Origin of the sequence: Bordetella genomosp. 12 (genome assembly GCF_002261355.1) — a bacterium.
GTDB lineage: Bacteria > Pseudomonadota > Gammaproteobacteria > Burkholderiales > Burkholderiaceae_B > Bordetella.
Genome location: NZ_NEVU01000002.1, coordinates 282,378 through 340,048 on the forward strand (window position 1 = coordinate 282,378; position 57,671 = coordinate 340,048).

The following is a 57,671-nucleotide window of genomic DNA, read 5'->3' on the forward strand; positions in this document are numbered from 1 at the left end:
CACGCTTGCCCACGGTGGGGATGAAGGTGTCGCGGTTCCAGGCGTCGTCGTTGATGACCTTGGCCAGGGGCTGGCCGTCAACGGTGGCGAAGCGGTAGTCGGGGTACATCGTGGGCGAATGGTTGCCCCACACGACCAGCTTTTCGATGCCGGCAACAGCCTTGCCCGACTTGGCGGCCAGTTGCGACAGCGCGCGGTTGTGGTCCAGGCGCAGCATGGCGGTGAAGTTCTTGGCCGGCAGATCCGGCGCCGACTTCATGGCGATGTAGGCGTTGGTGTTGGCCGGGTTGCCGACCACCAGCACCTTGACGTTGCGGCTGGCCACTTCGTTCAGGGCGCGGCCCTGGGCCGTGAAGATCTGGGCGTTGACGGTCAGCAGGTCCTTGCGCTCCATGCCGGGGCCGCGCGGACGGGCGCCGACCAGCAGGGCCACGTCGGCGTCCTTGAAGGCGGTCTTGGGGTCGCTGTGGGCGGTGACTTCCTGCAGCAGCGGGAAGGCGCAGTCTTCCAGCTCCATGATCACGCCCTTGAGGGCCTTCTGGGCCTTCTCGTCGGGGATTTCGAGCAGTTGCAGAATAACCGGCTGGTCCTTGCCGAGCATTTCGCCGGAGGCGATGCGGAACAGCAGGGCGTAACCGATTTGGCCGGCGGCGCCGGTGACGGCGACTCGCATGGCGGGCTTAGACATGTGTGTTCTCCATATGGACTGGCGAGATGAAACGCGCCAAACAGTGTAATCCTTGGGGCCGGCCGCGCGGGGGGTGGGCGCGGCGCTCCGATAGCGCGAAATCCTAGATCGAATTTACGCGTCCGTCAATTTCTCTTATATCTTATATAAGACATAAGACGTTGGACATGTCGGGGGCGCTTGTGCGACAATAGGATGTTTGTTCGACACCGGATCAGCCCGCTTTTCGCGCTACGGCCTCCAATCAGGCAGGGCATAGCGTAACGCTTCGGGTCCGTCCCCGGCTCACCGGGCAAATATGAAGATTTCAAGACATTCCATGGCAGATCCCAGGCCCGACTTTTCGCTACGTACCCGCAACACCCGACAGGTGGGCGAGGGTGCCGCTTTCAGTCCGTTGTATCGCCAGATCAAGGACCTGCTGGTCCAGAGTCTCGAGCGGGGCGAATGGAAGCCCGGCGAACTCATCCCCTCCGAAATCGACCTGGCTGCCCGTTTTCAGGTCAGCCAGGGCACGGTGCGCAAGGCCGTCGACGAATTGGCCGCCGAGCACATGTTGCTGCGCCGCCAGGGCAAGGGCACTTTCGTGGCCACGCACCACGAGCCGCGGGTGCGCTATCGCTTCCTGCGCCTGGCCCCCGATGAAACGAGCGAGGGCGGGCGGGCCGAAAACCGCATTCTGGATTGCCGGCGCCTCAGAGCGCCCGCCGAGATCGCGCGCGCCCTGGAGCTGCGTGCCGGCGAGACCGTGGTGTCCATCCGGCGGCAATTGGCCATGAATCACGTGCCGGTCATCATCGACGACATCTGGGTGCCGGGGGCGGCGTTCCGCGGCCTGACCCTGGAGTTGCTCAAGGCCAAGCGCGTCCCGCTTTATGGCCTGTATGAGTCCGAGTTTGGCGTGAGCATGGTGCGCGCCGACGAAAAAATCCGTGCCGTGGCCGCCTCCGAGGAGGTCGCCACGTTGCTGCATGTCACACCGGGTACCCCGCTTTTGCAGGTGGACCGCATTTCCTACACCTACGGCGACCGGCCGATGGAAGTGCGCCGCGGGCTGTACCTAACCGATCATTATCACTACCGCAATAGTTTGAATTGATGAACTTTTTCTCTACGATTTGATACGAACCCGTTCTCTGAGCGAAAATAATGTGTTTGCCCATTTGGGCAATGGCGTTTTCGCCGTCACGATCCCCTAGTTCCGAAACACCGAGGCCGTCATGTCCGACTCAGCTGCCAAGCCGCGTCCGCAGTTTCGCAATATCAGCGTTCCGCAAATCCTCAGTTATCGCTTGCCTCTGGCTGGCAGACTGTCCATCCTGCACCGCATCAGCGGCGCTTTGCTCTTTCTCTGTCTGCCCTTGGTCATCGTGCCGCTCTTTGCGGCTAGTGTGACCTCGGCCGAAAGCTTTGCGCAGGTCGCCCAATACGCGGGCAACCCCCTCGTCAAGCTTGTGCTCCTCGTACTGATCTGGGGCTATCTGCACCATTTCTGTGCAGGCATCCGCTACCTCCTTCTCGATCTGCATATCGGCATCGACAAGGCTTCGAGCCGCAAGAGCGCCGCAATCGTGTTTGCGGTCAGCCTGGTCCTGACCCTGGTGTTCGCTCTCAAATTGTTCGGAGTCCTGTAATGGAAGACACCAAGAACTACGGCCCCAAGCGCCTTGTCGTCGGTGCCCACTACGGCACCATGGATTTCATCGCTCAGCGTCTGACGGCCGTCATCATGGCCATCTACACGCTGGTGCTGATCATCGGCCTGCTGATCATGCCGGCCTATAACTATGAAAACTGGAAGGCGCTGTTCACCTTCCACGTGTTCGCTCTTCCCGTGGGCCAGATCCTGGCCTCGCTCGCTTTCTTTGCGCTGGCCTGGCACGCCTGGATCGGCGTGCGCGATATCTGGATGGACTATGTGCGGCCGGTGGGCGTGCGCCTGCTGCTGCAAGTGCTGACCCTCCTGTGGCTCATCGGCACCGTCGTGTACTTCGCGCAAATTATCTGGAGAATCTAAGCCGTGGTCGCTGTCAAGAATTCATTGCCGCGCCGCCAGTTTGACGTGGTGGTCGTGGGCGCCGGCGGAGCCGGCATGCGCTGTTCCTTGCAACTGTCCCAGGCCGGGCTGTCGGTTGCGGTCCTGTCCAAGGTGTTCCCCACGCGCTCGCACACGGTTGCCGCGCAAGGTGGCGTGAGCGCCTCGCTGGGCAATATGAGCGAAGACAACTGGTACTGGCACATGTACGACACCGTCAAGGGGTCGGACTGGCTGGGCGACCAGGACGCCATCGAGTTCATGTGCCGTGAAGCGCCCAACGCCGTCTACGAGCTCGAGCACTTCGGTATGCCGTTCGACCGCAATCCGGACGGCACGATTTATCAGCGTCCCTTCGGCGGGCACACCGCCAACTTCGGCGAGAAGCCCGTGCAGCGTGCCTGTGCCGCGGCCGACCGGACGGGCCACGCGCTGCTGCACACGCTCTATCAGCGCAACGTTGCCGCGCGCACGAAGTTCTTCGTCGAATGGATGGCGCTGGATCTGCTGCGCAACGAAGAGGGTGATGTCGTGGGCGTGACCGCCCTGGAAATGGAAACCGGCGACATCTACATCCTGGAAGCCAAGACGACGGTGCTGGCCACCGGCGGCGCCGGCCGTATCTGGGCGGCGTCGACCAACGCCTTCATCAACACCGGCGACGGTCTGGGCATGGCCGCACGGGCCGGTATCCCGCTGCAGGACATGGAGTTCTGGCAGTTCCACCCGACCGGCGTGGCCGGCGCGGGCGTGCTGATCACCGAAGGCGTGCGCGGCGAAGGCGGCATCCTGCTCAACAAGGATGGCGAGCGTTTCATGGAGCGCTATGCGCCCACGCTCAAGGATCTGGCGCCGCGTGACTTCGTGTCGCGCTCGATGGACCAGGAAATCAAGGAAGGCCGCGGTTGCGGTCCGGACGGCAACTATGTGGTGCTCAAGCTCGATCACCTCGGCGCCGACGTGATCAACAAGCGCCTGCCCTCGATCCGTGAAATCGCCATCAAGTTCGGCAACGTCGATCCGATCAAGGAACCGATCCCGGTCGTGCCGACGATTCACTACCAGATGGGCGGCATTCCGGCCAACTATCATGGCCAGGTGCTCGAGCGCATCAACGGTGAAAACAAGATCGTCAACGGTCTGTACGCCATCGGCGAATGCGCCGCGGTCTCGGTGCACGGCGCCAACCGCCTGGGCACCAACTCCCTGCTGGATCTGATCGTCTTTGGCCGCGCCACGGGCAATCACATCGTCAACTCGCATCCCGAGCGCCAGCACGCGCACAAGCCCGTGCCCCAGGAAGCCGTCGACTTCTCGCTCAACCGCGTCAACGCGCTCGAGTCGCGCACCTCGGGTGAAAAGACCCAGGACGTGGCCAACGCGATCCGCATGTCGATGCAGCGCCATTGCGGCGTGTTCCGCACGCTGGATCTGCTCAACGAAGGCGTCGGGCAGATCGAGGATCTGGCCAAGGTGGCAGGCAGCATCTACTTCAAGGACAAGTCCAAGGTGTTCAACACCGCGCGCGTCGAGGCGCTGGAACTGGCCAACATGACCGAAGTGGCTCGCGCCACCATCAAGTCGGCCGCCAATCGCACCGAAAGCCGCGGCGCACACGCCCTGGATGATCACCCGACCCGCGACGACGAAAACTGGCTCAAGCACACGCTGTGGTATTCCGAAGGCAGCCGCCTGGATTACAAGCCGGTTCAGATGAAGCCTCTGACGGTCGACTCCTTCCCGCCCAAGGCCCGTACTTTCTAAGCAGGATGCCGGTATGAGCACCAAACGAATCGTTAAATTCGAAATCTACCGCTACGATCCGGACAAGGACGAGCGCCCCTACATGCAGAAGCTGGAAGTCGAGCTTCAGCCGACCGACAAGATGCTGCTTGATGCGCTGGTGCGCATCAAGAATGACGTCGATGACAGCCTGGCCCTGCGCCGGTCCTGCCGCGAAGGCGTTTGCGGCTCCGATGCCATGAATATCAATGGCAAGAACGGTCTGGCCTGCACGACCAACCTGCGCGAGCTCAAGGAACCCATCGTTCTGAAGCCGCTGCCTGGTCTGCCCGTGATCCGCGATCTGATCGTGGACATGACGCACTTTTTCAATCAGTACCACTCGGTCAGCCCCTTCCTGATCAACGACACGCCGCCGCCCGAACGCGAGCGTCTGCAGTCGCCGGAAGCGCGCGAAGAGCTCGACGGTCTGTACGAGTGCATTCTGTGCGCTTGCTGCTCGACCTCCTGCCCGTCGTTCTGGTGGAATCCGGACAAGTTCGTCGGCCCCGCCGGCCTGCTGCAAGCCTACCGCTTCATCGCCGACAGCCGCGACGAAGCAACCGGCCGCCGTCTGGACAACCTGGAAGACCCGTACCGTCTGTTCCGCTGCCACACGATCATGAACTGTGTCGACGTCTGTCCCAAGGGTCTGAACCCGACCAAGGCGATTGGCAAGATCAAAGAACTGATGGTCCGGCGGACGGTCTAGTGCTTATTAGTATCGAAGGCCTTCAATGAGCAAGCTTACGGAATTGCAAAGGGCTCGGCTACGCTGGCGCGCGCGCCGTGGCTTGCTCGAGAACGACCTCATCATCACCCGGTATCTGGATGCGTATGAGCTTCAGCTTACCGACGAAGATGTATCGGCGCTAACGCAGCTCTTCGAGCTTGGAGACAACGATCTGCTCGATCTGCTGCTGGCGCGCAAAGAGCCGGAGGGCGAGTTGAACACCCCGAGGCTGCGCGCCATCATTGCGCAGATGCAAGAGCTCTGATTCATTACGAGGAAACAGCGATGAACTTGTCTGACAAAAAAGCCACTCTATCCCTATCGGATGGCAGCGCACCTATCGAATTGCCGGTGTACAAGGGCACCCTCGGCCCGGATGTGATCGACATCCGCAAGCTGTATGGCCAGACCGGCATGTTCACCTATGACCCCGGTTTCATGTCGACCGCTGCGACTTCCTCGGGCATCACCTATATCGACGGCGACAAGGGCGAGCTGCTGTATCGCGGCTACCCCATCGAGCAACTGGCGGTCAATTGCGACTTCCTCGATATCTGCTACCTGATCCTGAACGGCGAGCTGCCGGACGGCGCACAGAAGACCGATTTCGACTCGCAGGTCACGCATCACACGCTGGTCAACGAGCAACTGCATTTCTTCCTGCGTGGCTTCCGCCGCGATGCACACCCGATGGCCGTGTTGACCGGTCTGGTGGGCGCGCTGTCGGCCTTCTATCACGACTCGACCGACATCACGAACGCGCAGCATCGTCACATCTCCGCGATCCGCCTGATCGCCAAGATGCCGACGCTGGTCGCGATGGCGTACAAGTACTCGCAAGGCCAGCCCTTCATCTATCCGCAGAATGACCTGTCGTACACCGGCAACTTCCTGCGCATGATGTTTGCCACGCCCTGCGAAGAGTACAAGGTCAATGACGTGGTCGAGCGCGCGCTGGACCGCATCTTCATCCTGCATGCCGACCACGAGCAGAACGCTTCGACCTCGACCGTGCGTCTGTGCGGCTCGTCGGGCACCAACCCCTTCGCTGCCATCGCCGCTGGCGTGGCTTGCCTCTGGGGCCCGGCTCACGGCGGCGCCAACGAAGCTTGCCTGCAGATGCTCGAAGACCTGCAGGCCAATGGCGGCGTGGCCAAGGTCGGCGAGTTCATGGAGAAGGTCAAGGACAAGAACTCGGGCGTGCGCCTGATGGGCTTTGGCCACCGTGTCTACAAGAACTACGATCCGCGCGCCAAGCTGATGCAGGAAACCTGCAAGGAAGTGCTGGGCGCCCTGGGTCTGGAAAACGACCCGCTGTTCAAGCTGGCCATGGAGCTGGAGCGCATCGCTCTGGAAGACGACTACTTCGTGCAGCGCAAGCTCTACCCGAACGTCGACTTCTACTCGGGCATCGTGCAGCGCGCCATTGGTATTCCGACCTCGCTGTTCACGGCCATCTTCGCGCTGGCTCGTACGGTGGGCTGGATCGCTCAGTGGAACGAAATGCTGTCCGACCCCGATTACAAGATCGGCCGTCCGCGTCAGCTGTACACCGGCTCGGTCGTGCGCGACGTTCCCAAGCGCTGATCGCTATGCCCGGCCGCGCGTCATGCGCGGCCACCAGAACCCGGCTGCCATCAGCCGGTTTTTTTTTCGTCTGCCGCCGCCGTGCTCAGTGCGTGCCGGCCTGCGGCGCGAGTTCGAGAAAGCGGGCGATCAATTGCACGGGCTGGCGTTCGCGCAAGCAGTAAAGGTACTCGTGCATCATGATCGGGGTGCCGGTGATGGGCAAGGCGGCCAATTGGGGGTGGGCGGGCGCCTCGCGCGCCGGGATAAGGCTGATGCCCAGGTTGCAGAGCACGGCCTGCCGGATGGACTCCCGGCTGCCTATTTCCAGTGTCCGGGCCGGGACGACGCCGGCCTGCATCAAGGCCTGTTCGCTCAACTGGCGGGTCATCGAGCCGGGTTCGCGCAACAGCAAGGTATGGGGCCGTAGCTCGCCGAGGTCTATCGCCGCACGGCGAGCCAGCGGGTGGTCGCGGTGCACCACCACATGCAGCGGATCGGCGGCGATCATCCGCCGGTAAAGCTGTTTGTCGTCCACGGCATAGGACGAGGTGGCAATCTCGATATGGTATTCGCGCAGGGCCTGCAACATGCTTTGCGAATTGCCGATGCTCAGATGCAGTTCGATACCGGGATAGCGCTCGTTGTAGCGTCTGACGGTATCCATGATGTAGAAAGGGCCGGTGGCGCCGATGCGCAGATTGCCCTCGCGCAACTCGCAGGCGTCGCGCAGCCGGAACTCGATTTCGTTCTCTTGCAGCATGAGCTGCTCGACCAAGGGCATGAGCCGGTGGCCGGCGTCAGACAGCCGCAGCGAGCGGCCCTGACGATGGAACAGTTCGATGGCGTAGCGGGATTCGAGTTGCCGCAACTGGCCGGTCACGGTGGGTTGGCTGACACCCAGTTGGACGGCAGCTTTGGTCACCGACCCGCAGCGGGCGACGGCATAAAAGGATTTGAGTTCAGCGACGAGCAATGGGTAAGGCACGCCGGCGGCGTGTCCATGGAAAGCGGCAAGGCGGACAGTAAAACAAAATACTTTGATGATTTCATTACGGCATTTGCGAGAACTGTCATAAACAGTCCATGCAATCTCCCGATACTAGCGGCCAGGCAAGAAACCGTATCAGTAGGGAGGGGCAATGAGCCTGGCCGACAACACATTCCTGTCGGTGCGCAATCTCGGCAAGCGTTATGGCGGACATACCGCGCTCGCGGATGTGTCACTGGATATACGCGCGGGAGAGCTGGTGTGCTTGCTGGGCCCGTCGGGCTGCGGCAAGACCACCTTGTTGCGCGCCATCGCGGGGCTGGATCTGCAGGACAGCGGCACGATCATGCTGTCGGGCCGCGATATTTCCCGGGCGGCGCCCGCCGAGCGTGATTATGGAATTCTGTTTCAGTCCTACGCGCTCTTCCCCAATCTGACCGTTGCGCAGAACGTCGCCTATGGCCTGAGCGGGCAACGCGCGCACCGTCCGCGTGTGGCCGCTCGCGTCGCCGAAATGCTGGACCTCGTCGGCCTGAGCGGCTCCGACCGCAAGTATCCGGGCCAGCTCTCGGGCGGGCAGCAGCAGCGCGTGGCGCTGGCGCGCGCGCTGGCGCCGTCGCCCTCGCTGCTGCTGCTCGATGAGCCCATGTCCGCGCTGGACGCGCGCGTTCGCACGCATTTGCGCGCTGAGCTGCGCGCCCTGCAGCGCCGCCTGGCCATTACGACACTCATGGTCACCCATGATCAGGAAGAGGCCATGGAGATGGCTGACCGCATCGCCGTCATGAATGGCGGGCGGATCGAGCAATTCGCTACCCCCCCCGATCTGTATCGTCAACCGGCGACCGCCTTCATCGCCGATTTCATCGGGGAGGCCAATTGGTTGGGGTATGAGCGGGTCGACGCCCATCATGTCCGCGTGGGCCGGCAAGTCATCGAGGTGAGTACCGAAGCGACAGCCGAGCGCGGGCGTTTGTTCGTGCGCCCCGAGGCCGTCCGCGTGGCGCAGACGAGCGGGCTGCCATTGAGTAACGCCTTTCTGGCGGAAGTTCAGGACGGGGTGTTTCTCGGCAGCAGCTACCGTTTGACGCTGCGCATCGAGGGGATGCCGGGTCAATTGTTGCAGGCGATCGTGTCGGCGGGAGCTGGCGACGCTTTGCTGGATCGACATGCCGCTGGCCGGTGTTGGGTGGAGCTGCCGCGTGATGCGCTACGTCCCTACGCTTGACGCCATGAACACGCCACCCTCATCCCGCCCCCTGTCGGGCGAAGGTGGCGAGATTCCCGTGCGCGGGCGTCTGCCCGGCTGGGTAGGCCGGTGGGCCACCGTCGCAGGCCAGGGCGGCTACGCGCTGGCGCTGATCGTCTGCCTGGCCCTGCCGCTGGCCGCCATTTTCGGGCGGGCCGTCACCGCAGAGCAGGGGCTGGGCCTGATGCGTGCCATCGTGTTGCAGGCAGACTTTCTCGCCATGATCGGCCGCAGCCTGGCGGTCGGCGTGATGACCGCCGTGATCGTCGTGCCCTTTGCCTACTGCTATGCCTACGGCCTGACACGCACGCGGATGCCCGGCAAAGGGTTGTTGCGCATGCTGGCCTTGCTGCCGTTGTTGGCGCCCTCGCTCTTGCCAGGCATTGCGCTGATCTATCTGCTGGGGAATCAGGGCTTGATCAAGGCCTGGACCGGCGGCTCGACCATCTACGGTTTCTGGGGCATCGTGGCGGGCGAGGTCTTCTATACCTTTCCGCATGCCCTGATGATTTTGGCCACCGGGCTGATGCTGGCTGACGGGCGGCTCTACGATGCCGCGCGCGCCATGGGTGCAGGCCCGTTGCGCACCTTTCTTACCGTCACCTTGCCTGGCACCCGTTATGCCGTGTTCTCGGCCTGCTGCCTGGTGTTCACGCTGGCGGTCACGGATTTTGGCGTGCCCAAGGTGGTGGGGGGCGACTATAACGTGCTGGCCGTGGAGGCCTATAAAGCCGTGGTCGGGCAGCAGAACTTCTCCAAGGGCGCGGCCATCGGCCTGATGCTGTTGATTCCGGCTGTGTTGACCTTCCTGCTGGACCGCCGCCTGCGCACGCGCAATGGCGCGGCTTTGAGCGGGCGTTCGCAGCGCTACGAACCGGGGCCGCACCGATTGCGCGACGTCGGTTTTCTGATTGCCGGGATCCTGATTGCGGGCTTGCTGGCGGTCGTGGTCGGCGTGGCGGTATGGGCGTCGTTCATCAAGATGTGGCCCTACAACCTGACGCTGTCGCTGCGTTCCTATGATTTCGACAACATGGACGGCGGCGGCTGGCTGGCCTGGCGCAATAGCCTGACGCTGGCTGCGTTGACGGCGGGCATCGGCACGGCGCTGGTGTTCGGCGGCGCCTGGATGATCGAGAAACTGCCCGCGCGCGCGGCGACCCGGCCGCTGCGCAGCCTGGTCGGCCTGTTGGCACTCACTCCCATGGCGGTACCCGGTCTGGTGCTGGGCCTGGGCTACATCTTCTTTTTCAACAGCCCGCTCAATCCGCTCAACGGTCTGTACGGCACGATGGCCTTGCTGGTGATCTGCACGGTGGTGCATTTCTACACCAGCGCGCACCTGACTGCCATAACCGCGCTGAACGGGCTCGATCCCGAGTTCGAATCCGCCTCGGCCGCCTTGAAAGTCCCTGCCGTGCTGACGTTCTGGCGCGTGACCCTGCCGATGTGCCTGCCTGCCGTGCTGGCCACGGCCCGCTATTTGTTCGTGTCCGCCATGACGACGGTCTCGGCCGTGGTGTTTCTCTACAGCCCATCCACGGTGCTGGCCGCCGTCGCCGTCCTGAACATGGACGACGCGGGTTTCATCGGTCCGGCCGCGGCGATGTGCACCGTCATCATGGCCAGTTCTGCCGTGGTGTCCCTGTTGCTGCATGGCGTCAGTCTGGCGCTGCTGCGGCATACACAGCGCTGGCGCACGCTGCCGCGTGATTGAAGGTTCTGTTTCTCCGCTTATCTGGATATGCCATGAATACGCTTCCTACCCGGCTTGAAGCCGTGATCTTCGATTGGGCCGGCACCTTGGTCGATTTCGGCTCTTTCGCGCCCACCCAGGTGTTTGTCGAGGCGTTTGCGCAGTTCGGCATCACGCTCAGCTTGCCGCAGGCCCGGGGCCCCATGGGCATGGGCAAGTGGGACCACATTCGCGCGCTGTGCAATCAAGCCGAGATCGCCCGGCAGTATCAGGAGCGCTTTGGTGTGTTGCCCGATGACGACGCGGTCACCGCCATCTACGAACGTTTTCTGCCCATGCAATTGGAGAAAGTCGCCGAGTACTCGGAGGTGATCCCGGGTGCCGTGGAGGTCCTGGGTGAGATCGCCCGGCGTGGGCTGAAGGTGGGTTCCTGCTCGGGCTATCCCGCCAGCGTCATGCGTCGCGTCCTCGAGCGCGCGCGGGCCGGCGGCATCGCGATCGAGCAGGTCGTCGCCAGCGACGAAGTGCCTCGTGCACGCCCTGCGCCAGCCATGGCTTTGCAGAACGCCATCGCCCTGGGCGTTGACGATGTCGCCGGCTGCGTCAAGGTCGATGACACCTGCGTCGGCATCGAGGAGGGGCGGCGCGCCGGCATGTGGTCGGTGGGCCTGATGCTCTCCGGCAATGCCGCGGGCCTGAGCTTGCCGATGTGGCAGGCGCTCAACGCCACCACCCGCAGCCAGGCGCGTGAGCGCGCCCGCCAGGCCTTCGCACCGGCCGAACCCCATTACTACATCGATACCGTGGCCGAGTTGCCGGGTGTGCTCGGCGATATCGCCACACGCTTGGCGCACGGCGAACGGCCTTGAATTTTCCCCCTGGCACCCCCTTACGGAGTTGATCCATGCCTGAATTCCCCCTGTTTGCCCGCCGCGCCCTCGGCCTGCTGGCCCTGGCCGCCGCGCCCGCGATGGCGCAACAGACCACGCTGACGGTCTACACGGCGCTCGAAGCAGATCAGATCAAGGCCTACCAGGCCGCCTTCGAGCGCGAGTATCCCGATATCAAAATTCAATGGGTGCGCGACTCCACCGGCATCATCACGGCCAAACTGCTGGCCGAGAAAGACAATCCCAAGGCAGATGTGATCTGGGGCCTGGCAGGTACTTCGCTGGGCTTGATGGACAAAGAAGGCATGCTGCAGCCTTATGCTCCCCAGGGTCTGGATCAGATCGCCCCGAATATGCGCGACGCCAAGCCCGTGCCGGCATGGGTGGGCATGGACGCCTTTGCCGGGGCCATTTGCTTCAACACCATTGAAGCCAAGAAGCAGAACCTGCCCGAGCCCAAGACCTGGCAGGATCTGACGCGCCCCGAGTACGCGGGCAAGATCGTCATGCCTAACCCTGCCTCATCAGGCACGGGCTTTCTGGATGTGAGCGCCTGGCTACAGATGTTCGGTGAAGAAAAAGGGTGGGCGTTCATGGATGCCCTGCACAAGAATATCGGCAGCTACACGCATTCGGGCTCCAAACCGTGCAATCTCGCCGCGTCGGGCGAGTTCCCGATTGGCGTGTCCTTTGACTACCGCGCCGCCAAACTGAAGGCCGAAGGCGCGCCGATCCAGCCCATCTTCCCCTCCGAAGGCCTGGGCTGGGAGGTCGAAGCGACCGCCATCGTGCGCGGCACCAAGAACCTGGAGGCCGCGCGCAAGGTGGCGGATTTTTCCGCCAGCCGCGCTGCCAACGAGTTGTACAAGACCAACTTCGCCGTGCTGGCCATTCCCTCCGTGGCCACCTCGAATCCCAACCTGCCTGCCGATCTGGCCTCGCGCATGATCAAAAACGACTTCGTCTGGGCGGCGACGCAGCGCGAACCCATTCTGGCCGAGTGGACCAAGCGCTACGACAGCAAGTCTGAACCCAAGAAGAAGTAAATCGAGGCGGGGCGTGCACGGGGCACGCCCCGCCGGCTTTCCTTTTGAGATCGTGTCATGAAATCTTTTGATGTGGTGGTGGTCGGCGGCGGGATGTTGGGCGTGGCGCATGCCTGGGCCTGTGCGCGGCGCGGCTTGTCCGTGGCGATCGTTGAGCGGGCACGCCAGGCGCACGGCGCCACCATCCGCAACTTTGGCCAAGTGCTGGTAAGCGGCCAGGCCCCGGGAGAGATGGCGGGTCTGGCCCGGCAAACTCGCGCGCTGTGGCTGCAATTGGCCGGGCAGGCCGGCTTTCATGTCCGGGCCACCGGGTCATTGGTGCTGGCGCGCAATGCGCAGGAAAACGACGTGCTCGAGGAGTTCGCCAGCCATCGTCTGCAGGCCGAAGGCTACGCGGCGCGACTGCTGAGCAACCGCGAGCTTGCCGCCTATTACGGCGGGCGGCTGGATCACCATTGCGCGGCCTTGCGCGGGGAGGACGATCTGCAGATCTTTTCGCGCGAGGCTTTGCCTGCGATCACGCGCTATCTGGCTGACGCGCTGGGCGTGACCCTGATCGATGGCACCCTGGCGCGCCGAGCCGAGGGCGGCGAGGTCCACACCACGGCGGGGCGGCTCAAGGCAGGCCATGTCTTTGTCTGCCCGGGGCACGATTACCTGACGCTCTGGCCGGAGTGCTTTGCCGGATTGGGTCTGGAGGTATCGCGCTTGCAGATGATGCGCGTGGCTTTCGCCGAGCAGGCTTTCCCGTTGGATATGCCGTTGTTGACCGGCCTGTCATGCGTGCACTATGGCGCGTTTGCCGATCTGCCGAGCGCGCAGCGCTTGCGGCAGACGTTCGAGGCGCGTAGCCCCTTTCTGATGCGGGAAGGCATTCATCTGCTGATCAGCCCTACGCCTCACGGTGATCTGATCGTGGGCGATTCGCATCGTTATGGCGTCGATGCCGTGCCGTTTAACGATGAGGCGGTCGATGAGGCGCTCTTGGGGCTGGCGCAGCAGGCGCTGGGCGCTCGCTTGCGGGTGCTGGAGCGCTGGCAGGGCGTGTATGGCGCGCATGGCCCGGCTCCGTACTCGGTCTTGCGGGCCGATGCGCAGACGACGATCGCCGTCATGCACTCCGGCGTGGGCATGACGGTCGGGCTGGCCATTGGCGAGCGGACGGTGGCGGCGGTCATGGCTTAGTGCTCGCCACGGCGGGCCCGGGGGGATCCGCCCGCCGCGTCGGCCGCTGCGAGGGCTTACACGCCGATGCCGCGGGCCATCAGCGTGGCGCACAGCGCCATCACAATCAGCAGATGCGCTTCGATCATGACCCATCGGCGCGTGGCGCTGATCGCCTCGGCAGACGGCAGAAAACTCGCATCCTGAGCGGCTGAATCACGCCAACGCAGATAGGTCAGCGTCGGCTTGAGCGAACAGAGGCCAATAATGATGAAGACGGTGAGTTTGGCGTGAAACCAGGGGTTGATCATATAGAACAACCCGCCCTTGGCGCCCAAGGCAAAGCGTAGCACCCCAGTGCCCAGGGCAAGCAGGGCGGCCAGCAGATAGATGCGGTCATACTTGAGCAGTCTGCCAAGGGCCTCGCGGGTGAGGCTGGGGCGCAGCAATACGGATTCGGCCGTGATCAGCACCACGACGAGAAAAATGGCCAGATAGTGCAGCCAGGCCAGGAGGGCGTCTTGCAACATGGGGGCTTCCTTGTCCTTGGGGCCGGCGGACGCCGGCCATGCGCTGATTTTTACCGCAAATCAGCAGGACTCGGCGCCCGTCGCCTTAAGGATCTGCCCAGCGGCGCAGCAAGTTATGGTAGACGCCCGTGAGTGCGACGGCCTGCGAACTGCCTGCGCCCAGGGCGTTCGCGGTCTCCTGAATGGCCCCATCCAACTCATAGAGCAAAGTGCGTTGGCCATCGTCGCGGATCAGGCTTTGTATCCAGAAAAAAGCCGCGATGCGTTCGCCCTGGGTAACGGCCGTGACGCGGTGCAGGCTGGTCGAGGGGTAGAGCACCATGTCGCCGGCCGGCAGCTTGACGCGGTGCTCTCCGTAAGTGTCCTGAATGACCAGCTCACCGCCTTCATAGTCTTCGGGTGAGCGAAGAAACAGCGTGGCAGACAGATCCGTGCGTATCCCGCGCCTTTCGCCCGGCGGATAGCGGATCGCATTGTCCACGTGCATCCCAAAGGCCTCGCCAGCACCGTAGCGATTGAACAGCATCGGAAAGATGCGGGCCGGCAAGGCGGCCGAAATGAACAAGGGATGACGCAGCAGTTGCTGCTCGATATGGGCGGCGATACGCAGGCCGACCGGGCTGTCAGGCGGCAATTGGCGATTGTGCTTGACCAGGGTCGACTGAAAACCCGCCGTGCGGGCGCCGTCCTCCCACTCGGTGCTTTCCAGCTCGAGCAGGTATTGGCGCGCGACGGCGGGCTCCAGTACGCCGGGGATATGCAAGAGCATGGTCCGGTCTCAATAGCGCCACAATGCCGTCAGGATGGCCGAACGGCCGTCGCCGAGCTCGACTTGCGATGATCGCGCCTGCGCCCCGGGGTTCTGGCGAACCTTTTCGATATAGGCCTTGTCGGTCAGGTTGTCGATGTTCAGTTGCAGGCTGAGATTGGCGTTGACCGTGTACGCCACCATCAGGCTGTGGACGGCGTAGCCCGGCACATCGCCGCCGCCCGTGGAGCTGACCGGACGTTTGCCGATGGTGCGGATGCCATAGCCGGCCTTCCAGCCGGAGGGCCAGGAATAGGTCGTCCAGAGGCTCAGGCTATGGTTGGGCGTATTGCCCAGCGGCAGACCCTCTTGCGCGGGCGTGGCGGCGGATTTCAGCGTGCGGGTGTGCAGGTAGGTGTAGCCGGCATAGACATCCCATTGGGAGGTGAGCTTGCCGGTCGCGCCAAGCTCCAGGCCGCGGACGCGCTGCCGGCCGCTGAGCGTATTGCTGCCATCGGACAGGCGCTCGCGGGCATTTTGCTTAGTGGTCTGGAACAAGGCCGCCGTCAGGGCGAGCTGGCGATCGAGCACATCCCATTTGGTGCCGAGCTCCAGGCTGTTGTTGCGTTCCGGGGCAAGGTCGTTGGTGGCCGGCGCCAGCCCGCGCCCCGTGGTGACGGCCGGCTCGGAGGACGGGTTGAAGGAGCTGCCATAGGCCAGGTAGACACGGCCGTTGTCCGCGGGTTTATAGGTCAGGGCCGCTCGTCCGCTGAAGGCGCGTGTCTTGGACAGGTTGCGCGTGACTTTGCCGCCGGTGGGCTGGGTGCGTCCACGGGCGTCTATCCAATCATGCCGCAAGCCCAGGCCCAGGTCCCAAGCAGGGGCCAGGGCGACATTGTCGGTGAGGTACAGCGCGCGGGTGACCAGGCTGGAACGCAGCTGCTCGGTGCTGCTGCGCTGGCGCGGGCCGCTCCAGTAGCCCGGGGGATGGGCGATCGGATAGCCGTCGGCCGGGTAGTGCTTGTTCAGGTTGTAGCTGGACTTCTCCAGATGGAAGGTCTCTTCGGAGAGCTCCACGCCCGCGCCGAATTTGTGCGTCAGGCCGAGGATCTCGCTGTCGACGTTGAGGTGGGTCTGGTTGGCCAGCAGCTTGGTGCTCATGTCGCGGCCATAGCCCTGGGGGCCGGCGGGTTTGTAATAACCCGGCTTCAGGCCCGTGACGTTGATCTGCGAGGCGGAGATGACGGTGTCGCGATCGAGTTGCGAGTAGCGCGTGAGATTCTGCAGCTTGGCGCCGGAGTCGAAGCGGTGGACGACTTCGGAGGTGGCGATGTGCGAGTGCGCGTACTCGTGATCCAGGTTGCGCCAGCCGAAGTAGGCATGACGATCAACCAGCGGCTGGCCATTGCGTGCGGGCAAACCATAGTCGGGAAGGTTGCGGTCGGTCTGGTAGAAGTAGCTCAAGGTCCACTGCGTGGGCCCGCCCACGCCCAGCTTGATCGATGGCGCCACGCCCCAACGCTTGCGATCCACCGGATCCCGGCCAGGGACGTCATTGCCGTGGGCCATGATGTTCAGGCGCCAGGCGGCGCCGGCGTGCGGCAGGGTCTGGTTGGCGTCGAGGGCCACGCGCCGGTAGCGGTCGGAGCCCAGGCCGGTCTCGGCATGGACGAAGTCTTCCTGGCGCGGGCGTTTCGTGATCAGGTTGATGCTGCCGCCGGTGGTGCCGGCACCGCCGAAGACGGAGTTGGGCCCCTTGATGACCTCGACCGATTCGTAGTTGAACAGGTCGCTACGGTTGGATTGGCCGCTGTCGCGCAGGCCGTCGATTTGGATGTTGGTGCTGGCGTTGAAGCCGCGCACATTGACGTTGTCACCCAGGCCGCCGCCGCCTTCGCCCGCGTTGAAGGTCACGCCGCTGACGTTGTTGAGCACCTGGCGCAGGCCGTGGGCGTTCTGCTCTTCTCTGACACTATCGGGGATGATGTTGATCGACTGAGGAATGTCGAGCAGGGGCTGCGCATACTTGGGCGAGGCGGAGTTATCCACCTTGGGACTGGGCGACGCGGTGACTTCGACAGGCGCGAGCTGCACCGCGTCGGCCGGCGCGGCGGCCGCGGGACTGCTGGCGGCCGACAGACCGAGGGCGATGAAGGCGCTGCCCAGGCGCGAGGCGGGCGGCCGTGCGAAGGCACGAATAGCAGAAGTAGACATACGCGACTGATACTGATTTTCATTCAATGATCGGAGCCACGATGATGTTTCGGGCGGGATCAAGGCGGTATCAGGCCAATCGTTTTTGTCTGCGCGACGTTTCTTTGTAATACGCCGTGCGCGCCAGGCAAAAAAAAACCGGGGCAGGCGCCCCGGTTGGTCAAGCAGCGTGCGATCAGCGGGCTTCGGCTTCCTGCTGCGCATCCACCACGGCCAGCGCCGTCATGTTGACGATGCGGCGCACGGTCGCGCTGGTGGTCAGGATGTGCACCGGACGGGCGGCGCCCAACAGGATGGGGCCCATTGCCACCCCATTGCTGCCGGTCATCTTGAGCATGTTGTAGGTGATATTGCCGGTATCCAGATTCGGCATCACCAGCAGATTGGCCGGTCCCTTGAGCGAGCTGTCGGGATAGGCCTGCACGCGGATCTTTTCGGACAGCGCGGCATCGGCATGCATCTCGCCGTCAACCTCCAGATGAGGCGCGCGCTCGGCGACCAGACGGCGGGCATGCGCCATCTTGCGCGACGATTCGGTCGGGCGGCTGCCGAAGTTCGAGTGCGACAGCAACGCGATCTTGGGCGTGACGCCAAAGCGCATCATTTCCTCGCCGGCCTGGATGGTGATGTTGGCGACTTCCTCGGCCGAGGGGTTCTCGTTGACATGCGTATCGGCCACGAACAGCGTCTGGTCAGGCAGCATGAGGACGTTCAGCGCGGCGAAGGTCTGGCCCGGCTTGGTGCCGATGACTTCGTCGATGTACTTGAGCTGGTTGTCGTACTTGCTGGCCACGCCGCAGAGCAGGGCGTCCGCATCGCCACGGCGCAGCAGCATGGCCGCGATCAGCGTGTTGTGCTTGCGGATCATGGCTTTGGCCACGGTGGGCGTGACGCCGTTGCGGCCTTGCAGCTGATAGTAGGCCTGCCAGGTGTCGTTGAAACGGCCGTCGTCCTCGGGATCGACGATCTCGATGTTCTGGCCGGCGATCAGACGCAGGCCGAACTTCTTGATGCGCATCTCGATGACGGCGGGCCGGCCGATGAGGATGGGGTAGGCGAGTTTCTCATCGACCACCACCTGTACGGCGCGCAGGACGCGCTCGTCCTCGCCGTCGGCGTAGACCACGCGCTTGGGCGCCGTCTTGGCCTGCTTGAACAGCGGGCGCATCAACTGGCCCGAATGATAGACAAAGCCCATCAGCTTCTGGCGGTAGGCTTCGATGTCCTCGATCGGGCGGCTGGCCACGCCGGAGTCGGCGGCGGCCTGGGCCACGGCCGGGGCGATCTGCACGATCAGGCGCGGATCAAACGGCTTGGGGATGATGTACTCAGGTCCGAACGACAGCTCCTGGCCGGCGTAGGCGCGAGCCACTTCATCGTTTTGTTCGGCCTGGGCCAGCTCGGCAATCGCCTTGACGCAAGCCAGCTTCATCTCTTCGGTGATGCGGGTGGCGCCGGCATCCAGCGCGCCGCGGAAGATGAAGGGGAAGCACAGGACGTTATTGACCTGGTTCGGGTAGTCGGAGCGGCCCGTGGCGATGATGCAATCCGGACGCGCGGCGCGGGCGATCTCGGGACGGATTTCCGGCTCGGGGTTGGCCAGCGCCAGAATCAGGGGATTGACCGCCATGGTCTTGACCATGTCGCCGGTCAGCACGCCGGCCGTCGAGCAACCGAGGAAGACGTCGGCGTCCTTGACCACGTCGGCCAGGGTGCGCGCATCGGTCTTCTGGGCATAGCGGCGCTTGTTGGCCTCCATGTTCTCTTCACGGCCTTCCCAGATCACGCCGCGCGAATCCACCACGTAGATGTTTTCGCGCTGGATGCCCAGGTGTACCAGCAGGTCCAGGCAGGCGATGGCGGCAGCGCCGGCGCCAGAGCATGCCAGCTTGACCTTGTCCATGTCCTTGCCGACCACTTTCAGGCCGTTGAGGATGGCCGCGGCGGAAATGATGGCCGTGCCGTGCTGGTCGTCATGGAAGACGGGGATCTTCATGCGCTCGCGCAGCTTCTTCTCAATATAGAAGCACTCGGGCGCCTTGATGTCTTCGAGGTTGACGCCGCCCAGGGTGGGTTCGAGCGCCGCGATGATGTCGACCAGCTTGTCGGGATCGTTCTCGGCCAGTTCGATGTCGAAGACATCGATGCCGGCGAATTTCTTGAACAGGCAGCCCTTGCCTTCCATCACCGGCTTGGCGGCCAGCGGGCCGATGTTGCCCAGGCCGAGCACGGCCGTGCCGTTGGTGATGACGCCAACCAGATTGGCGCGCGAGGTGTACAGCGAGGCGGCCTCGTTGCCTTTGTCGTAGATCGCCATGCAAGCCGCAGCCACGCCAGGCGAGTAGGCCAGCGACAGATCGTCCTGGTTGGCCAGCGTCTTGGTGGGAGTGACGGAGATTTTGCCCGGCGTGGGATAGGCGTGGTAGTCCAGCGCCAACTTGGTGAGGGTTTCGTCCATGAGTAAGGTACTGCCTTTGCGCTAACTATGAAAAAGCGTTGAACGGGCGTGAGGGCCCGTCCCGAGTCCTCGGGATAACCACGTATTTCAACAGAAAGCGCGCGATCGTGCATGAGCTCCCGCTGTTGCGATGCAGCGAAGGCGCATGCCGCGCCTCACGGACCTATTCGAGCCAGGGCGCGCGCGGGCGTTGGCTCAGGCGGCTGCGCTGCGCATCGCGGGCCTGCCGCCAGTCGGCGTCCTGCTCGGCCAGGAGGTCCAGCGCGTGCAGCGCGATCCATTCGGCGCCGATTTCAAAGAAATCGCGCAGGCGGGCTCGGGTATCGCTGCGCCCGAAGCCATCGGTGCCCAGGCTGCGAAAGCGCCCGGGCACCCAGGCGCGGATCTGATCGGGCACGGCTCGCACATAATCCGATACCGCGATGGTGGGCAGAGCGCTCGGGAGGCATTGTTGTATCCAGGCAGGCTCGCCCGGCAAACCCAGGGCCGAGTCACGCTCGGCCCGCCGGCCGTCGCGGGCCAGTTCGCTGAAACTGGTCACGCTCCAGACCTCGGCCGCCACGCCATAGCGTTGTTCCAGCAGCGCCGCCGCCGCCTGGGCTTCGGGCAGCATGGGGCCGGCGCCCAGCAGTCGCAGCCGGGGGGCGGTGGCCTGGCGGACACAATGCATGCCGCGCAGAATACCCGCCGTCGAGTCGGGCGGCATATCGGGCTGAGGCAGGTTTTCGTTGGTGACCGTCAGGTAATAGAACTCGTCGCGCTGTTCGCCCAGCATGCGGCGCATGCCTGCTTCGACGATGACGGCGACCTCATAGGCATAGGCCGGATCGTAGGCGCGGCAGTTGGGAACCGTGGAGGCGATGAGATGGCTGGCCCCGTCCTGGTGTTGCAGGCCTTCGCCGCCCAGGGTGCTGCGCCCCGAGGTCGCGCCGATCAGAAAGCCTCGGCAGCGTTGATCGGCGGCGGCCCAGATGAGGTCGCCCACGCGCTGAAAGCCGAACATCGAATAGTAAATATAGAAGGGCAGGGTGGGCAGGTCATGCGTGGAGTAGCTGGTGCCAGCGGCCGTCCACGACGATATCGCCCCGGCTTCGGTGATGCCTTCTTCGAGAATCTGGCCGTCGCGCGCTTCGCGATACGAAAGCACCGAGCCGATGTCCTCCGGCTCGTAGAGCTGGCCCTGCGCGGAATAGATGCCGATCTGGCGAAACAGGTTGGCCATGCCGAAGGTACGGGCCTCGTCGGCCACGATGGGAACCACCCGCGGGCCAAGCTCGGGCTGTTTGAGCAGTTGCGTCAACATGCGCACCACGGCCATCGTGGACGACATTTCCTTGCCCTGGGCCTGCAGGGCAAAGGGGGCGAACTCCACCGCGGGCGGCGTGGCCAATGAGCGGGCACCGCGCGAGCGGCGCGGAATATAGCCGCCCAGCGCCTGGCGCCGCGCGTGCAGGTGGCGCAGCTCCCGGCTGTCGGCTGCCGGGCGGTAAAAACGCAGGTTCAGACAATCGTCATCGGACAGCGGCAGGGCGAAGCGGTCGCGGAATGCCAGCAAAGCCTGATCGTCCAGTTTCTTCTGCTGGTGCGTGGTCATGCGGCCCTGGCCGGCTTCGCCCATGCCGAACCCTTTCTTGGTTTGCGCCAGGATGACCGTGGGCTGGCCCCGGTGACGCACGGCGCGGTGATAGGCGGCGTGGATTTTCACCATATCGTGCCCGCCGCGGCGCAGACGGTCGATGGCGTCGTCATCCAGGCCGCAGATCAGCGCCGCCAGGGCAGGGTCCTGGCCGAAGAAATGTTCGCGGTTGTAGGCGCCGTCTTTGGCGGCAAAGGTCTGGAACTGCCCGTCAACGGTGTGCGAGAAGGCGCGCGCCAGCGCGGCGTCGTCGTCTGCCGCAAGCAGCGCGTCCCAGTCGCCGCCCCACAGCAGCTTGATGACATTCCAGCCCGCGCCCGCATAGAGCGTTTCGAGTTCGTCGATGATGCGGCCATTGCCGCGCACCGGGCCGTCCAGGCGTTGCAGATTGCAGTTGATGACGAAGACCAGGTTGTCGAGTTTCTCGCGCGCGGCCAGCGTCAGCGCGGCAATGGATTCGGGTTCGTCCATTTCGCCATCCCCGAAAATGCCCCAGACGCGGCGCTCGGATGCCGCGGCCAGGCCGCGATGCTCCAGATAGCGCATGTAGCGCGCCTGATAAATGGCATTGATGGGGCCGATGCCCATGGATCCGGTCGGGAATTGCCAGAAATCCGGCATCAGCCAGGGGTGCGGATAAGAGGACAGGCCCCGCCGTCCCTGTTCGCGGGCCGTGATCTCCTGGCGAAACAGCGCCAGATCCGCTTCCTCCAGAAATCCCTCCAGAAAGGCGCGGGCGTAGATGCCGGGTGCGGAGTGCGGCTGCATGTAAATGAGGTCCGCGCCCTGTTGCGCCGAGCCGGCGCGAAAGAAATGGTTGAAACCCACTTCGAACAGGTCCGCGGCCGAGGCGTAGCTGGCAATATGGCCGCCCAGTTCGCCATGCGCCTGGTTGGCGCGCACGACCATGGCCAGAGCATTCCAGCGGTTGATGCTGGCCAGGCGCGCTTCCAGCTCCAGATCGCCAGGAAAGGCCGGTTCCTCGGCCCGCGCGATGGTGTTCAGATACGGGGTGTTGGCGTGGTGAGGCAGTTTCAACCCCAGCTTGCCCGCGTGCTCGATCAGACAGCCCAGGACGTAAGCCGCGCGCTCGCTGCCTTCGGCATGAAGCAGGGAGCTGAGGGCGTCGCGCCATTCGGCGGTTTCGGCGGCGTCGCTGTCGACGGCGGCGGGGCGTGCTGACATGGTTGTCTCCGGTAGGGCTTTTTCCGTAATCGTAGAACCGAGTCTCCAGCATGGGTGACTGAAAGCGGCGCGCCGGTCCGGGTCGCCGCGGCACGCGCTGCCGCCGGGCGCACATTTGGCAGCCGAATATGCTGATATCAGGGTTTTCGTTGCCCTCTGAAACCGCAGCGGCCCGGCCTGGCGCTACCATGTTGGGCAACCGGCATCGTCGCGCCGGACAGGGAGAGAATCGATGGCCGAGGGTTTGCGGGTTCCGGATTCGATGTCATTGCCGGAGCTGACCGTGCGCGGGGTCTTGCTGGGCATGGTCATCACGGTGATTTTTACCGCGTCCAATGTCTTTCTGGGCTTGAAGGTCGGGTTGACGTTTTCATCGGCCATCCCGGCCGCCGTGATTTCGATGTCGGTGCTGCGGATGTGCTCCGGCGCCAACATTCTGGAAAACAACATGGTGCAGACCCAGGCCTCGGCGGCTGGCACCCTGTCGTCCATCATCTTCATCCTGCCCTCGCTGGTGATGCTGGGGCATTGGCAGCATTTCCCGTTCTGGCAGACGCTGGCCATCTGCGCGGCCGGCGGCATGCTGGGCGTGATGTTCTCGATTCCGCTGCGTCACTTGATGGTGGTCAAGAGTTCCTTGCCCTACCCCGAAGGCGTGGCCGCAGCCGAGATCCTGCGCGTGGGCAGCAGTGCGCGCGCGCAGCAAGGCGCCGGCGAGCGCGCGCCTACCGGCATGGGCGACATTCTTTTGGGTGGCGGGGTGGCCGCCGTGGTCAGTTTTGCCGCCAGCGGCCTGCGCCTGCTGGGTGACGCCGTCAACGGCTGGTGGTCGCTGGGCTCGGCGGTGCTGCGCTTGCCCATGGGATTTTCGCTGGCCTTGCTCGGCGCGGGCTATTTGATCGGCATCGTGGCGGGCCTGGCCATGTTGACGGGTCTGCTCATCGCCTGGGGAGTGGCCGTGCCGGTGCTGACATGGCACGCCGTGCCCGCGGCCGGGCAGAGCCTGGCCGACTTCGGCACCCACATCTGGAGTTCGCAGGTGCGCTTCATCGGCGCTGGCGTGATCGGCGTGGGGGCGGTTTGGACCCTGGCGCTGCTGTTTCTGCCCATGATGCGCGGGATGGCGGCCATGTTCGGCTCCCTGACCGCAGGCGGGCGCACGCGCGGCGAGGTGCCGCGCACGGAGCGCGACCTGCCCGGGGGATGGATCGCGTTGCTGACGCTGGCCCTGGTGGCAGTGCTGGTCGGGGTGTTTGCGTATTTTCTGGGGCAAGCCCCCGCCGCGCAGGGACGGCTCTGGTCGCTGGTGACCTACGCCGTGCTGTTCGCCTTTGTGTTCGGGTTTCTGGTGGCCGCGGCCTGCGGCTATATGGCCGGGCTGGTGGGCTCATCGACCAGCCCGATCTCCGGGGTGGGTATCGTGGCCATCGTGCTGGTGTCCCTGCTGATGGTTGCGCTGCACAAGGAGGATGGCCTGTTGGCCACCCCCGAAGGGCTGCGGCTGGCGACGGCACTGGCCATTTTCACGACCGCAGCGGTCATTGCCGTGGCCTCGATCGCCAACGACAATCTGCAGGACTTGAAGACCGGTTGGCTGGTCGGTGCCACGCCCTGGCGGCAGCAGGTGGCCCTGCTGATCGGTTGCCTGGTCGGCGCGGCCGTCATTTCGCCGGTGCTGGATCTACTCTACAACGCCTATGGCTTTACCGGCGCCTTGCCGCGGCCGGATATGGACCCCGATCGCGCGCTGTCCGCGCCCCAGGCCTCACTCATGCTGGCCATCGCACGGGGCATTTTTCTGCGCGACCTGAACTGGCTGATGATAGTGATCGGCATGGGCGTCGGGGTGGCGCTGATCGCGGTGGACGAGGTGCTGCGGCGTTGTTGCGAGGTCGCCCGCATGCCGGTGCTGGCCGTGGGCATCGGCATTTATCTGCCGCCGACCGTCAGCGCGCCCATCGTGGTCGGCGCGGTGTTGGCCTGGTGGCTGGAGCGGGTGTTGCGCCGGCGGGCGGTGGCGCGCGGCTTGCCGCTGGCCGAATATGCCGCGGCAGCCCGGCGGCGCGGGGTGTTGCTGGCCTCGGGCCTGATCGTGGGCGAAAGCCTCGTAGGGGTCTTGATGGCCGCCGTGATCGGCGCGGCGCAGCAGGATGCGCCCTTGGCGCTGGTCGGGCCGGGCTTTGCCGCCACCGCGGAATGGCTGGGTTTGGCGGTTTTCGTGGCGGTCGTGATCGGGTTTGGCCGGCGGGTGCTGGCCCGGGGGGACTTGGCGGCCTGACCGCGCCGTCGTATTCTGGCCACTTGACCTCGGGCGGCGCGGGGGAACCTGCGCCGCGAGATGGAGTCATAAAGCAGTGCGTAGGCACCGCGTAGATGGCCGTAACCTGTGCCTTGGCGCTGGTATTCTGCCCGGGAATGCCGGCATGCTCGACTTTCCTGCCTTGTCATGCGAATGCAGCAAGACGGAGGCAAACTCGAAGGAGTATACTGACCACACGGCTTTCGAGGCTTGTACGTGCCTTCTGCCCCTGCTATCCGCCAACCGGGAAGCCCGTGTCGCGGAAGGTTTTCCTGCATCGTATGCGAGTGAAGCACTCGTCAAGGTGAAGCGACATTATGTCTACGGAATCAGAATCCCTCTCTACCTCCTATCTGTTTGGGGGTAATGCCCCTTACGTCGAGGAGCTTTACGAAGCTTATCTCGACAATCCCGGCTCGGTGCCCGATCAGTGGCGCGAGTATTTCGACCAGCTGCAGCACACGCCGGCTACCGATGGGCAGGAAACCACGCGCGATCAGGCTCACGCCCCCATCGTCGAATCCTTCGCTCAACGTGCCCGCGCCAATGCTTTCCTGCAGCGCAGCGCCGAGCCCGACCTGTCGGTGGCGTCGAAGCAGGTGTCGGTGCAGTCGCTGATCGCGGCCTATCGTTCCCTGGGTTCGCGCTGGGCCGATCTGGACCCGCTCAAGCGCCAGGAACGTCCCCCGATTCCCGAGCTCGATCCGGCCTTCTATGGCCTGACCGAAGCCGATCTGGATCAAACCTACTCCGCGACCAATACCTACTTCACGACCGCCAGCACCATGACGCTGCGCGACATCCTGAAGGCATTGCGCGACACCTACTGCCGCTCGATCGGCGCGGAGTTCATGCATGTTTCCGATCCGGCCGCCAAGCGCTGGATCCAGCAGCGTCTCGAGTCGACGCTGGCCGCGCCTTCCTTCTCGACCGAAGAAAAGCGCCACATCCTGCAGCAGCTGACCGAATCCGAAGGCCTGGAACGCTTCCTGCATACCAAGTATGTCGGCCAGAAGCGCTTCTCGCTCGAAGGCGGCGAGAGCTTCATCGCCTCGATGGACGAAGTGGTCAATCACGCCGGTGAGTCGGGCGTGCAGGAAATCGTGGTCGGCATGGCCCACCGCGGCCGCCTGAACCTGCTGGTCAACACCATGGGCAAGATGCCGGGTGACCTGTTTGCCGAGTTCGAAGGCAAGCACGCCGAAGGCCTGACCGATGGCGACGTGAAATACCACAACGGTTTCTCGAGCGATGTCTCGACCCGTGGCGGTCCGGTGCACTTGTCGCTGGCCTTCAACCCCTCCCACCTGGAAATCGTCAACCCGGTGGTCGAGGGCAGCGTGCGTGCCCGCCAGGAGCGCCGCGCCGATCACGAAGGCAAGCAGGTTCTGCCGGTGCTGGTGCACGGCGACGCGGCCTTCGCCGGCCAGGGCGTCGTGATGGAAACCCTGAACCTCGCGCAGACGCGCGGTTACGGTACGGGCGGCACGCTGCACATCGTCATCAATAACCAGATCGGCTTTACCACGTCGGATCCGCGCGACTCGCGCTCGACGCTGTATTGCACCGACGTGGTCAAGATGATCGAAGCGCCGGTGTTCCACGTCAACGGTGATGATCCCGAGGCCGTGGTGTTCGCCACCCGCCTGGCGCTGGACTACCGTATGCAGTTCCGCCACGACGTCGTGCTGGATATCGTTTGTTTCCGCAAGCTGGGTCACAACGAGCAGGACACGCCGTCGCTGACGCAGCCGCTGATGTACAAGCGCATCGGCCATCACCCCGGCACCCGCAAGCTGTATGCCGACAAGCTGACCACGCAGGGCGTGCTGGCCGAAGGCGATGCCGATCAGATGGTCAAGGACTATCGCCAGCTCATGGAAGACGGTCAACGCACCATCGAACCGGTGCTGACCGACTACAAGAGCACCTACGCGATCGACTGGTCCCCGTTCCTGAGCGCCAAGTGGACCGACCAGGCCGACACCGCCGTGCCGCTGGCCGAGCTCAAGCGCATCGGCGAACGTATCACCACCGTTCCGGAAGGCTTCACCGTGCATCCGCTGGTGGCCAAGCTGCTGAACGACCGCCGCAACATGGCCAAGGGCGAGCAGAATCTCGACTGGGGCATGGGCGAGCATCTGGCCTTCGCGACCCTGGTGGCGTCGGGCTATGCCGTGCGCATCACCGGGCAGGACTCGGGCCGCGGCACGTTCACGCACCGTCATGCCGTGCTGCATGATCAAAACCGCGAACGCTGGAACGACGGCACCTACATTCCGCTGCAAAACGTCTCGGAAGGTCAGGCTCCGTTTACCGTGATCGACTCCGTGCTGTCCGAAGAAGCCGTATTGGCATTCGAGTATGGCTACTCCTCGGCCGAGCCCAATACCCTGACCATCTGGGAAGCCCAGTTCGGCGACTTCGTCAATGGCGCCCAGGTCGTCATCGACCAGTTCATCACCGCTGGCGAAGCCAAGTGGGGCCGCCAATCCGGTCTGACCATGATGCTGCCGCACGGCTACGAAGGCCAGGGTCCGGAGCACTCGTCGGGCCGTATCGAACGCTTCCTGCAGCTGTGCGCGGACAACAACATCCAGGTCGTTCAGCCGACCACGGCGTCGCAGATCTTCCATCTGCTGCGCCGCCAGATGATCCGTCCTTTCCGCAAGCCGCTGGTCATCTTCACGCCCAAGTCGCTGCTGCGCAACAAGGATGCCGGCTCGCCCCTGAACGAACTGGCCGGCGGCAGCTTCCGTCCGGTCATCGGTGAACTGGACGACGGCATCAAGGCCAGCTCGGTCAAGCGCGTGCTGGCTTGCTCGGGCAAGGTGTACTACGACCTGGTCAATGCCCGCCGCGAGCGCGAGATCGACAACGTGGCCATCGTCCGTGTCGAGCAGCTCTACCCCTTCGCACACAAGGCGTTCGAAACCGAACTGCGCAAGTATCCGAAGGCGACGGAAGTGATCTGGGTGCAGGACGAGCCGCAGAACCAAGGTTCGTGGTTCTACGTCCAGCATCATCTGTACGAAAACATGTCCGAAGGCCAGAAGCTGGGTTATGCCGGCCGCGCCGCATCGGCCTCGCCTGCCGTGGGTTATCTGGCCAAGCACCAGGAACAGCAGAAGGCGCTGATCGAGCAGGCTTTCACGCCCAAGTTCAAGGGCTTCGTGCTGACCAAGTAAGCGCGGTCACGGATCACAGAACACTCATCTAACGGAATTCATCACCATGGCTATTACTGACGTTGTTGTCCCCCAGCTGTCCGAATCGGTGTCGGAAGCTACCCTGTTGACCTGGAAGAAGCAGCCCGGCGCCGCTGTCGAGGCCGACGAGATCCTGATCGAAATCGAAACCGACAAGGTCGTGCTCGAAGTGCCGGCCCCCTCGTCGGGCGTGCTGGCCGAGATCGTCAAGGGTGACGGCAGCACCGTGACGTCGGGCGAACTGATCGCCCGCATCGACACCGCCGCCAAGGCCGCCGCTGCTCCGGCTCCCGCCGCGGCTGCCGCGCCGGCTGCTGCTGCCGCCGCGCCGGCCGCTGCCGCCCCGGCTGCCGCCAGCACCTCGGCCGCCGGTGTGGCGTCGCCCGCCGCCGCCAAGATCCTCGCCGAAAAGGGCGTGGATGCCGCCAACGTTGCCGGCAGCGGCCGCGATGGCCGCGTGACCAAGGGCGATGCCCTGGCCGCGGGCGCCGCCGCACCCGCCAAGAAGGCCGCCGCGCCTGTCGCGCCGCCCACGTTGTCGCTCGATGGCCGTCCGGAACAGCGCGTGCCCATGAGCCGCCTGCGCGCCCGCGTGGCCGAGCGCCTGCTGCAGTCGCAACAGGAAAACGCCATCCTGACGACCTTCAACGAGGTCAACATGCAGGCCGTTATCGACCTGCGCAACAAGTACAAGGACAAGTTCGAGAAGGAACACGGCGTCAAGCTGGGTTTCATGTCCTTCTTCGTCAAGGCAGCTGTCGCTGCCCTGAAGAAGTACCCGGTGATCAACGCCTCGGTCGACGGCAAGGACATCATCTACCACGGCTACTTCGACATCGGTATCGCTGTCGGCAGCCCGCGTGGCCTGGTGGTGCCCATTCTGCGCAACGCCGATCAACTGACCATCGCTGAAATCGAGAAGACCATCGCCGACTTCGGCAAGCGCGCCGCCGACGGCAAGCTGGGCATCGAAGAAATGACGGGTGGCACCTTCTCCATCTCCAACGGCGGCGTGTTCGGTTCGATGCTTTCGACCCCGATCATCAACCCGCCGCAATCGGCCATTCTGGGCGTGCATGCCACCAAGGAACGCGCTGTGGTCGAGAACGGCCAGATCGTCATCCGCCCGATGAACTACCTGGCCATGTCCTACGATCACCGCATCATCGACGGCCGCGAAGCCGTCCTGGGCCTGGTCGCCATGAAGGAAGCGCTGGAAGATCCGCAACGTCTGTTGCTGGACCTGTAATCCAGACCGGGGCGAGGCCGGGCGTGCGCGCCCGGCTCGTCTTTCTTCCTTTTTCCCTCGCGAGAACACTATGTCCAAACAATTCGACGTCGTCGTCATCGGCGCCGGCCCTGGCGGCTACATCGCCGCCATCCGCGCCGCCCAACTCGGCATGTCGGTCGCTTGCATCGACGCCTGGCAAAATGGCGACGGCGGTGCCGCTCCCGGCGGTACCTGCACCAACGTCGGCTGCATCCCGTCCAAGGCGCTGCTGCAATCCTCGGAAAACTACGAAGAGGTCAACCACCACTTCGCCGAGCACGGCATCGAGGTCAAGGATGTCAAGCTCAACCTCGAGACGCTGATCGGCCGCAAGAACAAGGTCGTCAAGCAGAACAACGACGGCATCCTGTTCCTCTTCAAGAAGAACAAGGTCACCTTCTTCCATGGCAAGGGCGCGTTTGCCGGCCAGGTCGAAGGCGGCTGGGCCATCAAGGTCAGCGGCACCACCGAAGAAGATCTGGTTGCCAAGCATGTCGTCGTGGCGACGGGTTCGTCGGCACGTGAATTGCCGGGCCTGCCGTTTGACGAAAAGAACGTGCTGTCCAACGACGGCGCGCTGAATCTGTCGGCCGTGCCCAAGAAACTGGGCGTGATCGGCGCGGGCGTCATCGGCCTGGAAATGGGCAGCGTCTGGCGTCGTCTGGGTGCCGAAGTCACCGTGCTGGAAGCCATGCCGGAGTTTCTGGCTGCCGCCGACCAGCAAGTGGCCAAGGAAGCCCTCAAGGCTTTCGCCAAGCAGGGTCTGGACATCCAGACCGGCGTGAAGATCGGTGAAATCAAGGCGACCGCCAAGTCCATCACCATTCCTTATACCGACGCCAAGGGCGGCGAGCAGAAGCTGGTGGTCGACAAGCTCATCGTTTCGATCGGCCGTGTGCCCTACACCGGCGGCTTGAACGCCGACACGGTGGGCCTGAAGCTCGACGAGCGCGGCTTCATCGCGGTTGACGGCGATTGCAAGACCAACCTGCCCAACGTCTGGGCCGTGGGTGACGTGGTGCGCGGGCCGATGCTGGCGCACAAGGCGGAAGAAGAGGGCGTTGCCGTGGCCGAGCGTATCGCCGGCCAGCATGGTCACGTCAATTTCGCCACCGTGCCCTGGGTCATCTACACCTCGCCGGAAATCGCCTGGGTGGGCAAGACCGAGCAACAACTCAAGGCCGAAGGCCGCGAGTACAAAGCCGGCTCTTTCCCCTTCATGGCCAATGGCCGTGCGCGCGCCATGGGCGACACCACGGGTTTTGCCAAGGTCATCGCCGATGCCAAGACCGACGAGGTGCTGGGTGTGCACATCATCGGCCCCATGGCCTCTGAACTGATCGCTGAAGCCGTGACCATCATGGAATTCCGCGGCGCCGCCGAAGACATCGCGCGCATCTGCCATGCGCATCCGACCTTGTCCGAAGCCGTCAAGGAAGCCGCCCTGGCGGTGGACAAGCGTACGCTGAATTTCTGATCACGTCCGCGTCCTGACCCTTCGCGACGCCGTCAATCCGTAAGGATTGGCGGCGTTTGCGCTATTAGAATTCCGCCATGAACGCTCGCGAATACTACGAAAATGCCCTGTCTGAACGGGGTTACAAGCCCGATGCGGCGCAGTTGCGCGCGGTCGAGCGCTTGCAGCAGTACTACGATGATTGGGTGCGCTTCAAGGCGATGCGCTCCAACGCCTTGAAAAAACTCCTGAGCCGTCCCGAAGTGCCGCGTGGCGTGTATCTGTGGGGCGGGGTGGGGCGGGGCAAGAGCTTTCTGATGGACGCGTTTTACGCCACCGTGCCGGTGGTGCGCAAAACGCGGCTGCATTTCCATGAGTTCATGCGTGGTGTTCATCGCGAGCTGGAAAACGTCAAGGGTATGCAGGACCCCTTGGACGAAGTCGCCCGGCGCGTAGCCAAGCGTTACCGCCTCATCTGTTTTGATGAGTTTCACGTCTCCGACGTCGCCGACGCGATGATTCTGTACCGCCTGTTACTCAAGTTGTTCGAGTACGGCACGTCGTTCGTCATGACCTCGAATTACGAACCGTCGACGCTTTATCCCGAGGGCCTGCATCGCGACCGCATCCTGCCGGCCATCGAGTTGATCGAGAGCCGCATGGATATTCTGAACGTCGATTCCGGGATCGACTATCGGCGCCGTTCGCTCGAGCAGGTGCAGTCTTACCATTATCCGCTGGACGAGGCCGCGCGGCAGGCGCTGCAGGAGGCCTTCACCAAGCTGGCCGATACCGCGCCGCAGGATCCGTTGCTGCACATCGAGCACCGCGAGATCCGTGCCAAGGCGCTGGCCGGTTCGGTGGTGTGGTTTGATTTCGCCACGCTGTGCGGCGGGCCGCGTTCGCAGAATGACTACCTGGAACTGGCCAACCGTTTTCATGCGGTCATTTTGTCGGATGTGCCGCGCATGGGGCCGCGCCAGGCTTCGGAGGCTCGCCGCTTCACTTGGCTGATCGATGTGTTCTATGACCACAAGGTCAAGCTCATCATGTCGGCCGATTGCCCGCCCGAAGAGCTGTATACCGAGGGCGCACTGGCAAACGAGTTCCACCGCACGGTGTCGCGGATTCTGGAGATGCAGTCGCGCGAGTATATCGAGTCGGAGCGGCGCCAGATCGGCACGCTCTGAGCCCGGTCACCCCGTCCACCCCGCCTTTGAGCGGGGTGTTGTTTTTTGGGCAGAGACCACAGTCTGGTGCCCAACAAAAGTTGATAATGAAAGTTATTATCAATACCATGCTGGGTTTGCTTTTCACTTTCAAGCATCGTGTCTTTCACTTCGAATGATGCCAACCCGCTGGCCGGCCCGACCGTCGAGCACCTGTACCGTGAGCATCGCCCCTGGTTGATGGGGTGGCTGCGGCGCAAGCTGGGCTGCGCGCATCATGCCGAAGACATGACGCAGGATGTGTTCACGCGGATTCTCCAAGGCAGCAAACAGATTCATGCCGGTCAGGCTCGGGCATTTCTGGTCACGGTCGCGCGCGGCATGGTGGTGGACCACTGGCGTCACCGTGCGCTGGAGAGCGCTTACCTCGAGTATCTGGCAGGTTTGCCGCAGGCCCATGCGCCCAGCGCCCAGGAGCGCCTGGAAATCATGCAGGCGCTCAGCGCGCTGGATCGCATGCTGGATGGATTGCCGGCGCGCGCGCGACAGGCTTTTCTGTTGTCGCAGCTCGATGGCCTGAGTTATGCCGAGATTGCCGCGCGCCTGGGCGTTTCCGTGAGTTCGGTGCAGCAGTACATGGTCAAGGCCATGAGTGCCTGCTACGAGGTGTTTCATGCTTGAAGCGACAGCGCGCCAGGCCATCACATGGTGGGTGTTGTTGCAATCGGGGGCGGCCAGCGCGCACGACCGCGCTGGCCTGCAGGCCTGGTTGCATGCCGATGCCGGCCATCGCGAGGCCTGGGCACGCGTCTGCGAAGTGCAGCAGGGCGTGCGCCGGGTGCCTGCCTCTCTGGCTCGGGCGGCATTTCAGCCCGCTTCCCCGGCGCGGCGCACGGCATTGCGCGGCATCGCCGCAGCGGCCGTGGCGGGCGCCACCGGGTGGGGCGTATACCGTCATACGCCCTGGCAACGGCTGGTCGCCGACCGCAGCACGGGCTTGGGCGAAGTGCGCAAGGTCGCGCTCGCCCCCGGGCTGGACATCACACTTTCCAGCGACACCGCGGTGCAGATCTCCCGCCATGGCGGCCAGCATCAGCTGCGTTTGTTGCGGGGTGAGTTGCTGGTGCAGGCCAAGGCCGCGAGTATGCAATTGGACACGGGCTATGGGCTGGCGCGCGCTGACCACGCCCGCCTGTGCGCGCGTCGTGGTCAGCGCGGTTGCGAGCTGCAACTGCTCGAGGGCGATCTGCTGCTGGAGCGCGATACGGACCGCATGCGGATACACGGCCCGCAAGGGCTGTGGCTGCCGGGTCACGGCGCGGTGCGCCGCCATTCGCCCGATCCCGACGCGGCGGCCTGGGTCGACGGGCTGGTCGTGGCGCATGACTGGCCCTTGCGGGTGCTGGTCGCGCGTCTGGCGCATCACCGCCACGGCGTCATACATCTCGATCCGGAGCTGGCCGAGCGCCGCGTCTCTGGTGTGTTTCCGCTCTTCGATGCCGAACTGGCTTTGCGGGCGGTCGGGCACAGCCTGCCCATCGCCGTGCAGCGGCGTGGGCCGTTCTGGCTGAGCGTCGGCCAGGCTTGATTCAGTTACATCTTTTTTTGCCCGGCGGCTGCAGGTTTGGCCGTCTCGTACGGAATGCCCTGTGACAGATTGATTTTGCTACAGGAGTGTTCCTTGTCCCGCCTCTCATCATCCTTCCGCGGCCAGCGCCTGGCCCGGCATATCCTGGCCGCCAGCCTGGCATTCTCAGCAGGCCTGAGCGCCTCGTCGGTGTGGGCTCAGGCCGCAGCCGCCAGCTATGACGTGCCCGCCGGTCCTCTGGCCGACGCCCTGACTCGCTATGCCCGCGCCGCGGGCGCTGTCCTTTCGTTTGATCCGGCACGTTTGCGCGGTTTGTCGACGGCCGGCCTCAAGGGCGAGTATGGCATCGCGGAGGGGTTCGCCCGGCTGCTGGCCGGCAGCGGCCTGCAGGCCCATCAGGGCAGCGACGGCGTGTGGAGCATTCAGCCTGCCGCGGGGGCGCAGACGCTGGCACCCATCGCGGTGACGGGGCTGGATGGCGCCTCGGCGCCGGTGTTCGGCTATGTGGCCAAAGCCAGCCAGAGCGCCACCAAGACCGACACGCCGCTGATCGAGACACCGCAATCGATCTCCGTCATCACACGCGACCAGATGACCGAGCAGGGCGCCCAGTCGCTCAATCAAGTGTTGCGCTATACGGCGGGTGTGGCCACCGAGACACGCGGCGCGACCGCCACGCGGCTGGATCAGTTCACCGTGCGCGGCTTTTCGGCTTCGACCTATCTGGATGGCATGCGGGTCTTTGGCGGTCGCGACGCCTTGCCGCAGGTGGACGCCTATCGTCTGGAGCGGGTCGATGTCTTGAAAGGCCCGTCTTCGGTCATGTACGGCCAGGGCGGCCCGGGCGGCGTGGTCAACCAGGTCAGCAAGCGTCCGCTGGACGAGCGTTACAACGAGGTCGAGGTCCAGGCGGGCAATTACCATTTGCGCCGCTTGAACATGGATTTCAGCGGCCCCATCGATGAGGACGCCACGCTGCTGTATCGACTGACCGGTTCGGCCTATGACGCCAACGGCCAGATTGCGCACACGAAGGAGCAGCGTTACTTCATCGCACCGGCCTTTACCTGGCGGCCCAGCGCGGATACCAGCCTGACCGTCCTGACCCAGTTCCAGCACGATCCGGACATGGGCTCTTATGGCGCGGCACCGCCCATGCGCACGGTCATGTCGGCGCCGGATGGACGCAAGCTGCCTGCCCATTACTACGATGGCGATGCGGATTTCGAAAAGAGCGACCGTAAGAGCTACTCGCTCGGCTATGTTTTCGAGCATCGTTTCAATGACATTTTCAAGGCGAGCCAGAGCCTGCGCTTTCAGCATTCGGAAGGGGTGTATCGCAGTGTTTACGGCGCGAGTTCGCGCTATTTCGGATACACCGGGCCGGATTATCTCTATCAACAGCGCTCGTCGATCGCCACCGATGTCGATGTCGATGCGTTCACGATCGACAACAATCTGCAGGCCAATTTGCGCACCGGGCCGCTCAGCCACACCGTCCTGCTCGGTTTCGATTATCAGCACATCCACACCGATACGCTGGCCGGCTACGGGACTGCGCCCGCGCTGAATGTCTTCAATCCGGATTACCACATGAATATCGCCGTGCCGGCGTTTTCTTCGGATCAGACTCAGCGTCAGCTGCAGACCGGCCTGTATGCCCAGGATCAGATCAAGTGGGATCGACTGTCCCTGCTGCTGGGCGGGCGCTACGACTGGGCGCGCACGCACACGGGCACCGACAACCTCGCCACCAACCGCCACTCCAGCTCCTCGCTGGCCGCGGAGGCCTTCACGGGGCGCGCGGGCCTGATTTACAACTTCGACAATGGCCTGGCACCCTATGCCAGCTACAGCGAGTCCTTCGAGCCGCAATCGGGAACGGGCTGGAACAACCAGGCCTTCAAGCCGATCGAGGGCAAGCAGTATGAAATCGGCCTGAAGTATCAGCCGGAGGGCGCCAATACCCTGATCACCCTGGCCGCCTTCGATATCCGGCGCGACAATATGTTGACGACCGACCCGGATCCCACGCATATGTGCGGCAGCGGGCGTTGCCAGATCCAGGCGGGCCAGGTGCGCACCAAGGGCTTTGAACTCGAAGGCAAGGCCGAGGTGCTGCGCGGTCTATCGGTGACGGCGGCCTACACCTATCTGGACAACAAGTACGAGAAAGCCAATGCCGACACCGCAGGCCTGAACCTCAAGGGCCACCGTCCGGCCGGCGTGCCGGCGCATCAGGCCTCATTGTGGACACGGTATCAGTTGCAGGAGGGCGCGCTGGCCGGTCTGGGCATGGGCGCTGGTGTCCGTTATCTGGGCAGCTCCTGGGGTAATGACAACAATACCTACAAAGTGCCTTCGACCACGCTGGTCGATCTGATGCTGGACTATGACCTGGGCCGGATGACCGCTACGCTCAAGGGCATGCAGGTGGCGCTGAACGTGAGCAATCTGTTCAACAAGGAATACATCGCCACGTGCAGCGGCGACGCCTGGTGCTGGTTCGGGTATCAGCGCACGATCAAGGCCAGCCTGCGTTACCGCTGGTAGGCCGGATGGCGGGGGCGTTCCGCCCCCGCCGCATCATTCAATTAGGAATGATTATAATTTGCAGATCTTGCTAGCCGTGATTTCCTCACGGCCCTTTTCTTTGGCATCAAAGTGAAAGCTCCCAATACCGGCGCGGGTCTGCTGCGCTATCGTTTTGCCGTCGCCTCGCGTGCCGTCGCCGCCATCGGTGGCGGCTATTTGCTGGCGTCGGCCGCCGCGGCCTGTCTTGCTGTCTGGCTGCCCTTGTCGCGCGTCGATGCCGTGGTCACGGCGCAGATGCTGTCTTTTGTGGTGTATGCCTGCGCGGTCATCTGGGTGTTTGCCACCTATAACGCCTGGCGTGCCTGGGGTGGCATCCTCATCCCGACCCTCGTGCTGGGCGGGCTGTACTGGATGGGCGCGCGATGAGTGCTGCGAAATCCGCCGCTAAGCGGCATCCGCAGGCCGAGGGCCTGCGTCAGGCCATGTCCTGGCTGCATACCTGGTCGGGCTTGATTTTCGGTTGGGTCCTGTTTGCCATGTTCCTGACGGGAACGCTGGCGTTCTTCCGGCCCGAGATCACCCGCTGGATGCAGCCCGAGATCACCACGCAGATGGCGCCGGCGCTCACCTCCGTGGAGACGGCCGAGCGTTATCTGAGCGAACACGCGGGCAATGCCTCACGCTGGTTCATCAGCATCCCGAGTGAGCGCGAACCCTATATCTCCGCGACGTATCTGCGTCCCAAGCCGCCTCCTGGCGAACGCGGCTTCAAGCGCGTGCAGATCGATCCGGCCAGCGGGCAGGAGATCACCGGGCGGGCGACGCGAGGGGGAGACTTCTTCTATCGCTTCCATTTCGAGCTTGAGATGGGTTTCCCGTGGGGGCGCTGGCTGGCGAGCATCGCCGGCATGTTCATGCTGGTGGCCATCATCAGCGGAGTGATCACGCACAAGAAAATCTTCGCGGATTTCTTTACCTTCCGGCCGCGCAAGGGCGGGCAGCGCGCCTGGATGGACGGGCACAACGCGCTGTCGGTGCTGGGTTTGCCGTTTCACCTGATGATCACTTTCAGCGGCCTGGTGCTATTCATGGCCATGCTCATGCCCGCGGGCATCGTGGCGGCGTATGACAATGAACGCGCCTATTTCGACGAGCTGTTTCCGGCCTTCGCTCAAACGCCGGCCAAGAACGCCGCCGCGCCGCTCACGCCGCTGGCACCGCTGGTGCAGCAGGCCGAGTCGCTCTGGGAGGGGGGGCATGCCGGCCGACTGGTGGTCAATCATCCGGGCGACGCCGGGGCCACCGTGACCGTCACGCGTGCGACCTCCGATCGCGTGTCCTATGGCCGTCTCGCGCCGTCGGTCACCTTTGACGGCGTCACCGGTCAGATCATCAAGCACAACGACGCCGAGAGCGCCGTGGCGACCACGGCGGGCACCATCGTCGGGCTGCACCTGGGCCTGTTTGCCCAGCCGCTGTTGCGCTGGTTTTACTTTCTCGTGAGCCTGGCCGGCACGGCCATGGTGGGCACCGGCCTGGTGCTGTGGGTGGCCAAGCGGCGCCAGAAGCTGCCCGCCGGCAAGGGCGACACGTTCTCGCTGCGGGTGGTCGATGCGCTTAACGCCGGTACGGTGGCGGGCGTGTTCCTCGGCGTGGCGGCATTTTTCCTGGCCAATCGCCTGCTGCCGGTCGACTTGCCGCAGCACGAGGCTTGGGAAGGGCGCTGCTTCTTCATTGCCTGGGGAGCAAGCCTGATCTATGCCTTCATGCGCTATCGCACCAAGTGGCGCGATCTCATGACGCTGGCTGCCTTGGCTTTCCTGCTGGTTCCGGTGGTCAATGCACTGACCACCACGCGCCATCTCGGCGTGTCGTTGCGCGATGGCGATTGGGTCATGGCGGGGTTCGACCTCACCTGCCTGGCGGCAGCGCTGTTGCTGGGCTGGATCGCGCGCCGCTGCGCGCGCAAGAAGGCGGTGGCGCCGCGCAAGCAACGCGTCGCCGTGGAAAAAAATGCGCTGGAGGGCCGGGGATGAACGCCGACGCTTTTTGCCTGGCTTATGCGGGCTTTACCGCGCTATCCATGGCCATGGATAGACATTTCGAGGATGTCTTCGACCGCCCGCTGTCGGTCGGGCTGCGCCGCAGCCTGCGTCTGGGCGGCACACTGGCGCTGGCGGTATCGCTGCTGCTTTGCGCCCGGCTGCATGGCTGGTCTTATGGCAGTGTGCTCTGGATCGGCATGTTGTCGCTGTCAGGCCTGGTGCTGATCTGGATCATGACCTATCGTCCCCGCCTCGCCTGGGGGGCAGGCGCGGCGTGTCTGGCGGTCGCGCCGGTGTTTACCGCGCTGGCAGGGCTGGCACGGTAAACTGAGCGCTTGTCCGTCTCTGGCCGCTTACCGCTTCGTGTCATGACCATTCGTGTTCTTACGGGTATCACCACTACCGGCACTCCCCATCTGGGCAATTATGCTGGCGCCATCCGCCCCGCGGTGCGCGCCAGCGAACAGCCGGGCGTGGACGCTTTTTTCTTTCTGGCCGACTATCACGCGCTGATCAAGTGCGACGATCCTGCCCGGGTCGCGCGCTCGCGCCTGGAGATCGCCGCCACCTGGCTGGCCGCCGGTCTGGATCCGCAGCGCGTGACCTTCTATCGGCAATCCGATATTCCGGAGACGACCGAGCTTTGCTGGTTTCTGACCTGCGTGACGGCCAAGGGCCTGATGAACCGCGCGCACGCCTACAAAGCCTCCGTGGATCAGAACGAGGCCAAGGGCGTGGACCCCGACGATGGCGTGACCATGGGTTTGTTTTCCTACCCTGTGCTCATGGCGGCGGACATCCTGCTGTTCAATGCCCATAAAGTGCCGGTCGGGCGCGATCAAGTGCAGCATCTGGAGATGGCACGCGACATCGCCCAGCGTTTCAACCATTTGTACCAGGGCGATTTCTTCGTGTTGCCCGAGGTGCAGATCGAGGAAGACGTGGCCACCTTGCCCGGCCTGGATGGCCGCAAGATGTCCAAGAGCTACAACAACACCATCCCCTTGTTCGAGGGCGGCGCCAAGGCCTTGCGTGGCGCGATCTCACGCATCGTGACCGATTCGCTGCAGCCGGGGCAGCCCAAGGATGCCGATGCCTCGCATCTGTTCACGCTGTATCGCGCTTTCGCTCAGCCGGATGAGGTGGCGGCCTTTCGCCGCGACCTGGAATCTGGCATGGGCTGGGGCGACGCCAAGCAGGCGCTGGGCGATCGTCTCGAGCGCGACATCGCTCCCATGCGCGAGACATACAACGAGCTGATGGCCAACCCCGGCCGCATCGAGGACATCCTGCAGGCAGGGGCGAGCAAGGCCCGCAAGCTGGCCAGCCCGCTGATGGAGCGTGTGCGTGATGCCGTCGGTTTGCGCACCCTGGGCGCGGCATCCGCGGGGGCCAAGGCAGGCGGCAAGAAAGCCGCAGCCAAGGCCGCGCGTTTTGTGAGCTTTCGCGATGAGGATGGCAGCTTCCGCTTCCGCTTGCTGGCTGCCGATGGGCAGGAGCTGCTGCTGTCGGAAAGCCATGCCAATCCCAAGGATGCGGGGCAATTGATGCGGCGCTTGCAGGACGAAGACGTCGAGCTGCGTGAGCAGGACGGCCAGGTACACGTGATCCTGCAAGGGGCGGTCGTGGCCCGTGGCGTGAGCGAAGCGGGCAGGATCCGGCAGGCGCTCGAGAGCCTGCGGCAAGAGTAAGCCGCGCCGGTCTCAAAAAAAACCGCCTCGAAGTGAACTGACCCCCGGAAGTTGGACAGTTTAGAACGCTAGGCGGCCAAGGCCTGAGTTCGGTATTGCACCGGGCTCAGGCCTTTCAGTTTGAGCCGGATGCGCTGGTGGTTGTAGTAGTGGATGAACTGGCCGATGGCCTTCTGTAGCTGTTCGATGCTGTTGTAGCGGTTCATGTAGAAGCACTCGGTCTTGAGCGTGGCGAACCAGCTCTCCATGGCCGCATTGTCCAGGCAGTTGCCCTTGCGCGACATACTTTGCACTACGCCTTTGTCGGCCAGCAGATGCTGGTAGCTGGGCTGCTGGTACTGCCAGCCTTGGTCCGAGTGCAACAGGGGGGTGTCCCCCGGCGCCAAGCGGCGCCATGCCTTCTTGAGCATGTTGTGCACCAATCCGAACAACGGGCGCGTGCTGGTCTCGTAGGCCACGATCTCGCCGTTGTACAAGTCCATCACCGGCGACAGATAGAGCTTCCGCCCCTGTACATTGAACTCGGTCACATCCGTCACCCACTTCTGGTTGGGCCGGTCGGCCTTGAACTGACGTGCCAGCAGATTCGACGCCACGCGCCCCACCTCGCCCCGGTACGAACGATATTTCTTGGGGCGAACCAAAGACTTCAGCCCCAGCGCTTGCATCAGCTTTTGTACGGTCTTGTGGTTTACCCACTGACCAGCCTGGCGCAGCGTGGCCGTGATGCGCCGGTAGCCGTAGCGGCCCTTGTGGCTTGCGTAGACCTCACCGATCTTGTCGCGCAGCTCAGCATGCTTGTCGGTGGCCTGCGCCACCTTCACTTGGTAGTAATACGTGCTGCGTGCCAAGCCTGCAGCCTTGAGCAAGACCGCCAGCGGGTGTTGCTGCCTCAATCCAGTCACGGCTTGCGCTTTTTCCGCGCAGCCGCGCGCTTTTCCTGGATCAAGGCATCGAGTTTTTTTAAGTACGCGACCTCGGCGCGCAGCTCAATCAACTCCTGGTTCTGCCGAGCAATAATCTGCTTGTCGTCGAGCTCGGCGACGGGCGTTTGAGGCTTGGGCGGCTTGGCGTTCATGGTCTTGGGGCGTCCTCTGCGACGGGGCCGAAGTGCGTCGATACCGCCTGCATCATACTGGCGTGCCCACTTGCCAATGTGCGCCGCACAGCGAATGTCGAACGCTGCTGCCGTCTGCGCCTGCGACCAGCACTCACGCCTCATCCGCCGGAGCACCATCAGCTTGTACTCCGCGTCATAGCTCGCACCTTTGCGACGCAGCCCTGATGCGCCGTGCGCCCGATAGCTGTCTACCCAATGCCGTACTAGTCCCTGACTAAGACCATGCCGGGCTGTGACCCTCTTGGTTCCGTCCGAACCCGACAGATACTCCCTAACTATCTTGAGCTTGAAACGCTCGTCGTACTTCGCCATGCAAAAACCCCCGAAGGTTGGACTTCATCCAACTTTCAGGGGTCAGTTCACGAAGGGCGGTTTTTTTGGGCTAGCGCTTGAGCTTGGCGAAGGCGTCAGCCATGGCGCTATTGGAGGGCGGCGCGCCACGCTGCCCGCCGCCATCGTTGCGCCGCTGGGCGCCGCCACGCTGGCCCTGGCCGCCGGCGCTGCTGCGTTCAGGACGCGGCGCGGCCGCGCGACGCGGTTCTGCCGCGTCGTTCAGCCGCATGGTCAAGGCCACCCGCTTGCGCTGGACGTCGACTTCCAGCACCTTGACGGTTACGGTCTGCCCCACGCGCACTACGTCGCGCGGATCCTTGACGAACTTTTCGGCCAGTGCGGAGATATGCACCAAGCCGTCCTGGTGCACACCGATGTCCACGAAGGCCCCGAAGTTGGCCACGTTGGTGACTACGCCTTCGAGCGTCATGCCCGGGTGCAGGTCGTTGAGGGTTTCCACCCCTTCCTTGAATTGCGCGGTCTTGAACTCGGGGCGCGGATCGCGGCCGGGCTTTTCCAGCTCGGAGAAAATGTCGCGTACCGTGGGCAGCCCGAAGCGCTCGTCGGTGAAGTCGGCGGGCGACACGCCCTTGAGGGCCTCGCGCTGGCCGATGATCTGGCGCACGTCGGCCTTGATGCGCGCCACGATGCGTTCGACCACGGGATAGGCTTCGGGGTGAACCGCCGAGGCATCCAGCGGATTGTCGCCGTCGGGAATGCGCAAAAAGCCCGCGGCCTGTTCAAACGCCTTGTCGCCGAAGCGCGGCACCTTGCGCAGCATGTCGCGGGTCGGGAAGGCGCCATTTTCATCGCGCCAGCTGACGATGTTCTTGGCCAGCGAGTTGTTCAGGCCCGAGACGCGGGCCAGCAGCGCGGCCGAGGCGGTATTGACGTCCACGCCCACGGCGTTGACGCAGTCTTCAACCACCGCGTCCAGCGAGCGCGCCAGCTCGCGCTGGTTGACGTCATGCTGGTACTGGCCCACGCCGATGGCCTTGGGATCGATCTTGACCAGCTCGGCCAGGGGATCCTGCAGGCGGCGGGCAATGGACACCGCGCCACGCAGCGTAACGTCCAGGTCGGGGAATTCGAGCGCGGCTACTTCCGAGGCGGAGTACACCGAGGCGCCGGCCTCCGAGACCACGACGCGGGTGAGCGACAGTTCGGAGAACTGGCTCATCATGTCACCCACGAGTTTTTCGCTCTCCCGCGAGGCAGTGCCGTTGCCGATGGCAATGAGCTCCACCTTGTGTTTGGCGCACAGCGCTGCCAGTGTGTGGATCGTGCCCTTGCGATCCATGCGCGGCTCGAAGGGATAGACCGTGGCGGTGTCGACGACCTTGCCCGTGCGGTCGATGACCGCGATCTTGCAGCCCGTGCGGATGCCGGGGTCCAGCCCCAGAACCGTCTTGGGACCCGCCGGCGCGGCCAGCAGCAAGTCCTTGAGGTTGGCCGCAAAGACGCGGATGGCTTCGGCTTCGGCCTGTTCGCGCAGGCGGCCGAAAAACTCGGTCTCGAATGCGGTGAGCAGTTTGACGCGCCAGGTCCAGCGGCATACCTCGCCGAGCCAGCGCGCGCGCGGGCTGGCGTCAAGTGCGAAGAGGTCGTTGCCCAGCTTGAGAAAGCCCGCGATGCGCGCCACGCACGGATGGGGCGTCTGGGCTTCGAGGTCTTCCTGCAGGCCCACGCGCAGTTCGAGCACGCCTTGCTGGCGTCCGCGCATGAGGGCCAGCACACGGTGCGAGGGCAGGGTGCGCAGCGCTTCGTTGAAATCGAACCAGTCGCGGAAATTGGCGCCTTCGGCCTCTTTGCCCTCGACCATCTTGGAGTAGAGCAAACCGGTGGACCAGATGTGCTCGCGCATATTGGCCAGCAGATCGGCGTTCTCGGCAAAGCGCTCGGCCAGAATGTCGCGTGCGCCATCGAGCGCGGCCTTGGCATCGTTGATGCTGGCTTCGGGATTGAGATACTGCGCGGCCAGCGCCGCCGGATCGCAGGCCGCGTCGGCCAGGATGGCATCGGCCAGGGGCTCCAGGCCGGCTTCGCGGGCGATCTGGGCGCGCGTGCGGCGTTTGGGCTTGTAGGGCGCGTACAGATCTTCCAGGCGCTGTTTGGTATCCGCGGTGGAGATTTCCTGTTGCAGTTCCGGGGTCAGCTTACCTTGCTGCTGGATGGAGTCCAGGATGGTCAGGCGGCGCTCTTCGAGCTCGCGCAGATAGGACAGGCGGACTTCAAGCGTACGCAGCGCACCATCATCCAGGCCACCCGTGGCCTCCTTGCGGTAGCGCGCGATGAAGGGCACGGTGGCGCCGTCGTCCAGCAGATCCACGGCCGCGGCCACCTGGCTTGCGCGCACCGTCAATTCGGTGGCGATTTGCTCGATGATCCGGGCGTGATCGACGCCCGGCGCGGCGTTCGTGAGGGCGGAAGTTTCAGACATCTCGATACGTCGACAAGGGAAAAAGAGGGGGATGCAAGGGCCGGATTGTGCCACAAGCCATCGGGGCCAAGCCGGGCCAATGGCGCAATGCGGTTCACGTCCGTCCGGGGACGGGGGCCACCCGGCGCGTTAATATGGCATCCAATTTAGCGCATGTCACTCCCGATGCTGGACCTGGATATTTCAGAATTTTTCGATGCCGATGGCCCGCTGGCCCAAGCCATGCCCGGCTATCGGCCCCGTCACGCACAGGTCGAACTGGCCCAGGCCATCGAAAGCGCCATGGCCGATCGCGCCACGCTGGTGGCCGAGGCCGGCACCGGCACCGGCAAGACCTGGGCCTATCTGGTCCCGGCCATCGTGCAAGGCGGAAAGGTATTGATATCCACCGGCACGCGCACGCTGCAGGACCAGCTGTTCGCGCGCGATCTGCCCAAGGTCCGCGCCGCGCTGGCTGCGCCCGTCACGGTCGCCTTGCTCAAGGGGCGGGGCAATTACGTCTGTCACTATCATCTCGATCGTTTGCAAGGCGATGAGCGGGCGCTGAAGTCGCGCAGCGAAATCGCGCAGCTGCGGCAGATCCAGGTCTTCGCGGGCGTGACCAAGACGGGAGATCGTGCCGATCTGGCGCAGATTCCCGAAGACGCCGACATCTGGCAGCGCGTGACGTCCACGCGGGAGAATTGTCTGGGTCAGGACTGTCCGCGCATCCGCGATTGTTTCGTGGTCAAGGCGCGCCGCCAGGCCCAGGAAGCCGACATCGTGGTCGTCAACCATGCCTTGTTCATGGCCGATCTGGTGTTGCGCGAGGAGGGGGTGACCGACCTGCTGCCGGAAGTCGATACGGTCATTTTCGACGAGGCCCATCAATTGCCCGATACGGCCACGCGCTTTCTCGGCAGCAGCGTGTCCACACACCAGTTGCTGGACTTTGCGCGAGCGCTGGAGGCCGCCGGGCTGGCCTATGCGCGTGAGGCCGCGAAATGGAGCGATGTCAGTCGTCAGGTGGAGACGGCCGCGCGCGAATTGCGGCTGGTCTGTGCCGGCCTGGAACGCCTGCCCGGGCGCAAGGCCACCTTCGATGCGATACCGGATCCCGATGTTTTCGACGCCGCGCTGGCGCAATTGCGCTCGGTGCTCGATGCCGCCACGCGGGGCATGTTGCAGGTATCCGAGAAACACCCGGATCTGGCCACGGTGGCGCGGCAGGGCGCGGATCTCTGTGTGAAGCTGGCGCGCTGGGCCACGCCGCCGCGTCAGGGCGGCGGCGACGCGGGCTGGGGCGAAGATGCCAACACGCCGGTGGCCGACGACATGGCGCAGCTGGCGCAGAATGCGCCGCCCTGGAGCGGCCCGGCCGTGCGCTGGGTAGAGCAGGGCCAGCATCATGTGCGACTGCACGCCGCGCCGCTGTCGGTGGCACAGGCTTTTTCGCGCTATCGCAAAAGCAATCAGGCCTGGGTGCTCACCTCGGCCACCTTGTCGGTGCAGGGGGATTTCGGCCATTTCACCCGCCAGCTCGGTTTGGCCGACGCGCGCACCGGCCGCTGGGACTCGCCGTTTGACTATCCTGCCCAGGGTTTGTTGTTTGTGCCGCGCGATATGCCCGAGCCGCAGGCGCCGCAATTCGCGCAGCGTTTCGTCGACAGCCTGATGCCGCTGCTGGAGGTCAATCCGGGCGGCGCGTTGATTCTGTGCACCACGTTGCGCGCCGTGGATCGCATGGCCGAGCTGCTGGCCGAGGCCTTCGAAGAGGCGGGCCATGATTGGCCGCTGCTCAAGCAAGGCCAGTCCACGCGGCGGGATCTGCTGGAGAAGTTCGCGCGGCTGAAGCACCCGGTGCTGGTGGGCAGTGCAAGTTTCTGGGAGGGGATCGATCTGCCCGGCGATATGTTGACCCTGGTGGCCATCGATAAACTGCCGTTCGCGCCGCCCGACGACCCGGTGATCGAGGCGCGCCTGCGGGCCTGCCGCGCTCAGGGGGGCAATCCCTTTGCCGAGTACCAATTGCCGGAAGCGGCGATCTCATTGAAGCAGGGCGCCGGCCGGCTCATCCGCACCGAAACCGATTGGGGGGTGCTGATGGTGGGCGACCCGCGCCTGGTCGAGAAGCCCTATGGCAAGCGCCTGTGGCGCGGCTTGCCCCCGTTTGCGCGCACGCGCGACATGGGCGAGGCCCTGGCCTTCTATCAGCGCCACGCGGATCAAGACTAGGCCAGGTGCCGGCCGGGCAGAACCACCGGCCACCGAATTGAAACGGCCCCCGCAAGGCTTGGAGATGCTCCAACTTGCGGGGGCCGTTTCACCTGAGGCCGTGTGTCCTCAGGCAACGCCGATCAGCGGAATTGGAAGGGATTCCACCAGCTCTTGTCGTCCTTGAAGCCTTCGGTCTTGTAGTGGCTGTTGGGGAAGTTTTTGTCGAGCACGCGCTCGGTGTCTTCCTTCAACTGCTTCATCTCCAGCTTGTCGTAGGACAGCATCATGATGTAGATCGCCTCTTCGGTGGCCGGGGCGCCCTCGAAGTCGGTGATCACGGTCTGGGCACGGTTGATGGCCGCCACGTAAGCGCCGCGCGTGTAGTAATAGCGCGCCACGTGGACTTCGTTCATGGCGATCGCGTTGACCAGCCAGGTCATGCGCTTTTCGGCGTCGGGCGTGTACTTGCTGTCGGGATAGCGCTTGATCAGCTCGTTGAACGCATCGTAAGAGGCGCGCAGGCCCTTGGGGTCGCGTTCGGCCGGATCCTGACCCGTCAGGTTGGTCATGAAGGCGCTGGCCGGCGTGAAGTTGATCAGGCCCTTCAGATAGAGCACGTAGTCCGTGCCGGGGTGATTGGGATAGAGCTGCTGGAAGCGATCGATGGCAGCCAGGGCTTGCTCATTTTCGCCATCCTTCCAGTTGACGTAGGCCAGTTCGATCAGGGCCTGCTGCGCATAAGTGCCGAAGGGATAGCGGCTCTCGATGGCGGTCAGGCGGTCGCGGGCTTCTTTCCAGTTGCCGGCAGCGACTTCCTGCTTGGCGTCGGCATAGAGCTGCTCTGCGCTCCAGCCTGCGGTCTTGTCGTACTTACTGTCAGAGGAGCCGCAACCGGAGACCAGCAGCACGGCGGCGAGCGCCAAAGCAGCGCTCAGGGCCTTCCCGCGACGGGAGGCGGGATTCATGGGAGCAGCGTTGCGGAGAATCACGAGAGTCGTTTCCTTGGTGTTAGCATGCTGGGCTGATTATATGATTTGTGCCATGTCCGATACAGCCGCCAGTGCCGATCAGCTCTCCGACGAAGAGCCTTTGGCGATTTTCATCCCTCCGGACACCCCCGCCGACCGCCTGGACAAGGTATTGGCCGGCCTGCTGCCCGGCCACTCCCGCAGCCGTTTGCAAGGCTGGATCGAAGCCGGCCACGTGCTGGTCAACGGGGCAGTGGCCAAAGTGCGTCAGCCCGTCGGCCCGGGCGATCAGCTTACCGTCTGGGAGCAGCCCGCTCCAGAAAGTCAGGCATTTTCGCCCGAACCGGTCGATTTTGGGGTGGTGGATGTCAGTCCTGATTGGATCGTGGTCAATAAACCGGCCGGGTTGGTGACCCATCCCGGGGCGGGCAACTGGAGCGGCACATTGCTCAACGGCCTGCTCTACCGTTATCCGGAGTTGTCCCGGGTGGCGCGGGCCGGGATCGTACACCGGCTGGACAAGGATACCTCCGGCCTGATGGTCGTGGCTCGCACAGAGCTGGCGCAGACGCATCTGGTGCGCCAATTGCAGGCGCGCACCATGGGCCGCGAGTATATCGCTCTGGCGCACGGCTGGCTGCGCGCCGGGGGCACGGTGGACCGGCCCATCGGCCGCGATGCCCGCGTTCCGGTACGCATGAGCGTGGAGCGGCCGATCGCGCCCAAACCCGCCGTCACGCATTATCGGCCCGAGCGTCAGGGCCTGGCTGGCGAAGAGCGCGTGATGGAGGTGGTCTGCCGGCTGGAAACCGGACGGACGCACCAGATTCGCGTCCACCTGGCCAGCCTCGGTCATCCGCTGCTGGCCGACACGCTGTATGGCGGCCGGCAGCTGGCGGGAGCGTCTCGGCAGATGTTGCATGCCCGCGCGCTGCATTTCGACGATCCGGGCGGCCGCGGCGAGTTGGCCTTCGAGGCGGCGGTGCCGCCAGACATGCAGGACGTACAGGGAGCACTGACATGGAACGCGTAGTCGCCGGCTTGCCCGTGGTGAGTGGCCAGAATTGGCCGGGCGTGGCGTATTTCTGCACCACCCGCCTGGGTGGGGTGGGCACGCCGCCGCATGACACCCTGAATCTGGGCATCCGTGCAGGCGATGATCCCGAGGTGGTGGCGGAGAACCGCCGCCGGCTGGGCGGCGCGGTGCCTGGAGAGCCGCGATGGTTGCGCCAGGTGCATGCCAGCACGGTCCATGATGCCGATCTGCCGCGCCCGGAAGGTGAGATCGCCGCCGATGCCAGCGTCACGACCCGGCCTGGCCAGGTGCTGGCGGTGATGGTGGCGGACTGCCTGCCGGTGTTGCTGGCCGATCGGGACGGCCGCGTGCTGGGCGCCGCGCACGCGGGCTGGCGCGGGCTGGCCGGCGGTGTGCTGGAGAACACTCTGGACCTGATGCGCCGCAAGCACCCGGCCGCGCAAGGATGGCGCGCCTGGGTAGGCCCGGGCATTGGGCCGGCGTATTTCGAGGTGGGCGCCGATGTCCTGGAGGCGTTTGGCGCGCCGGGCGATGCCGAGGCGGGCCGGTTTTTTCAGCCGCACGCTGAAGGGAAATGGCTGGCGGACCTGCCGGGCCTGGCGCGGTTGCGCCTGCAGCGCGCCGGGGTGCAAGATGTGGAATTGAGCGGCTTGTGCACCTACGCCGATCGGGCGCGCTTTTTCTCGTATCGCCGCGACCGCGAGACCGGCCGCATGGCTTTGCTGGCCTGGCTTAGCCCGGCTTCCTAGCCTTGGCGGGCCGCCTGTCACACCAGGTTGCATGGCTTGCGTTTAGCATTGGATTACCCGCATTGACAGGCATTTTGCCGCCATGCACCATCAATTTGCGCAGTTCCGATAACAAGGTGTCGAAGTGACCGCCCATCTTTCCGCCCCATGGCCTGTTCCGGTGAGCGTGGCGCCGGATACTCTGGCAGACATACAGGCCGAATTTTCCCGAGAGTGGCTGCGCATTTGCGATGAGGCCCAGCGCGGCGTATTGCCCGCTCCCGCCGATCGGCGTTTTGCCAGTCCGGCCTGGCAGGCCGACAAGCGCCATCTGTTGATGGCGCATGCCTACCTCTTGTCCTCGCGCGTGATGCATCGCATGGTCGAAGCCGCGCAGGTCAGTGAACAGTTGCGCAGCCGGCTGCGGTTTTCCATCATGCAGTGGGTGGACGCGCTGTCGCCAGCCAATTTTCTGGCGTTCAATCCGGATGCCCAGCAGTCCATCGTCGAGAGCGCCGGGCGGGCCCTGAATGCCGGTCTGGCCAATCTGTTGGCAGATATCAAGAAAGGCCGCATCACCCAGACCGACGAAAGCCAGTTCGAAATCGGCCGCAATGTCGCGATAACCCCCGGCGCGGTGGTTTATGAAAACCGCCTCATGCAGCTGATCCAGTACGCGCCCCAGACCGACAAGGTCTACGAGCGGCCCCTGGTGGTGGTGCCCCCTAATATCAACAAGTATTACATCCTGGATCTGCAGCCCGAGAACTCTTTCGTGCGGCATGCGGTGCAGGCGGGTCATGCGGTTTTTATCGTGTCCTGGCGCAATCCGCTGGCCGCGGACAATGACGGCGTCGATACCGCCACCTGGAGTGACTACCTGGACGAGGCCGTGCTCAAGGCCTTGTCGGTAGCCGCCGAGATCACGGGCCAGAAAAAGGTCAACGCACTGGGGTTCTGCGTGGGCGGCACCATGCTGGCGGCCGCCCTGGCGCTGGCCGATGCCCGCGGCCAACAGCCCGTCGCATCCTTGACCTTGCTGACGTCCTTGCTGGATTTCCACGATACCGGCGTGCTCAAGGTGTTCGTCGACGAAGGCCACGCGCTGCTGCGCGACCAGCAGCTGGGGCAGGGCGGGTTGATGCCGGCGCGCGATCTGGCCACGACGTTTTCCTTCCTGCGGCCCAATGAGCTGGTCTGGAATTACGTGGTGGGCAACTATCTCAAGGGGCAGACGCCGCCGGCCTTCGACCTGCTGTTCTGGAACGCCGACAGCACCAATCTGCCGGGCCCGTTTTTTTCCTGGTATTTCCGCAATACCTATCTCGAAAATAATCTCAAAGTGCCGGGTCTCGCGCAGGCGGCGGATACGCCGCTCGATTTGACGCGGCTGACCATGCCGGCCTATGTGTATGGATCGCGCGAGGACCATATCGTGCCCTGGCAGTCCGCCTATGCCAGCACGCAGCTTTTGCGCGGTCCCATGCGTTTTGTGCTGGGCGCGTCAGGGCATATTGCCGGGGTCATCAATCCGCCGGCCAAGAAACGCCGCAGCTTTTGGGCGGGTGAATCGGACGCCGCTTTGCCGGGAGATCCCAATGCCTGGCTGGACGGGGCGCAGGAGCACCCGGGCAGTTGGTGGCCGGATTGGGCGCAATGGCTAGCCGGCCATGGCGGCAAGCAGGTGGCCGCGCGGCGCAGCCTGGGCAGCAAAAAAAATGCGCCCATCGAGCCGGCGCCTGGCAGATACGTCAAAGTCAGGGCTGTCTGAAAACAGCCTCTTTATTCTAAGCATGCGTCGAAACAGGAGGAAGTCAATATGAGCGGAAAACTGGCATACGTGACAGGTGGAATGGGCGGCATCGGAACCGCCATCTGCCAGCGCCTGGCCAAGGATGGCTTCCGTGTGGTGGCGGGCTGCGGGCCCAGCCGCAACTATCAGCAATGGCTGGATGAACAGGCCGCGCAGGGTTTCACCTTTTATGCGTCGGTGGGCAATGTCTCGGATTGGGACTCCACGGTCGAGGCCTTCAACCGCATCAAATCGGAATTGGGCGAAGTCGACGTGTTGGTCAACAACGCGGGCATTACCCGCGACGGGCTGTTCCGCAAAATGACGGTCGATGATTGGCGCGCCGTTATCGACACCAATCTGAATAGTCTGTTCAACGTCACCAAACAAGTGATGGACGCCATGGTCGACCGCCAATGGGGCCGCATCATCAATATCAGCTCGGTCAACGGGCAGAAAGGGCAGTTCGGCCAGACCAACTATTCCACGGCCAAGGCTGGCATCCATGGCTTTACCATGGCGCTGGCTCAGGAAGTCGCCAGCAAGGGAATCACGGTCAATACCATTTCGCCGGGTTATATCGGCACGGACATGGTGCGCGCCATCCGCCCTGACATGCTGGAGAAAATCGTGGCCACGATTCCCGTGCGCCGTCTGGGCACGCCCGAGGAAATCGCCTCGATGTGTTCATGGCTGGCTTCCGACGAATCGGGCTTTGCCACGGGCGCGGATTTCTCGCTGAATGGCGGTTTGCACATGGGGTGATACCCACCCAGGGGCCAGGCGGGGTGACGCCTGCCTGGCGATGCACGTAAAATCGTTGAGAACTAAAGAGATCTCCCGATCTCGGGGACAGCCATGACGCAAGCTCAATCCGACGCGCCTCAGCGTCTGATCAAGAAATATCCCAACCGCCGCCTGTACGACACGCAGACCAGCACCTACATCACGCTGGCCGACGTCAAGCAGTTGGTGCTCGCCAACGAGGACTTCCAGGTCGTGGACGCCAAAAGCGGAGAGGAGCTCACGCGCAGTATTCTGCTGCAGATCATCCTCGAAGAAGAAAGCGGCGGCATGCCCATGTTTTCGTCGACCATGTTGTCGCAGATCATTCGTTTCTACGGGCATGCCATGCAGGGCATCATGGGTAACTATCTGGAGAAGAACATCCAGGCCTTCATGGAGATCCAGCAGCGCATGGCCGAGCAGTCCAAGGGCCTGTACGGCAGTCAGTTCGGGCCGGAAGCCTGGACGCAGTTCATGAATGTGCAGACGCCCATGCTGCAGAAAATGATGAACAACTATATCGATCAGAGCAAAAATCTCTTCGTGCAGATGCAGGATCAGATGCAGGATCAAACGCGGGCGATGTTCGCGAATTTCCCTTTCCCGCCGGGGCAGGGCGGCGGGCGTAAATAGCCAACGCCGAAGTGATTATTGAAAGTATTTTGAAAGAAAGCGCCCGATCAGGCGCTTTCTTGCTTTCTATCAGCCTGATAGAGGCACCGTTTAAGGTTTGTGTCAGCTTCTTGCCGCTACATTAATGAAAACGGTTCTTGTTTGTGTTTTTGCAAGCTGATACTTACCCGAGGATAAGCTCAATGTTGAAAAAAGCTTTCTGGCTCGCTGCGGCCGCGATGACTGTTTCCGGTGCTGCGATGGCCGCCGAGTATCCGATCGGCAAGCCGGTTGAGAAGGGTGGCATGGAAATCGGCGCGGTGTACCTGCAGCCGATCGAAATGGATCCCCCGGGCGTGATGCGCGCGGCCAAGGATTCCGATATTCACCTCGAGGCCGATATCCACGCGCTGGCGAATAATGCCACCGGCTTCCCCGAAGGCGAGTGGATGCCTTACCTGGTCGTCAATTTCGAGATCCAGAAAGTGGGCAGCCAGAACGTGCAGAAGGGTCACCTGATGCCCATGGTCGCCAATGACGGCCCGCACTATGGCGACAACGTCAAGCTGGAAGGCCCGGGCAAGTACAAGCTCAAGTACACGATTCAACCGCCGACCGCCGACAAAATGTCGCATTTCGGCCGCCACGTCGACAAGGAAACCGGCGTGGGTCCGTGGTTCGAGCCGTTCGAGCTCGAGTATGAATTCGTTTACGCCGGCACCGGCAAGAAGGGCGGGTACTGATCGTGCGAGCCTTGTGGGCGTTATTGCTGGCCTTGATGATCTGGATGCCGGCGCATGCGGATGAGCTGCCGACCTTTACGCTCACGTTCAAGCCTGACGGCACTTTCGAGCCGGCCAGGCTTGAAGTGCCGGCTGGCCGCTTCAAGATCGAACTGATCAACGAAAGCAATGAGCCGGTGGAGTTCGAGTCCATCCCGTTGCGCAAGGAAAAGGTGCTGGGTCCGGGCGTGAAGTCCTTCGTGGTCATCACGATTTCCCGGCCGGGCGAGTATCCCTTTTTCGATGATTTCCACCAGGACGTGAAAGGCACGCTGGTGGTCAAGCCCAAGGAGTAATCGGGCCCCTATGGAACAGGTAGCATTCATCGTCTGGCGCGAAAGCGTCGAAGCCCTTCTGGTGGTGGGCATTCTTTACTCATGGCTGCGCGCGACCCCCGAAGGCCGGCGCGGCATGCCCTATCTGTGGGGTGGCGTGGCCGCTGGCCTGGGCCTGGCCCTGATGCTGGCCCTGGTGCTGCTGGGCGTATCCGAGTGGCTTACCGATACCGGGCAGGAGTGGTTCCAGGCGGGGATGTCGCTGCTGGCTTGCGTACTGGTCGTGCAGATGGTCATCTGGATGAAGCGCCACGGCCGCACGCTCAAGCGCGAACTCGAGGGGGGGGCGCGCGAGTCGGTCGCCAACGATAATTGGTGGGGTCTGCTGATCCTGGTTATGATTGCGGTGGCCCGCGAGGGCAGCGAGACCGTCGTGTTCCTGTATGGCACGGTGTCGGCGGCTCAGGCTGATGGCAGCCCCTTCATGCTGGCCCTGGCCGGGCTGGGGGGCTTTCTGATCGCGCTGTTGACGTTCTGGCTGCTGCAATTGGGCGGCAAACTGATTACGTGGCGGCGTTTTTTCCGCATCACGGAAATCCTGCTGCTGCTGTTGGCGGGTTCGCTGCTGGTGGGCGGTCTGGATCATTTGATCTCGCTGGATGTCTTGCCTACCATTGTCGATCCGGTCTGGGACAGCTCCTGGCTGCTCGATGACAGCAGCGGCATCGGGAAAATTCTGGCAGACTTTGCAGGCTACAGGGCCTACCCGGCATTGATTTCCGTACTGCTGTGGCTGGCTTATTGGTTGGTGGTGTGGCTGATGCTGCGCCGCGCCGACACGCAGGCCCAGGCTGCACAAATGACGGCTCGCTCATAAGGTGGCCGACGAGGTTTAGTAATGGCTTCTGCACTCGGGCGGACCACCGCCCGCTTTGCTGGTTTTCTTCGCGATCATGCCCCGCTGCTCCGCAAGCTACAGTGGGGCATCGTTGCGATATACGCCTTTCTTTTGGTGGTCCCGGTTTTTTTGCCTTTGCCGGGCAACACCGCTTCGGTCTTCAATAATCTCACGGTGCTGGCGCAGTTTGCCTTCTGGGGCATCTGGTGGCCGTTCGTGCTGGTGTCCATGCCTCTGATGGGGCGAGCCTGGTGCGGCTGGTTCTGTCCGGAGGGCATGCTCACCGAATGGGCCAGCGAGCGTGGCCAGGGGCATGCCATTCCGAAATGGATGCGCTGGGGCGGCTGGCCGTTCGTGGCTTTCGCCTTGACCACCGTCTATGGCCAGTTGGTCAGCGTCTACCAGTATCCGCTGGCCGTGCTGGCCGTGCTGGGGGGGTCGACCGTGGCGGCCATGATCGTGGGCTATCGCTACGGACGCAGCAAGCGTGTCTGGTGCAAGTATCTCTGTCCGGTCAACGGGGTGTTCAACTTGCTGGCCAAGTTGGCGCCCTGGCACTACAAGGTCGACGAGGAGGCCTGGCGCCATCCTGTCATTCGCATCGAACCGGTCAACTGTGCGCCGCTCGTGCCGTTGCGGCACATGAAGGGCGCGGGCGACTGCCATATGTGCGGCCGGTGCAGCGATTATCGCGGCGCCATCGCCCTGACGCCCCGTTCTCCCGAAGAGGAAATCGTCGATGTCGCCCATGGTGATGGCTGGCAGACGGTACTGATCTGTTTTGGCCTCATGGGCGTGGCCATTGGCGCTTTCCTGTGGAGCGCCAGCCCCTGGTTCGTGACCTTCAAACAATGGGCAGCGACCTGGCTGATCGAGCACGATGTCACCTGGCCCTTGATCGACAACGCGCCCTGGTTCATCTTGACGCATTACCCCGAGGTCAATGACAGCTTCTCCTGGCTCGATGGCTTGGGGATTCTGGTCTTTGTGGGCGGCGCCGTGCTCTGCGTGGGCGGCGCGGCTTTTCTGGGCTTGTGGCTGGCCGATCGCATCAGTTCGCTGGCGCAGCCGCAGAGCCGGCTGGCCGGCGTACACAAACTGGCCCAGTCCCTGATTCCGTCGGCCGGTATCGGCGTCTTCCTGGGCCTGTCGGCCACCACGGTGACGCTGTTACAGCACGAGGGTGTGCGCACCGGTTGGGTGGCGCCCCTGCGCTTCACCCTGCTGACGCTGGCGGTGCTGTGGTCGCTGCGGCTGGCATGGCGCGTATTGGGTCAGCGCCCCGTCGGCCTGGTGCGCCGCGCGCTGTCCTGGCTGCTGGTAGGCGCGGGCTTGGCGCCGTTTTGCCTGGCCTGGTGGCTGTTCTTCGTGGCCTGGTAAAAAAAGGGCGCGGCTGTATCTGTCGCGCGCGCGGATACGAGGGCTATATTGGCGTCTTCTTCCTGAAGACTTCGCCCTTGCCGCGCAACCGCCATGCCCGACTACCGTTATCGTCTCGTCAATGTATTCGCCGAATCGCTCTTCGGCGGCAATCCTTTGTGCGTCTTTGAAGATGCCCGCGGCATGTCGCGGCAGGTGATGCGCGACCTTGCGCTGCAGTTCAACCTGTCGGAGACGACCTTCGTCCTGGAGCGCCCGCAAGCCGGCGTGGCCGAGGTTTGCATCATGACACCCACGCATGAAATGGCTTTTGCCGGGCACCCGTCGCTGGGCACCGCGCATGTCCTGCGCGACCTGGGGCTGGCGATCGCCGACAGCGTGACGCTGGCCGTGCCTGCCGGGCGGGTGCCGGTCATGGCAAAGGGCGATGTCTGGACCTTGGTGGCACCGTCAACCGAGGCCCCCCGCATGCGGGCCGCCGACGCGAGCCGCGCCGGGGTGGCGGCATTTCTGGGTTTGACGGTCGACGACCTGGCCGGCGATCCGGTGTGGATGGATACCGGAATTGAGCAGTGCGTAGTGCCCTTGGTGTCGCCCGACGCCGTCAGGCGAGCCGTCCCGCAAGACTGCCTTAAATGGGGGGAAAGCCGCGACGGGCGTCGTGTGCTTTACGCCTTTGCTTTCGAGCAGGAGCAGCGCGCAGGCCGCCAGGTGGTGTGCGCGCGTTATTTCAGTGCTCGTGGCGCGGGCGTGGTCGAGGATCCGGGCACCGGATCGGCGTGCGCCAATCTCGGCGGCTGGTTGCTGCTGCAGGGCCGGGACATACCGGGTGGCGTCGTGGTGGAGCAGGGGGATCTGGTGCGGCGCGCCTGCCGCCTCTTTCTGGATGTCGATCCGCAATCACAGCAGATACGCGTGGGCGGCCGGGTGCTGACGCTGGGCGAAGGGACGATACATCTGCCCTGAGGCATCGCTGGCGTGATGCGGCCAGCAGGCAAAAAAAACCCGGGCTCTGGCAGAGCCCGGGAAATCCGGCGATCAATCGTGCGACTGATGCGCGGCGCTTACTTGGCCTTGGCGGGGTCAACCTTTACGTTGTTCTTGACTTGCTTGACGCCTTCCACGCCTCGGGTAACGACGGCGGCCTTATCGGCCTGGGCTGCGGTGCCCACGGTGCCGGTCAGGGTGACCACACCGTTGTTGGTTTCGACAGCGACGTCCAGCGCGCTGAGATCCTTGTCGCCGACCAGGGCGGCCTTCACCTTGCCGGTAATGGCCGAGTCGCTGGCATATTCGCCCACCGATTGCTTGGGTTTTTCGTCAGCGGCGTGAGCCAGGGTGGCGAAAGCCGCAGTGGTGCCCAGGGCGATAGCTGCAAACATTTGACGAGTTTTCATAGTCGTTCTCCCAATGGTTATATTGCTCGGGGACGCTCAATTTTTAGCGCCGCGGCTAGTGGCCGCATTTCCGGGTGCTATTTCTTTCTAAGTGTGCCGCTGAGGATGGACAGCAGCGCGAGCACCAGGAAGACAAAGAACAGAATCTTGGCGATACCGGCAGCGCCGGCGGCTATGCCGCCAAAGCCCAGGACCGCAGCGATGATTGCAATGACGAAGAAAACAACCGCGTAGTACAGCATGACGATTCTCCTCGTTGGGTTGACGCTGGCCGCACAGGGCGGTCAGCGCGGGGCAGATCAGCGGTTCTTATCGAAGAAGTCGTTGACTTCCTTCTGGGCTTCCTGCTTGGTCTTGCCGTAGCGCTCCTGGATGAGGCCCGCGAGGCGTTCTGCATTGCCTTCGGTACGGGTGATCTCGTCGTCGGTGAGTTCGCCCCAGGCCGCCTTGGCCTTTCCGGTCAGTTGCTTCCACTTACCAGCAATGATGTCGTTGTTCATCTCGCCTCCTTGCGTTGCTACTGTTAGGGAGATCGCCTGGCCGGGCGATGCTTCCGTGGGTTACCGATCGGCATGGGTCTACCCTAAAAGCCCGGTGGGCAGGCTGTCAAACTTGGCTGTGGGGGAATGTAACAGGCCGGCAAACCCCGTGGGCACAGGGCCTGCCAGGCGGATTTTCAGAGGGAAAAAAGGGGAAAAGCGCCGCACAGGAGCGGGTATTTTCCCCGGGGCAAAATTTATTTTGGCGTTACATTACGGACAGGTTTTGTCCTAATTTGAAGGGGCTATGTAACTTAATAATTCGTCAGAGCATGCGCCGCAAGGTGTCGTCGCGCTTGATGTAGTGGTGCCAGAGCGCGGCCAGGGCATGCAGGCCGATCACGAAATAGAACAGATTGCCGATGAGTTCATGAGACTCTTTGACGAGCGGCCGCCACTCGGGGTTGGGCGCGGCGATGCGGAAACTCCAGTCCAGGCCGATGAGCGTGACGGGCCGGTCGGCCAGGTTCAGCGTCAGCATGCCCAGAAGGGGTTGAGCCAGGATGAAGATGTACA

49 protein-coding genes (2 of these 49 cut by a window edge) are annotated in these 57,671 nt (G+C 63.8%); 35 read left to right on the forward strand and 14 right to left on the reverse strand.

The genetic code is table 11. The features are described 5' to 3' along the window. Positions 1-688, reverse strand: partial view of a malate dehydrogenase gene (locus CAL22_RS06725; RefSeq protein WP_094811625.1) — the 5' portion only. The gene continues 302 nt to the left of window position 1, outside the view; 688 of the gene's 990 nt are visible here — the first part of the coding sequence; it begins with the start codon at positions 686-688; its stop codon lies off the left edge, out of view. Between the two features lie 319 nt (positions 689-1,007). Here CAL22_RS06725 and CAL22_RS06730 point away from each other — a divergent pair, with 319 nt between their 5' ends. The 7 genes from CAL22_RS06730 to CAL22_RS06760 all read left to right on the forward strand — a co-directional run bounded on the left by CAL22_RS06730 (position 1,008) and on the right by CAL22_RS06760 (position 6,825). Next, entirely contained in the window at positions 1,008-1,787 is a 780-nt protein-coding gene (locus CAL22_RS06730; protein WP_094811627.1) for a GntR family transcriptional regulator, read from the forward strand. Positions 1,788-1,908: 121 nt separating this feature from the next. Beyond that, positions 1,909-2,322: a succinate dehydrogenase, cytochrome b556 subunit gene (sdhC, locus tag CAL22_RS06735; RefSeq protein WP_094811629.1), complete on the forward strand. Its 414-nt coding sequence runs from the start codon at positions 1,909-1,911 to the stop codon at positions 2,320-2,322. Next, a complete protein-coding gene (gene sdhD, locus CAL22_RS06740; protein ID WP_094811631.1) occupies positions 2,322-2,705 on the forward strand; it encodes a succinate dehydrogenase, hydrophobic membrane anchor protein in 384 nt (127 codons plus the stop codon). Before sdhC ends, sdhD begins: the two co-directional genes overlap by 1 nt. 3 nt (positions 2,706-2,708) lie before the next feature. Further along, on the forward strand, positions 2,709-4,487 hold the full coding sequence (gene sdhA, locus CAL22_RS06745; protein WP_094811633.1) for a succinate dehydrogenase flavoprotein subunit: 1,779 nt from the start codon (positions 2,709-2,711) through the stop codon (positions 4,485-4,487). A 13-nt stretch (positions 4,488-4,500) separates the two neighbouring features. Further along, entirely contained in the window at positions 4,501-5,217 is a 717-nt protein-coding gene (locus tag CAL22_RS06750; protein WP_029578642.1) for a succinate dehydrogenase iron-sulfur subunit, read from the forward strand. Between the two features lie 25 nt (positions 5,218-5,242). After that, positions 5,243-5,503, forward strand: a complete 261-nt coding sequence (locus tag CAL22_RS06755) for a succinate dehydrogenase assembly factor 2 (protein WP_094811635.1) — start codon at positions 5,243-5,245, stop codon at positions 5,501-5,503. A 20-nt stretch (positions 5,504-5,523) separates the two neighbouring features. Further along, positions 5,524-6,825, forward strand: coding sequence for a citrate synthase (locus CAL22_RS06760; protein ID WP_094811637.1), 1,302 nt, complete (start codon positions 5,524-5,526; stop codon positions 6,823-6,825). A gap of 85 nt (positions 6,826-6,910) precedes the next feature. Here CAL22_RS06760 and CAL22_RS06765 read toward each other — a convergent pair whose 3' ends face one another. Continuing rightward, complete coding sequence (locus tag CAL22_RS06765; protein ID WP_094811639.1) at positions 6,911-7,780, reverse strand: LysR family transcriptional regulator; 870 nt, start codon at positions 7,778-7,780, stop codon at positions 6,911-6,913. A gap of 166 nt (positions 7,781-7,946) precedes the next feature. On the opposite strand from CAL22_RS06765, the gene CAL22_RS06770 reads away from it, so the two are divergent. From CAL22_RS06770 to CAL22_RS06790, 5 genes are read left to right on the forward strand one after another with little or no spacing between them, the layout of a single operon-like run. Next, entirely contained in the window at positions 7,947-9,023 is a 1,077-nt protein-coding gene (locus tag CAL22_RS06770; protein ID WP_094811641.1) for a putative 2-aminoethylphosphonate ABC transporter ATP-binding protein, read from the forward strand. Between the two features lie 4 nt (positions 9,024-9,027). Further along, positions 9,028-10,761 carry a putative 2-aminoethylphosphonate ABC transporter permease subunit gene (locus CAL22_RS06775; RefSeq protein ID WP_432264299.1) on the forward strand — a complete coding sequence of 578 codons (1,734 nt, stop codon included), beginning with the start codon at positions 9,028-9,030 and terminating at the stop codon, positions 10,759-10,761. A gap of 32 nt (positions 10,762-10,793) precedes the next feature. After that, positions 10,794-11,609, forward strand: coding sequence for a phosphonoacetaldehyde hydrolase (gene phnX, locus CAL22_RS06780; RefSeq protein WP_094811645.1), 816 nt, complete (start codon positions 10,794-10,796; stop codon positions 11,607-11,609). A gap of 35 nt (positions 11,610-11,644) precedes the next feature. Next, positions 11,645-12,676, forward strand: coding sequence for a putative 2-aminoethylphosphonate ABC transporter substrate-binding protein (locus CAL22_RS06785; protein ID WP_094811647.1), 1,032 nt, complete (start codon positions 11,645-11,647; stop codon positions 12,674-12,676). Positions 12,677-12,733: 57 nt separating this feature from the next. After that, positions 12,734-13,861 (forward strand): TIGR03364 family FAD-dependent oxidoreductase, encoded by a 1,128-nt coding sequence (locus tag CAL22_RS06790; protein ID WP_094811649.1) that lies wholly within the window; start codon positions 12,734-12,736, stop codon positions 13,859-13,861. A gap of 56 nt (positions 13,862-13,917) precedes the next feature. On the opposite strand, the gene CAL22_RS06795 is transcribed toward CAL22_RS06790, so the two are convergent. From CAL22_RS06795 to mdeB, 5 genes are all read right to left on the reverse strand, one after another. Further along, on the reverse strand, positions 13,918-14,370 hold the full coding sequence (locus CAL22_RS06795) for a DUF2214 family protein (protein WP_094811651.1): 453 nt from the start codon (positions 14,368-14,370) through the stop codon (positions 13,918-13,920). An 85-nt stretch (positions 14,371-14,455) separates the two neighbouring features. Further along, positions 14,456-15,139, reverse strand: coding sequence for a Fe2+-dependent dioxygenase (locus CAL22_RS06800; RefSeq protein ID WP_094811653.1), 684 nt, complete (start codon positions 15,137-15,139; stop codon positions 14,456-14,458). A 9-nt stretch (positions 15,140-15,148) separates the two neighbouring features. Next, positions 15,149-17,332, reverse strand: coding sequence for a TonB-dependent receptor (locus tag CAL22_RS06805; protein WP_094811655.1), 2,184 nt, complete (start codon positions 17,330-17,332; stop codon positions 15,149-15,151). A 175-nt stretch (positions 17,333-17,507) separates the two neighbouring features. Further along, positions 17,508-19,790, reverse strand: a complete 2,283-nt coding sequence (locus CAL22_RS06810; RefSeq protein WP_094811657.1) for an NADP-dependent malic enzyme — start codon at positions 19,788-19,790, stop codon at positions 17,508-17,510. 163 nt (positions 19,791-19,953) lie between these two features. Further along, positions 19,954-22,611, reverse strand: a complete 2,658-nt coding sequence (gene mdeB / locus CAL22_RS06815) for an alpha-ketoglutarate dehydrogenase (RefSeq protein ID WP_094811659.1) — start codon at positions 22,609-22,611, stop codon at positions 19,954-19,956. Positions 22,612-22,843: 232 nt separating this feature from the next. Between mdeB and CAL22_RS06820 the strand changes: the two genes are divergently transcribed. The 12 genes from CAL22_RS06820 to CAL22_RS06875 all read left to right on the forward strand — a co-directional run bounded on the left by CAL22_RS06820 (position 22,844) and on the right by CAL22_RS06875 (position 39,873). Beyond that, positions 22,844-24,889 (forward strand): OPT family oligopeptide transporter, encoded by a 2,046-nt coding sequence (locus CAL22_RS06820; protein WP_094811661.1) that lies wholly within the window; start codon positions 22,844-22,846, stop codon positions 24,887-24,889. Positions 24,890-25,227: 338 nt separating this feature from the next. Next, positions 25,228-28,098, forward strand: a complete 2,871-nt coding sequence (locus CAL22_RS06825) for a 2-oxoglutarate dehydrogenase E1 component (RefSeq protein ID WP_094811663.1) — start codon at positions 25,228-25,230, stop codon at positions 28,096-28,098. A 46-nt stretch (positions 28,099-28,144) separates the two neighbouring features. Then, positions 28,145-29,368, forward strand: coding sequence for a 2-oxoglutarate dehydrogenase complex dihydrolipoyllysine-residue succinyltransferase (gene odhB / locus CAL22_RS06830; RefSeq protein ID WP_094811665.1), 1,224 nt, complete (start codon positions 28,145-28,147; stop codon positions 29,366-29,368). Between the two features lie 70 nt (positions 29,369-29,438). Beyond that, positions 29,439-30,866 (forward strand): dihydrolipoyl dehydrogenase, encoded by a 1,428-nt coding sequence (gene lpdA, locus CAL22_RS06835; RefSeq protein ID WP_094811667.1) that lies wholly within the window; start codon positions 29,439-29,441, stop codon positions 30,864-30,866. 77 nt (positions 30,867-30,943) lie between these two features. Then, a complete protein-coding gene (gene zapE, locus CAL22_RS06840) occupies positions 30,944-32,035 on the forward strand; it encodes a cell division protein ZapE (protein WP_094811669.1) in 1,092 nt (363 codons plus the stop codon). Positions 32,036-32,173: 138 nt separating this feature from the next. Then, positions 32,174-32,695, forward strand: a complete 522-nt coding sequence (locus tag CAL22_RS06845) for a sigma-70 family RNA polymerase sigma factor (protein WP_094811671.1) — start codon at positions 32,174-32,176, stop codon at positions 32,693-32,695. Continuing rightward, positions 32,688-33,602 carry a DUF4880 domain-containing protein gene (locus CAL22_RS06850; RefSeq protein WP_094811673.1) on the forward strand — a complete coding sequence of 305 codons (915 nt, stop codon included), beginning with the start codon at positions 32,688-32,690 and terminating at the stop codon, positions 33,600-33,602. The genes CAL22_RS06845 and CAL22_RS06850 overlap by 8 nt, the downstream gene beginning before the upstream one ends. 93 nt (positions 33,603-33,695) lie before the next feature. Then, entirely contained in the window at positions 33,696-36,155 is a 2,460-nt protein-coding gene (locus CAL22_RS06855) for a TonB-dependent siderophore receptor (protein ID WP_094811675.1), read from the forward strand. Between the two features lie 111 nt (positions 36,156-36,266). After that, positions 36,267-36,563, forward strand: a complete 297-nt coding sequence (locus CAL22_RS21205; RefSeq protein ID WP_208621912.1) for a DUF3649 domain-containing protein — start codon at positions 36,267-36,269, stop codon at positions 36,561-36,563. Next, positions 36,560-38,173, forward strand: coding sequence for a PepSY-associated TM helix domain-containing protein (locus CAL22_RS06865; RefSeq protein ID WP_094811677.1), 1,614 nt, complete (start codon positions 36,560-36,562; stop codon positions 38,171-38,173). The genes CAL22_RS21205 and CAL22_RS06865 overlap by 4 nt, the downstream gene beginning before the upstream one ends. After that, on the forward strand, positions 38,170-38,508 hold the full coding sequence (locus tag CAL22_RS06870) for a DUF3325 domain-containing protein (protein ID WP_094811679.1): 339 nt from the start codon (positions 38,170-38,172) through the stop codon (positions 38,506-38,508). Before CAL22_RS06865 ends, CAL22_RS06870 begins: the two co-directional genes overlap by 4 nt. Positions 38,509-38,550: 42 nt before the next feature. Beyond that, positions 38,551-39,873: a tryptophan--tRNA ligase gene (locus tag CAL22_RS06875; protein ID WP_094811681.1), complete on the forward strand. Its 1,323-nt coding sequence runs from the start codon at positions 38,551-38,553 to the stop codon at positions 39,871-39,873. A 68-nt stretch (positions 39,874-39,941) separates the two neighbouring features. Here the strand turns inward: CAL22_RS06875 and CAL22_RS06880 are convergent. Next, positions 39,942-41,305 (reverse strand): IS3 family transposase gene (locus tag CAL22_RS06880; RefSeq protein WP_094811683.1). Its coding sequence is split into 2 segments (ribosomal slippage): positions 39,942-40,831 and positions 40,831-41,305, totalling 1,365 coding nucleotides; the frame shifts between segments, so codons are not numbered across the junction. A gap of 70 nt (positions 41,306-41,375) precedes the next feature. Then, complete coding sequence (gene tex / locus CAL22_RS06885; protein WP_094811685.1) at positions 41,376-43,766, reverse strand: RNA-binding transcriptional accessory protein Tex; 2,391 nt, start codon at positions 43,764-43,766, stop codon at positions 41,376-41,378. Positions 43,767-43,931: 165 nt separating this feature from the next. Between tex and CAL22_RS06890 the strand changes: the two genes are divergently transcribed. Further along, positions 43,932-45,980 (forward strand): ATP-dependent DNA helicase, encoded by a 2,049-nt coding sequence (locus tag CAL22_RS06890; RefSeq protein ID WP_094811687.1) that lies wholly within the window; start codon positions 43,932-43,934, stop codon positions 45,978-45,980. 122 nt (positions 45,981-46,102) lie between these two features. Here the strand turns inward: CAL22_RS06890 and CAL22_RS06895 are convergent, their stop codons facing one another. Then, a complete protein-coding gene (locus CAL22_RS06895) occupies positions 46,103-46,927 on the reverse strand; it encodes an outer membrane protein assembly factor BamD (RefSeq protein ID WP_094811689.1) in 825 nt (274 codons plus the stop codon). A gap of 76 nt (positions 46,928-47,003) precedes the next feature. On the opposite strand from CAL22_RS06895, the gene CAL22_RS06900 reads away from it, so the two are divergent. From CAL22_RS06900 to CAL22_RS06945, 10 genes are all read left to right on the forward strand, one after another. Further along, positions 47,004-47,963 carry an RluA family pseudouridine synthase gene (locus tag CAL22_RS06900; RefSeq protein WP_094811691.1) on the forward strand — a complete coding sequence of 320 codons (960 nt, stop codon included), beginning with the start codon at positions 47,004-47,006 and terminating at the stop codon, positions 47,961-47,963. After that, positions 47,951-48,715, forward strand: coding sequence for a peptidoglycan editing factor PgeF (gene pgeF / locus CAL22_RS06905; RefSeq protein WP_094811693.1), 765 nt, complete (start codon positions 47,951-47,953; stop codon positions 48,713-48,715). Before CAL22_RS06900 ends, pgeF begins: the two co-directional genes overlap by 13 nt. 124 nt (positions 48,716-48,839) lie before the next feature. Further along, positions 48,840-50,465, forward strand: coding sequence for a class I poly(R)-hydroxyalkanoic acid synthase (phaC, locus tag CAL22_RS06910; protein ID WP_094811695.1), 1,626 nt, complete (start codon positions 48,840-48,842; stop codon positions 50,463-50,465). A 48-nt stretch (positions 50,466-50,513) separates the two neighbouring features. After that, a complete protein-coding gene (gene phbB, locus CAL22_RS06915) occupies positions 50,514-51,251 on the forward strand; it encodes an acetoacetyl-CoA reductase (protein ID WP_094811697.1) in 738 nt (245 codons plus the stop codon). 93 nt (positions 51,252-51,344) lie between these two features. Beyond that, complete coding sequence (phaR, locus tag CAL22_RS06920; RefSeq protein WP_094811698.1) at positions 51,345-51,905, forward strand: polyhydroxyalkanoate synthesis repressor PhaR; 561 nt, start codon at positions 51,345-51,347, stop codon at positions 51,903-51,905. Between the two features lie 182 nt (positions 51,906-52,087). Further along, a complete protein-coding gene (locus tag CAL22_RS06925) occupies positions 52,088-52,627 on the forward strand; it encodes an iron transporter (protein ID WP_094811700.1) in 540 nt (179 codons plus the stop codon). A 2-nt stretch (positions 52,628-52,629) separates the two neighbouring features. Next, the gene (locus CAL22_RS06930; RefSeq protein ID WP_094811702.1) at positions 52,630-52,962 is read left to right on the forward strand and encodes a cupredoxin domain-containing protein; all 333 of its coding nucleotides are present in this window, start codon (positions 52,630-52,632) and stop codon (positions 52,960-52,962) included. Positions 52,963-52,972: 10 nt separating this feature from the next. After that, complete coding sequence (locus CAL22_RS06935) at positions 52,973-53,818, forward strand: FTR1 family iron permease (protein ID WP_094811704.1); 846 nt, start codon at positions 52,973-52,975, stop codon at positions 53,816-53,818. A gap of 21 nt (positions 53,819-53,839) precedes the next feature. Continuing rightward, positions 53,840-55,219: a 4Fe-4S binding protein gene (locus tag CAL22_RS06940; RefSeq protein WP_094811706.1), complete on the forward strand. Its 1,380-nt coding sequence runs from the start codon at positions 53,840-53,842 to the stop codon at positions 55,217-55,219. 93 nt (positions 55,220-55,312) lie between these two features. Next, entirely contained in the window at positions 55,313-56,185 is an 873-nt protein-coding gene (locus CAL22_RS06945) for a PhzF family phenazine biosynthesis protein (RefSeq protein WP_094811708.1), read from the forward strand. A gap of 98 nt (positions 56,186-56,283) precedes the next feature. Here CAL22_RS06945 and CAL22_RS06950 read toward each other — a convergent pair whose 3' ends face one another. The 4 genes from CAL22_RS06950 to CAL22_RS06965 form a co-directional block, all read right to left on the reverse strand. Beyond that, a complete protein-coding gene (locus CAL22_RS06950) occupies positions 56,284-56,616 on the reverse strand; it encodes a BON domain-containing protein (RefSeq protein WP_094811710.1) in 333 nt (110 codons plus the stop codon). A 77-nt stretch (positions 56,617-56,693) separates the two neighbouring features. Beyond that, positions 56,694-56,858 carry a DUF1328 domain-containing protein gene (locus CAL22_RS06955; RefSeq protein ID WP_005012396.1) on the reverse strand — a complete coding sequence of 55 codons (165 nt, stop codon included), beginning with the start codon at positions 56,856-56,858 and terminating at the stop codon, positions 56,694-56,696. A 57-nt stretch (positions 56,859-56,915) separates the two neighbouring features. Continuing rightward, entirely contained in the window at positions 56,916-57,116 is a 201-nt protein-coding gene (locus tag CAL22_RS06960; RefSeq protein WP_094811712.1) for a CsbD family protein, read from the reverse strand. Positions 57,117-57,420: 304 nt separating this feature from the next. Next, a protein-coding gene (locus CAL22_RS06965; RefSeq protein ID WP_094811714.1) for a cytochrome b crosses the window boundary here: on the reverse strand, positions 57,421-57,671 show its 3' portion. The gene runs 280 nt beyond the window's last position; the window shows 251 of its 531 coding nt (coding positions 281-531); the start codon falls outside the window, past its right edge; it ends in the stop codon at positions 57,421-57,423.

What these genes read in the sequence shown, in the direction of transcription:
- CAL22_RS06865 (WP_094811677.1), top strand. Translation starts at nt 36,560, where the DNA reads ATGAGTGCTGCGAAATCCGCCGCTAAGCGGCATCCGCAGGCCGAGGGC.
- CAL22_RS06775 (WP_432264299.1), top strand. Translation starts at nt 9,028, where the DNA reads ATGAACACGCCACCCTCATCCCGCCCCCTGTCGGGCGAAGGTGGCGAG.
- tex (WP_094811685.1), bottom strand. Translation starts at nt 43,766, where the DNA reads ATGTCTGAAACTTCCGCCCTCACGAACGCCGCGCCGGGCGTCGATCAC.
- CAL22_RS06755 (WP_094811635.1), top strand. Translation starts at nt 5,243, where the DNA reads ATGAGCAAGCTTACGGAATTGCAAAGGGCTCGGCTACGCTGGCGCGCG.
- CAL22_RS06945 (WP_094811708.1), top strand. Translation starts at nt 55,313, where the DNA reads ATGCCCGACTACCGTTATCGTCTCGTCAATGTATTCGCCGAATCGCTC.
- CAL22_RS06770 (WP_094811641.1), top strand. Translation starts at nt 7,947, where the DNA reads ATGAGCCTGGCCGACAACACATTCCTGTCGGTGCGCAATCTCGGCAAG.
- odhB (WP_094811665.1), top strand. Translation starts at nt 28,145, where the DNA reads ATGGCTATTACTGACGTTGTTGTCCCCCAGCTGTCCGAATCGGTGTCG.
- mdeB (WP_094811659.1), bottom strand. Translation starts at nt 22,611, where the DNA reads ATGTCAGCACGCCCCGCCGCCGTCGACAGCGACGCCGCCGAAACCGCC.
- phnX (WP_094811645.1), top strand. Translation starts at nt 10,794, where the DNA reads ATGAATACGCTTCCTACCCGGCTTGAAGCCGTGATCTTCGATTGGGCC.
- CAL22_RS06800 (WP_094811653.1), bottom strand. Translation starts at nt 15,139, where the DNA reads ATGCTCTTGCATATCCCCGGCGTACTGGAGCCCGCCGTCGCGCGCCAA.
- CAL22_RS06810 (WP_094811657.1), bottom strand. Translation starts at nt 19,790, where the DNA reads ATGGACGAAACCCTCACCAAGTTGGCGCTGGACTACCACGCCTATCCC.
- zapE (WP_094811669.1), top strand. Translation starts at nt 30,944, where the DNA reads ATGAACGCTCGCGAATACTACGAAAATGCCCTGTCTGAACGGGGTTAC.
- CAL22_RS06925 (WP_094811700.1), top strand. Translation starts at nt 52,088, where the DNA reads ATGTTGAAAAAAGCTTTCTGGCTCGCTGCGGCCGCGATGACTGTTTCC.
- phaR (WP_094811698.1), top strand. Translation starts at nt 51,345, where the DNA reads ATGACGCAAGCTCAATCCGACGCGCCTCAGCGTCTGATCAAGAAATAT.
- CAL22_RS06825 (WP_094811663.1), top strand. Translation starts at nt 25,228, where the DNA reads ATGTCTACGGAATCAGAATCCCTCTCTACCTCCTATCTGTTTGGGGGT.
- CAL22_RS06850 (WP_094811673.1), top strand. Translation starts at nt 32,688, where the DNA reads ATGCTTGAAGCGACAGCGCGCCAGGCCATCACATGGTGGGTGTTGTTG.
- CAL22_RS06805 (WP_094811655.1), bottom strand. Translation starts at nt 17,332, where the DNA reads ATGTCTACTTCTGCTATTCGTGCCTTCGCACGGCCGCCCGCCTCGCGC.
- CAL22_RS06875 (WP_094811681.1), top strand. Translation starts at nt 38,551, where the DNA reads ATGACCATTCGTGTTCTTACGGGTATCACCACTACCGGCACTCCCCAT.
- CAL22_RS06890 (WP_094811687.1), top strand. Translation starts at nt 43,932, where the DNA reads ATGCTGGACCTGGATATTTCAGAATTTTTCGATGCCGATGGCCCGCTG.
- CAL22_RS06935 (WP_094811704.1), top strand. Translation starts at nt 52,973, where the DNA reads ATGGAACAGGTAGCATTCATCGTCTGGCGCGAAAGCGTCGAAGCCCTT.
- CAL22_RS06790 (WP_094811649.1), top strand. Translation starts at nt 12,734, where the DNA reads ATGAAATCTTTTGATGTGGTGGTGGTCGGCGGCGGGATGTTGGGCGTG.
- CAL22_RS06900 (WP_094811691.1), top strand. Translation starts at nt 47,004, where the DNA reads ATGTCCGATACAGCCGCCAGTGCCGATCAGCTCTCCGACGAAGAGCCT.
- CAL22_RS06895 (WP_094811689.1), bottom strand. Translation starts at nt 46,927, where the DNA reads ATGAATCCCGCCTCCCGTCGCGGGAAGGCCCTGAGCGCTGCTTTGGCG.
- sdhC (WP_094811629.1), top strand. Translation starts at nt 1,909, where the DNA reads ATGTCCGACTCAGCTGCCAAGCCGCGTCCGCAGTTTCGCAATATCAGC.
- CAL22_RS06750 (WP_029578642.1), top strand. Translation starts at nt 4,501, where the DNA reads ATGAGCACCAAACGAATCGTTAAATTCGAAATCTACCGCTACGATCCG.
- pgeF (WP_094811693.1), top strand. Translation starts at nt 47,951, where the DNA reads ATGGAACGCGTAGTCGCCGGCTTGCCCGTGGTGAGTGGCCAGAATTGG.
- CAL22_RS06870 (WP_094811679.1), top strand. Translation starts at nt 38,170, where the DNA reads ATGAACGCCGACGCTTTTTGCCTGGCTTATGCGGGCTTTACCGCGCTA.
- CAL22_RS06940 (WP_094811706.1), top strand. Translation starts at nt 53,840, where the DNA reads ATGGCTTCTGCACTCGGGCGGACCACCGCCCGCTTTGCTGGTTTTCTT.
- CAL22_RS06795 (WP_094811651.1), bottom strand. Translation starts at nt 14,370, where the DNA reads ATGTTGCAAGACGCCCTCCTGGCCTGGCTGCACTATCTGGCCATTTTT.
- CAL22_RS06950 (WP_094811710.1), bottom strand. Translation starts at nt 56,616, where the DNA reads ATGAAAACTCGTCAAATGTTTGCAGCTATCGCCCTGGGCACCACTGCG.
- phbB (WP_094811697.1), top strand. Translation starts at nt 50,514, where the DNA reads ATGAGCGGAAAACTGGCATACGTGACAGGTGGAATGGGCGGCATCGGA.
- CAL22_RS06960 (WP_094811712.1), bottom strand. Translation starts at nt 57,116, where the DNA reads ATGAACAACGACATCATTGCTGGTAAGTGGAAGCAACTGACCGGAAAG.
- CAL22_RS06785 (WP_094811647.1), top strand. Translation starts at nt 11,645, where the DNA reads ATGCCTGAATTCCCCCTGTTTGCCCGCCGCGCCCTCGGCCTGCTGGCC.
- sdhD (WP_094811631.1), top strand. Translation starts at nt 2,322, where the DNA reads ATGGAAGACACCAAGAACTACGGCCCCAAGCGCCTTGTCGTCGGTGCC.
- CAL22_RS06955 (WP_005012396.1), bottom strand. Translation starts at nt 56,858, where the DNA reads ATGCTGTACTACGCGGTTGTTTTCTTCGTCATTGCAATCATCGCTGCG.
- CAL22_RS06760 (WP_094811637.1), top strand. Translation starts at nt 5,524, where the DNA reads ATGAACTTGTCTGACAAAAAAGCCACTCTATCCCTATCGGATGGCAGC.
- lpdA (WP_094811667.1), top strand. Translation starts at nt 29,439, where the DNA reads ATGTCCAAACAATTCGACGTCGTCGTCATCGGCGCCGGCCCTGGCGGC.
- CAL22_RS06730 (WP_094811627.1), top strand. Translation starts at nt 1,008, where the DNA reads ATGGCAGATCCCAGGCCCGACTTTTCGCTACGTACCCGCAACACCCGA.
- CAL22_RS06820 (WP_094811661.1), top strand. Translation starts at nt 22,844, where the DNA reads ATGGCCGAGGGTTTGCGGGTTCCGGATTCGATGTCATTGCCGGAGCTG.